Source organism: Parasporobacterium paucivorans DSM 15970, from assembly GCF_900141895.1.
In the GTDB taxonomy this organism is placed as follows: domain Bacteria; phylum Bacillota; class Clostridia; order Lachnospirales; family Lachnospiraceae; genus Parasporobacterium; species Parasporobacterium paucivorans.
This window is the reverse complement of sequence record NZ_FQYT01000003.1, coordinates 1-55472: the sequence shown is the minus strand read 5'-3', so window position 1 is coordinate 55472 and position 55472 is coordinate 1. Positions and strand designations below refer to the sequence as shown.

The window sequence follows — 55472 nt, the reverse complement described above, 5'->3', positions numbered from 1 at the left end:
GGGGGTGTAATTTAGTCAAAGTTTAGTCAAAGTTTAGTCAAAAAATTAAGCCCTTACCATTACGGTAGGGGCCTTTTTATTTGTAAATTATAATGCAATCTTTTTGTCGAACATCGTGTTTATTTTTTCTTCCGTCTTTTCCTTCTGCTCGTCCAGGTGGGCATATATCCTCATTATCATCTGTATATCTTTGTGACCCATCAGCTCTGCAGCCTTCTTTGTCGAGATCCCGGAATAGTATAGCAATGTGCAATAATTATGACGGAATGTGTAGGCGGTCAAGTCCGTGGCTTTTATCTTCTCATTGCCTCCCATCTTTGCGTTTATCTTGTTCCGTATCGCATCAAATAGGAGCCTGAAAGCAACTTTACTTATTAATCCTCCGTCACTCTTAGTAAACAGATAAAGTCCGTCTATGGTCGATATATAGCTTTGTATCTCGGAGAGGAATGCATCTGGAATGACAAGCTCTCTTTTCCCGGCCTGGGACTTCGTATCCTTTACCACAGCCTTATTCACATCAAATACAATGGCCCGGCTGATTGTGAGAGTCTTTTTTTCAAAGTCGAAATCATTCCGCATCAGGGCAATCACTTCTTCCCGGCGCAGTCCAAAATAATATAGTAAGCCGACAAAAGCAGATTCCTTTTCGGTAAAGTCGCATTTCTTCATGGCCTCCACTTCCTTATCGGTCAGGGCACGTTTCTCTGATTTTGTCTTTGCTGGAAGCTCAATATCTTCGCATGGACTCTTTTTGATGATATCATCCCGGATGGCTGCCTTTATGATTTGCCGGAGTGTCAGCATGATCTGTTCGCAGGTCCTCCTTTTGCTTCCCATATCGTTAATAATCCATTGTATATCGGAGTGGGTTACATCCACAAGCCGTTTTGTGCCTATTTTAGGGATTATATGCCCTTTAACAATCCAGGCGTACATTTGCTTAGTATTGGTGGACTTATTGCTCTTATAGGTCTTGAGCCACTTCTCGGCATATGATTCCACGGTAACTTCATCTGGCTTTTTATAGGTTCCGTTTTTTAAGTCCACTTTCGTATCAATGATTAGTTTTTCCAACTTTGCGCTGCTGGCAGCATACAGCGGAATAGATATTGCCCTTCCGTTATCATCATGCTCCCCGGTGCGTATCCGGGTGTGGTATCTTCCGTCAGATCGCGGTGTGTATTTTTGTTCTTTTGCTTTAGCCATAAAATCACCTCCCGGCTATGGCGTTATGCGTCCCAGGTATTTCCACAGCCCTGGCAGACACATTTTGTTATATGCGTTGTGGTAGTTTTATACCGTTTCGGCCTGAATAATTTAACGATAATTGCCGGGATAGTGAAAATTAACCACTTTATAGGAAGCCACCACCAGGCAATAAACAGCCAATAGATAATTCCCCGGTGCTTTGTTTTGAGCGTCATCTCCGACACTACCTGCGTATTTACATTTTCTGAATTACATTTTGGACAAGTCATATTGTCTCCCCTTCTCCATCCACAATATAGGACGGCATAAAATAAAATAAGTGATATAATAATCAGCATGGACATAAAAATTATATATCATATTGCACAAATTAGATACAATAAGGGATTGACCCTTGCCGAACTCGAAAAGATATCAGGTGTTAGTGACAGTCAGATATCCGAAATCGAGAACGGGAACAGGAATCCATCTATATTAACGCTTGCGCGGATTGCAATCGCTCTTAATGTGGATATTGGCGAATTGTTTACGATTTATCCGATATAGTGGATAGGTTATCCAAAAAATATAAAAACACATCTATCTGCGCCCCAATATCGAGCGCATCACTCACAATCATCTCGCCTCCCTTCATAATCCCCATAATATCATCTGGCAACCCTTCTCCTACTATCCTCATAGCTCGTTCCTCTTTCCCTTGTTTTATTTCTTAGCAAGCAACTTGACGATTTCCAACGCCTTTTCTTTGTCTGCTGGACTAAGCTCTTTTGTCGCATCGATTAATGCCATTGTTTCCGGATCAAGCTGCACTTCTTTGATAGGTGTCGGCGTGCGTCCGCCATTGCCCTGTAAATCTTTTAATAGTTGATAGTAGTCCATTCCAAGAATATCGCATAGGTCTTTCAGTGTGCCCAGAGTTACTTTTCTATCTCCGTCCTCATATCTGCGTATTGTCTTGGCGGTTACGTTTAGTTTGCGCGCCACATACTCAAGTGTGAAGCCGTTTTCAAGTCTAGCTGCGTTTAATCTTCTGCCTATCTCAATATATAGTGTACCTTCCATATTGCCGCCTGCCTCCTATTTTTCAATCTCACTTCATGTATAAGTGTAATCCCATTATAAGACACTATTGGACGGAATACAAGAAATATTTTTTAAAAAACGTCCAAATTGGGGTTGACACCTACACACATAAGTGCTATTCTTAAAACGTCCAATACGGACGGCTTACAAAATAATGCCAGGAGGTGATTACATGTTAGACCAGATTACTATTACAGGGGTTGTAACCCTTAAAGAATTACGGATGTTGTTCGGGATGAATCAAGAGGAATTTGCCGAATTAGTGGGCATTCCATACCGCTCTTACAGAAGATACGAACAAAATATGAGGAGTATGAGTGTCAGCAACCTTTTCCAGATTAGCGAAAAGACGGGCGTAGCTCTTGTAAATTTCAAACGTCCGTAATTTTTTTTGCTTTTCAAGCGTCCAAATTGGACGGAATCACGAAGGGAGGGAGCGCAATGAACTATCCCAAGCCGCTCATGTCTATATCAGAATTGACCGAACTGGGATTCAGCCGGGACTACCTAAAAAGGATCGTCCATCATAAACAGGCCGTCAAGTTTGCGAACAGGACCAGCCGGGGCGGTAAGTTTATAATTGATACAGAAGAATTTGAGAAGTTGAGAAAACGAGGGATTTTAATCTAAGGAGGCGATACGTATCAACCTAAAACAAGACATTTTATATCCAGCGTTAACCGGAATCGGATTGACCGCCATGATCTGCGGAATGTGGCTGTACAATGACAAGCCAGTCGAAGCGGAGCCGGTAAAAGCAATGACGGAAATTCAGACCGAAGCAGTGACAATCGAGATCCCGACAGAAGCACCAACAGAAACATCTGTATCATCAAGCATTATCTCTCCAATCGGAGAAGAATTTGACCAATGGTTATATCAATATTGTTCCGATAAAGAAATCAGCCCTTATTTAGTTTTGGCGATTATCGAGTATGAGAGCGATTATGATGCATTGGTAATCGGCGACCAGGGCAAGAGTTACGGCCTCATGCAGATTCAAATCAGATTCCACGCAGACCGGATGGCAAAGTACGGATATACCGCCTCCGATATGCTTCAGCCGATTCCAAACGTGATTGTAGGGGTGGATTATCTATTAGAGTTAATAAGTAAGGGTAATGGGATTGAATGGGCTTTATCGGCTTTTAATGGCGGGGAGCGGTACGCCTGGAACAATGCAGACAGTCCGACACGGTACGCAACGGAAATTATAGCAAGGGCGCAGGAGTTAGCATTTTACGATTAAGGAGGAAGAAATGCTGACATATAAGCCGGACGAACAGATAAATATTATGGATCTGATTCAAGAAGCGGAATAGGAGGGCCCCGCATGACCGAACCACTGAAAACCGCCTACCGCCTCATAACCACAGAAATCAACGGCATCCTGGAATGTTATGACGGAAAGCCCAGCAAGCACTCCCAGACGTATATTTATGCATTGGAGAAGGCGCAGCAGATTATTAAAGAGGTAGCCGAGCAAGAAAAAAGCCCATCAGCGGCAACCGAGGGGCAGGAACAAAAAGTCAATTAAATTATAGCACATAAAGGAGAAAAGTAAAATGAGTAAATGGATTAGCGTAAAAGAAAGATTGCCGGAGGACGAACAAAGCATATTAACCTGCTACTACGATGAATGCCTGGAGGATTTCCAAGTCGGACTGCTTGCATACTACAAGGCCGGAACAGTAATAGATAATAGGGTGGATAGACATCCAGGACACTCAAAAAGTGAAAGGGTATTTAATACACTCTTTAACAAAGAATACGAAATCATAGCGCCGGAGGATGGATTTTATATTGGAGAATGGGATATAGACGGAGATTCGGTTTATAGAAAACACAAGGATTGCATAACTCACTGGATGCCATTGCCGGAAGGACCAAGTAAAGAATTATAGCACGAAATAGGAGGAAATCAATGAAAGTTGGAGATATGGTATTTGAATTTACACTGGGCCGGAGGAATAGTGGCGAGATTATCAAGGAAGTCCAGCAGTACAACGTGATCGGGGCGAATGAGGAAAGATTTGTGATAGATAATTCATGGTTTACATCGTTTGGGGAAAATTCTCTCACAATGGGTAAGCCAGAGGTTTTCGATTGGCGCAGGGAGAACCACCTGGGGATTATCAAGGCGCATCTGTACACAGCTAACCCAAATATACAGGATGGCTTTAAGCAGTGTCAGGATGCCATAAGGGAATACTTTTTTGAATCATTAGAGATAACCGAGGCCATCAACGAGGTAACGCCATGAGGAAAGTATGGATTGAAGTCAAGATAAGGCACGCGAATATGGATATTGACATTCCGGACATGTGCGATGTGAATGATTTTGTGATTGATACAGTCAACGACTGCATGGTGGAATGCGAATGGGATTATAAGGATGAAGTGGAAGTGGGGGAAATGGAATAATGAACAATTTAGAGGTAGTAATTCAGCAGAACTTAGGTGTAATCAATTTTAACTTTGAGGAAATGAAAGCCGGAATCAACGGTATTGTATCAGCATACGAAGGTGCGGTGGTTATGGAAGAATCCATCCCGGCCGCCAAGAAAGAAATTGCTTCCCTTCGTAAAATGCAGAAAGCACTCAGCGATCGCCGTATCGAGGTTAAAAAGGCATTCATGCAGCCATATGATGATTTTGATTCAAGGGTAAAAGAACTGACCGCTTTAATTGATAAGCCAGTCAATTTGATAGACGGCCAGATTAAGGATTTTGAAGAACAGCAGAAGGCTGAGAAGAAAAAGAAGATTGAATATTTATACACAAGTTTGGTTGGCGATCTGCAAGAGTTTCTTCCCCTGGATAAAATCTACAATCCAAAATGGGAAAACAAGACCGTAAGCCTGAAGGATGCAGAGGAAGAGATGTGTACCGTCATGAGTAGTACCAAGTCAGCCATTGAAGCTATCCAGGCCATGAACTCCGAATGCACACAGGCAGCTCTTGAAATCTACAAGACGGACTTGAGCCTGAATAACGCCATCGTTTACATAACTAAGTACGAGACACAGAAGGCTGAAATCGTGGCAAGAGAGGCAGAGAAAAGAAAAGCCGAAGAAGAATCCAAGCGAGAAGCGGAAGTGGCTAGAATCCGCAGGGAAGAGCGTGACAGGGTAGCGGAGGAACAAAGAATCAGGGACGAGGAACGCAAGAAAGCCATTGATGAAATGTTGAGTGTCAAAGCCGTAGTTGAACCGGGTCCTATTCCGACATTTACGGATGAAGAAGATTTGGAAGCGCCGTTTGATGCCGAACCGCTTGAATGGATCACTCCAACAATATATGAGATAGCCGGAACGGATGACGAACTCCGCCAGGTTGAAATGTATATGAATTCCATAGGTGTTGAGTGGAGGCTGAAATAATGGCCAAGTCGCGCGCCTCAAAGCAGAACGGCTATTCCGCATTAATCGGACGGAAGAAACCGCAGAAGGTATCGGCAATGAAAGTTAATAAAGGGAAATCAAAATAGGAGGATACATGGAAAACGGAAAGATATATCAGGCCATCAGCTCCGTAATGAGCGAGATCGGGGCAATCGAAAAGAATAAGAAGAATCAGCAGCAAGGATTTTTTTACCGGGGCGTGGATGACGTAATGAACGCGCTGCAGCCGGCAATGGTTAAGCACAAGGTTTTTATTGTCCCGGAAGTGCTGGATGAAACAAGGGAAGAAAGGCAGACCAAGAGCGGCGGAACAATGTTTTATTCCAGATTAAAAATGGCTTACAAGTTTTTCACGGATGACGGCTCAAATCTTAGCGCCACAGTAATTGGGGAAGCAATGGATTCCGGGGACAAGGTTACGAATAAAGCAATGTCCATAGCGTTTAAATACGTCTGTTTTCAAGTGTTTTGTATACCGACTGAGGAAATGTTGGACCCGGATGCGGAAGCGCACGCAGTAGCGCCAAAACAAGCGCAGAAGCCACAGGCAAAGCAGAAGCCGGAACAGAAGCCGGTACAGAAACCGGAAGTGGAAAGGGAAGCGCTTGAAATCGCCATGCAGCCGATTGACTCCAATAAAATCAAAGTTATCGAATCGGAACTGACACGCATCGGCATAGCGCCGGAAGCAATTTGTAATCGTTACAAGGTGGATAGCATTGCAGAAATCACAGAGGGAATGTTCTCGACCGTGATGAAAGCATTAAATAATTCTAAAACTAAAGGAGAATAATACTATGAATCGTGTAATTTTATCAGGAAGATTAACTAAGGACCCGGAGGTCAGATATACGGATGCCGGAATGTCTATTGCATCATTTTCATTAGCTGCAGACCGCAAATTTAAGACTAACGACGGAGTGACCGCTGACTTTATCAACTGCAAGGCATTCAAACAGACCGCAGAATTTATTGAAAAATATTTTCACAGGGGCGACGGAATCGAGCTGGAAGGCAGAATTCAGACCGGAAGTTATACCAATAAAGACGGAGTAAAAGTATACACGACCGACGTAATGGTTGACAATGTGGAATTTCCAAAAGGTAAGGCCGCCGGAGAACAGGCACAGACAAACCGACCGGATCCCGGCAAGGCGAAGAACAATGAATTTATGAACATACCTGATGGCGTAGAGGACGAGGGAATGCCGTTTAACTAGGAGGAACATCATGCTGACGATACAAATTGATTCTCGCGAGAAAGCGAGAGCTATTAAGAAGATCGTGGCAGAGTTCGACCGCCAACGAGTGAAGCACTATATATCGAAATTATGGACCGGGGACTATATGTCCCTGGATAACCCAAGAGTGATAATCGACCGTAAGCAAAATCTATCTGAAATATGCGCGAATGTCTGTCAAGGACACGACCGCTTCCGCCGGGAGCTAGTGAGGGCTCAGGAAATGGGCATTAAATTAATAATCCTAATCGAACACGGTCCGGATATAAAATCCATTGACGATGTGGCGAGCTGGCAGAACCCAAGGGGCAAGATACGCATTCCGGATAAAATCGAAACGGATCCAGCCGGCAACGAATACTGGATAGCCGGAGGATGGCGAGAAACGAATGCAATGACCGGGGAAACGCTGGCAAAAGTGATGCAGACGCAGGAACGGAAATACGGGTGCGAGTTCGAGTTTTGTGAGAAAACTCAAACCGGGAAACGAATCATTGAACTGCTGGGAGGCGACACATGACCAAAGACGAAATAAAAGCAATCGTGTCTGTCCCGGAAGTGCTGGAACGGTACGGGGTAAAAGTCAAGCATGGCCGATGTAATGGAATCTGTCATGGCGGTACGGATCTAAATGCCAAAGTAAGCCGGGATTTTTATTACTGCTACGTCTGCGGAAAAGGCATGGATATATTCGACCTGACAATGCACTTTGCTCAATGCGACTTCCGGACGGCGTTTGAGTTGCTAGGCGGAACGGATAAGCCATCATTCAAGGCCAAAACACTGGCAGAACAGGCACAAAGGCGAGCCAGACAGAGGATTGAAACCGAACGAATAGAAAAGGCTGAATTAAGGCGAATATGCGACTACATCACGGTCTATCAGAATTTGATAGCAGAATCCGAGCCATTATCGGACGAGTGGTGCTGGTATCAGAATAAATTGCCATATGAATATCACAAATTGGAGTGCCACATGGAGAGGAAGTGATAAGAATTGCAAGAATTAAACAGTCTGGATGCCGACAGTATCCTATCGGACGACATTTTGTGCGAGGTATTCAGCGAAGAGGATGAAATATACAAGGCAAGGATGCTCTTATCCCTTACCGACCGGGCCGATGTACTGGGCGTAAAGACTAAATTTACTAAGCTGGTGACCGCCTATAAGAAAGCCAAGGCAAAGTACGATAAAGAAAACGCTCCGGCGGTTATCCATGATTCGATGGAGCGCATGACCGACTTCGGCCACACCAAGATAAACGAGATGCAATGCGGAAGCTGGATAGCCAACGGAAACGGCGTGAAGACATTTTCCCCATTCAGCGGCGAGATCATAGCCTGCTACCATCCGATTTTCCCGACGCAGCGCCTGATTAATGTCGAAACCGGCAAGGAGAAAATCAAGCTGGATTACAAAAAGGGGAACCGCTGGAACAACATCATTGTTGACAAAGGCGTTATTGCTTCGGCAAACAAGATTGTAAGCCTTGCGGATTACGGCGTGTCAGTCACATCCGAAACGGCCAGGAATTTGGTTAGGTACTTATCGGACATTGAAAACTACAACATCGACACGATTCCGGTCCAGGTGTCCACCTCAAAGCTGGGCTGGGTAAATGGAGAGTATATGCCATACGGTTGCAGTACGATATTTGATTCGGAAACAAAATATAAATCCACATACGAGGCAATCCATGAAGAAGGAAGCGAAGAAACATGGCTATCCCTTATCGGAGAAGTGCGCAAGACCGGAAGAATTGAGCCAGCGTTTTACATGGCCGGGAGTTTCGCATCTGCCCTGGTCGAGCCATTAAACGCATTGCCATTCATCGTCAATCTGTGGGGTGATACCGGAAAAGGAAAGACGGTCGCTATCATGCTGGCCGCTTCGGTATGGGCGAAACCGGATGCCGATTATATCACGGATCCCAAATCGACCGTAACGGCATTAGAACTCCGGCTGGACTTTCTCAATAACTTTCCATTCCTGGTGGACGATATGGCGCAGCTTAAAAACAAATATGGCGGAGATTTTTCCGAATTAGTCTATATGCTCTGCTCCGGACACGGTAAAGACCGGGCTAATGCGAGCCTGGGACTGAATAAGCCCACATCGTGGAAAAACGTAATCCTGACCAATGGAGAACACTCACTTGTGACGGAAACCATGCAGGGCGGCGCAATCAACCGAATTATTGATATTGAAATGGGGGACGGTTATATCTTCCCGAATGGTAACGAGGTGGTGGAATCGCTCAAACAACATTATGGCCACGCCGGGCGGAGATTTATTGATGCGATTAACCAGATGGGATTTGATACGGTCCGGGAGATTCAGCAGGACTTCCTGCGACAGATTAACGAGCTGGCCAAAGAGCAGGGAGTGGAGAAGGAAGAAAAACAGACTTTACCGATGTCTATTCTGATGGCTGCCGACATGATCGCAACAGACCACATCTTCCGGGATGGAATCTATTTAGACCTGAAGACCTGTGTTGACATCTTGAAGAATAAAGGCGAGGTGTCGGAGAATGAGCGGGCGTATGAGTTTATCCTATCGGCCGTATCAGTCAATACAAATAAATTCTTTAAAGAGCGACACGATGTTGTCGGCGAGGTGTGGGGAGTTATCGAGGACGAGTATGTAATGATTATATCCAACATATTCAATGATATGTGCAAGGATGGCAACTTCTCCAGTAAGTCATTCCTGTCCTGGGCGAAGAAGAACGGCCTGATCCAATGTGATAGCGAGGGGAGAACCGCCAAACTGAAAAAGATTAACGGAAGCAAGACCGGGAGTCGATGCGTATTCCTTAAACTTCCGTCAGAGGGCCAAGAGTTTATGACCGTATCGGACGGTGAAGAAGATACCTTGCCATTCAATAAAAAATAAGCTGGTAACCGAGTAACCGGGTAACCGAAAAAAACAACCACCCTGTACTAGAAATTAAAAAATTGAAAAATTTTAAAAAAAACATCTTGCGCGTATAGGGGCTAAAAAAACCGGTTACCCGGTTACCAAACTCTGAAAGCTATATATAATAAGGCTTAAAGTGGTAACCAAGAGTTTAAAAAAGTCGGTTACCGTACGGTTACCAAGTCGAAAAATGTGTTACCGGAAAGGAGTATTTATATTTATGTCTGAAAAAGAATCTATATATAAGACTGTTAAAGCAATATATTCCGAATCGTATCTGTTGTTTGAACGCATGATGACGATGGATAGGACGGATGCGAACTCGGAAGCTGCATATGAGGACGGCTTGAAACTGTTAGAAAAGTACAAGGAGCATAATAATACTGTATCGGAAATGATGGCTTTCATCACGCAGCAATCCGACAAGGCGAATCGGGGAGGAATAATCAAATGAAACTATATAACGTATACGAATCCGGGGTACTCATCCCCGAGCTGACCAAATGCAGACGCGGCGCAATAACCAAATACTTCGGCTACACGATAAAGACAGAGGATTTTGTCGGAAAAGACATATTGATGAAAGGCATATATAAATTTGAGGATGCCGGGGAAGTCGAAGCTAAAACGCCGTTTGTGTGCAAGGTAAAGCGGGATGATCCATTTTGGGTGAATTGGGACAAAGCCCGGAAACGGCTGAATCCGAATGCGGAGGGATTAAAATGACCAACGCCGAATTAACTGACCTGAAATACGAACACGAGAAGTTTGAGCGTGACCAGGAGCGCAGGGGAGAATGGATGGATAGGCATCAGGACGATGCGGAGGGGGAAGCATGAGGCTACCGGGGTTTTATAACGAGGATTGCATGGTTGGGATGGCGGAATTTCCAGATAAATATTTTGATTTGGCCATAGTGGACCCGCCTTACGGAATAAACATAAATATGAACATGGGGCTCAAAAAGGGGATGACGAAAAAGCGAAAGCAAAAAAAATGGGATAACGCAATTCCGTCAGCTGAATACTTCAATGAGTTATTCAGGATAAGCAAGAACCAAGTTATATGGGGGGGGAACTATTTTCCACTTCCTACAACAAGGTGCTTTATTGTGTGGGATAAAGGAGAGTCAATGTATGGACGGAGTTTTACCGAGTGCGAGATGGCATGGACATCATTTGATGAAAGCGCAAGAATTTACAAGCTCAACCCGATGGACATAAATCGCTTCCATCCCACACAGAAGCCAATAAAGCTATATGAGTGGACATTGAATAAGTATGCGAAACTTGGCGACAAAATACTTGATACACACGTCGGAAGCGCATCAAGCCTGATAGCTTGTCACAATCTAGGATTTGAATTTACCGGATTTGAATTAGACGGGGAGTATTATTACAGTGCAAAAAACAGGTTAGATATGGCGATGGCGCAACAGGATATATTTAATTATATTGATAGACCAACAATTGAGGAGAAGTTGGCTTATTCCGAATAGAAGGGAGAAAGCATGACTAAGAAAAAAGAATGTGATTGGTGCAACAAGGGTTATAGATTTGAATTTAATTGGATAGACGATGAGGGAAACGCAGTTGTAACAGAAGACAATATGGTTATTGGTGGTATTGCGTATTTTTGTCCCGTATGTGGTAGAAAGTTAAATGCGAATAAGGAGGAATAACATGAACGAAGATAGAGGATGTGAGTTTTGCAAGTTTGAGGGCGTGGATAGCGGATTGTGGCCGTGTAAGGAATGCAGATACAATGCGCCGGACAATTTCCAGCCGAAGCCGAAAAAGACTAATTTCGAATCACTCACGGAAAGCCCGGAGAAGCTGGGGAATTTTATTAATCGAATAACATATAAGTGTATAGCAGGAAAGTGCATGGAGTGCGAAATATACGACGTGTGCAACCATGAGGGATGCGACGAACGCACGACAGAGGAATGGCTAAATCAACCAGCAGAAAGCGAGGGGGAAAGCAAATGATGATGATTGATTGCAAGGAATGTGCGTATTTCAATGATAAAACAAAACGTGGACTTTGCTTGACCTGCATCGGCGGGAGCAACTTCATGCCAATCAAAACCACTCCGGCACCTGACAACATAAACCCATCCCATTACCGTCAGGGTAAAGTAGAGTGCATCGATGCGCTAGAATCCGCCACAGTCGGAAAGGTAGGCATCCGGGCGGTATGTGTCGCAAACGTCATAAAATATCTTTGGAGATACGAGGACAAGAACGGTCTCGAGGACATCAAGAAAGCCAAATGGTATCTGGACAAGCTGATTGAAACGGAGGAAACCAACAATGCAGAGTGACATCAAATTTATAGCCGACCACTACGGCCTGGACACGCAGCTAGACAAGGCGATTGAAGAAAACGCAGAACTGATTGTGGCGATTCAGAAACTTAAACAGGCAAGAAAAAGCGGAACGCTGGCTGAAATCCGAAAAGCAGAAGAAGCCGTAGTTTCGGAGCTGGCAGACGTCTACATAACATCAACGGAACTAAAATACCTGATGGAAATTAATCACGCGGTCAACACGGAAATAGAACGCAAGATTGAGCGACAGTTGGCACGGATTGAGGAGGGGGAATGAGTATGAATAAGCTGAAATTAATACAAGGGCTTCTGGAATTGGTGGAAGAAGAGCGTATACACAAAGAATGGATTGATGCGGAAATAAAGAAACGGCGCGCAAGAAAGCTTGAGGGCGTAAATGATATTCCCTGGTGGGAAGAAGAAAAGTTTAGAAACGCAAGGATGCCCAACAAAGCACTGACGGCGGATGCATTGCGGATTATCGCAAGACTTAGCTTCCATATGGCTAATGGAAAGACGGAGGATAATAATGAGTAGACAGATAAAGTTTCGGGCATGGGAAAAGAATCTTAAGGAGATAATTCCGGTTTACAATATTAATTTTGAAACAAAAATGATGAATTGTAATGGGTATCCGTGGAGATGCCTTGACGAAATTGAACTAATGCAATACACCGGCCTGCACGATACGAACGGAAAAGAGATTTATGAGGGGGACATTGTAAGCATTAGATTCTTCGATGAACAACTTGAGACAATGACCGTAGTCTGGTCGGAAGAGGCATATGGATTTAGATTCCGGTGTGAGCATAACGGATTGTATCATGTGTCAAACACAAGGATGCACGTAATCGGCAACATCTACGAAAACCCAGAACTAATCCAGGAGGACAAACAATGAACGGAGGAAGAATGAACGGAGCAACATTAAGGTTTTTATTAGACCTTGTGAAAACGATGGAAGAATTAAAGGATGACCCGAATAGAGATAAGTTTTGTGTGAACTTTGACGAAGAGTACGCAAAGCTAAAGAAAAAGTTAATGGAGGAAAGCTAATATGAAAAAATGTTGCGGAACGTGTATATATAGCCTGAAAGACAGACAAGGAGATTTCATCTGCGGAAACGAGGAGTGCGAGAACTACGGAGTGCATGACGGTGGGCACGACGAAGGGTGCGAAGATTGGGAGGCGAGGGAATGAGTGATTTAATCAGCAGAAAAGTATTATTAAAGGAATTAGAAAACGAAGACAGCCCATATTAAACAAGTGTAGACATTGAAGATGAAGATGCCACAAAGGATATAATCGAAAAGACACTTAAAGCATATGGGACAATATTGAGAGAAATGATTAATAACCAACCTACCGTCTATGATGTGGATAAAGTGGTTGAAAATCTAGAAGCGATTACGAGTAACATAATAAATCATGAGCATGAAGAATTTACCGAACAAGAAGTGTACGGAATGTTAGTTTATTTTATAGAAACTGTAAAAGGTGGTGGAATAGATGGATAGACCTGAAAAACTAGACGCATGGTTTCGCATGGCGATGAAGGAAATGAGAAGAAATAGTTATAAGGACTTGATTGAAAGTTGGAATATCTTAGAGGAAGAATGTAATGATGTTGAAAACTATATTAAAGAAAAACTTGGTGTTAGTTTGTAGGAAAGGAGTTGTCAAGGATGAACAAACAAGAAATTATTGAAATGATACAAAAAACTGAATCTGCTACATTTAGAATTGACGGACTAGGTGAAACTACTATAGCTACCAAGGAATTAAAATTTTTGATTGAGGCTAGGGAAAAGCAGATACCAAAGTCTGTCATCTGGACACCTTCACATCAATCCTACTTTTCAGCAGGTGACGAAGCTGAACCCTTATGTCCATCGTGTGGAGACGTACTAGAAGATGACCAAAGGATATGTCTTGAATGTTATCAGATTTTAAAGTGGGAGGGAAAGGAATGAGCGAATATAAAGGATGTGAGTTTTGCAAGTACCAAGACAAGGACGATGATGAAATGCCATGCGTGGAATGTTCTCATGCGTATTCGAGTGAATTCGAGCCGATTCCACCCAAAACCAACGGCGAGGCTATCCGGGAGAGTAACGAGAGTTTGGCGGAGTTTATTGATAAAGCCACGAACGAAAGCAGAGATGATTGGTATCCGGTTGGATGTAGAAGTTGCATATACTACAAAACACACCATACAGATAAAACAAGTAAATTTTATGAATGTGGAGATTGTTGTTGGAAAGATGGTATCTTAGCGTATTTTAATCAACCAGCAGAAGAAAAGGAGAATGAAGAATGAAAACATTATCAGAATTTTTAGAGGTGCCCGAGGGTGTGATATTTTACTTCAACGTGAGTGATTCAAAATATAAAATACTTGATAATAAATTATTAGTTAATAGTGTGAGAAATCCGAATTGGTCTGAAACCTCAGTATTTCTTGATAAATTATTGGAGCGTGAAATCATGATACCAAAACAATTTACGGAGGATGAAAAGGTAATTGCAAGAAATCTTCCAGAAGAATATGAGTGGATTGTAAGAAATAAGAATGGAGATTTAAACTTATTCACTACTAAGCCAATAAAACACGAGGATAGATGGGATTTGAGTGCGTATGGAGGATGTGTATGGTTTTGTCTTTCTGGGCTATTCCAATCCATCCAATGGACTGACACCGAGCCGACACTGATCGCAGATATCTATAAATAGAAAAGGAGAGCAAATCATGAAAAAAGGAAGAACGGTAACTCAGGAACAGATTGACGATTTAATTAATACGGCGATGGTCGTAGCGGATGTAGCGTTTGATAAGTGCCTAATAGTAACAGTACAACTTGAAAATGGATTTATATTGACCGAATCAAGCGCCTGCGTAAGCCCGGAGAATTTTAGCGCAACAATAGGATATGGAATATGCATGGATAGAATCAAAAACAAACTGTGGGAGCTAGAGGGATATAAGCTGCAATGTGAATTATCGGAGGAATAGCATGACCAATATAATAATAGGCTTACTAATCGGCTTAGCAGTCGGGGCATCGGCCGGGATAATCATTACGTCGCTGATAACGCTGGATAACGATACGGACTATTGGGATGATTGAGTGTGTGGTTATATAGTCCGGAGATAGCGAATCTGATTGATTGCGATAGGCAAATCGGGATTGTGTAGGGTTAGTCGGTACAATGTAAGGGTAAATAATCAAATGGCTTAAATGGGCAAATTATGAGCATAAGGGGGTTTATATTGACAAGGGAAGAACTCAAACAGATATATTACATCAACGATGAAATCAAAATGTGGCAACGGGAATTAGAACGGATGCAATGCCAATCCCTCGTTAAGGGGCAAGTGCTGACCGGGATGCCGTTTAATACCGGGATATCGGATTCGACCGGGAATACTGCCATCGAGATGGAAACAGTCCGGGAGATAATCAAAGGCAAGTTAGCAGAGATACAGTTGCAACGCGGGAAGATAATGCATTATATCAACAGTGTGCCGGATAGCCAAATGAGGCAGATAATGTACTTCCGCAACGTATCATGTATGAGCTGGAATCAAATTGCAATGGAACTAGGTGGATATAATACGGCGGATTGCATACGGAAAACGTATGATAGATACTTCAAAAAGGACATGGTTAAAACATAAGTTGTCCGTTCTGTCCGTTCTATATCGAGTATAATGTTAATATAAAGAGATTATCACAAGGGCGCTCATTCGTGGGTGCTCTTTTTGTTGCATTCATAATCGGAGTGCACTTGAAACCCAGAGTGTGCTCCACCTCCTTAATCGAAAGGGAATCAAACCATATGAAACGCAAAACATGTGTAAGATGCCCGCATCTGGCATCAAAGCAATGCGGGAAAGTAATTAAGCAGAGGATGAGTAACGGGGCGATTCGGTATATGAGCGTGCCGGACGAGCGATGTGTTGAGAATAAGCTGAAATAAAATTATGGTGAGATAGCTTTATGCTATCGGGTTGGGTATCCCAACAATGCACTAGAGGCGGGACTGTGCGGGATACATGTTGTGACCCGAGAAGGGATAATACATGGATATTAAATTAGATATCATTAAACAACACAACAATTACATGGTAGTACGGATTGGTGGAGCCTATCATCAGCACGCGCATCTCAGCACCTACAAAGGCTGCCAGACATTACTCCGATGCATCAGGGATAACAAGATGCCGTATAGCAGCTACCTGATGGGATCGTGTCGCAGACTGTTGAGTGATACGGAGTATGGACAGTTAAGGGAACGAAAGCAGATGTATTATAACAGTCAAAAAGGTATTAGAAGATAAATATACAAAGTGAAGGAAGGTGAGGTGATGGCGAATCCGGAGAACTTAAAAGGAAAAGGGTTTGATTCTCGACCAACGAGCGAGCTACGAGAGATACAGCGCAAGGGATGCGAACAATCCGCCAAGGTCAGGCGAGAAAAAGCAGACTTCCGAAAGGTCTTAAACGCCTTATTAACCGCCAAAATAGACAGTCCCGATATAACCCCAATGCTTGAAGCTATGGGCGTTAAAAGCACAGTGGAAAGCGCCGTGAACGCGGCCATAATAAAAAAGGCAATGGAAGGCGATGTAAAAGCATATACGGCTATTCGCGACACAATCGGGCAGACGGTCAAATCAGAGATGGAACTGGAAGAACTGCGCATCCGTAATGAGCGCGAGAAATATACAAACGATGTAATGATGGGCAAAACGGATAACTCGGAAGGAATCAAGAGCTTCCTGAATGCAATTAAGCCATCGCAGGACGATTTGAGCAGCCTGTTTGACGATGACACGGAGGTAAGCGATGAGGAAACCGCGCAAGCCGACGACGTTTAATTTCAAGCCATTCAGTAAGCAACAGTTAAGGCTCATGAACTGGTGGAGGCCGGGGATAAAGTCTGCAGAGAATGATTTTGTTATTGCTGATGGATCTATCCGGTCCGGTAAGACAATCGCCTGTATTTGCGGATTCCTTCAATGGTCACAAGAGTTATACTCCGGGGAATCATTTATCCTGGCCGGCAAGAGCATGGGTGCACTCAAAAAGAACGTGGTCAAGCCAATGCTGCAGATTCTTGAAGCATGGAACTGGCCGTATATATATATCCGTTCCGGTAGTGATGCCCATATCGAAGTAGGTACCAATACTTATTATTTATACGGAGCCAACACCGAAGCATCGCAGGATGCCTTGCAAGGTTTAACGGCTGCCGGAGCTTATGCGGATGAGGCCGCTTTATTTCCACAGTCATTTATAGATCAGATGATAGCCAGGTGTTCCGTGGATGGCGCGAAAATATGGTTGAACTGTAACCCGGAAGGGCCGTATCACTACATCAATGCGGAATTCATATTAAAGGCTAAACAAAAGGGCGTGTATCATCTGCATTTCACAATGGATGATAACTTGACATTAAGCCCGGTCAAGAAAGCGTTTTTCCACAATGCATTTACGGGCGTGTTCTTCAAGCGCTTTATTTTAGGTTTATGGGTAGCCTCCGAAGGATTGATCTATCAGACATTTGCCGACAATGTGGATAACTATATAGTCGATGATGATTGGCTGGCCGCTAACCCGATTCAGTACGGAATAATCGGAGTGGATTTCGGCGGAACGAAGTCGGCCCATTCATTCACGTTTACCGGATTCACTTATGGATACAAGGAAGTCGTAACCATAAAGGAGTATTACCGGAAGGAACGCATTAATCCAGCCCAATTAGAAGCGGACTTCTGCGACTTTGTACGCCAGGTACAGATGAAATATAAGTGTTATGAGGCATATTGTGATAGCGCGGAGCAGACATTGATATCTGGACTGGAAGCGGCGGTAATGAAAAACAGAATCAATATTGACATAAAGAACGCGATCAAGGGTTCAATCAATAACCGGATCGCTTTTTATAACTCCATGATGGCGCAGATGCGATACAAGATACATAAGTCCTGCACACATACACGGGAAGCCTTAGAAGGTGCCGTATATGATGATAAGCAGGCAAACAAAGACATAAGGCTGGACGATGGCAAGATGAACATTGATAGTCTGGACAGTATGGAATATACGACGGAGAGCGTGCAGGACGAAATATTATATTTATAGTGAGGTGGTAAGCAATGAACATACGAGAATATTTAGGCAACAACGGATATAACACGATATCGGACGAAACGGAATCATATATCTTGGAATGGCAGGACTGGTATCAGGGATATGTCAAAGGCTTCCACCAGTATACTGTATTTAACGGCCTCGAAACAATATCGTTTGACCGCTATTCCCTTGCAATGGCGAAGCGTGTCTGTGAGGACTGGGCGAATCTTCTCATGAACGAAAAGACAGCCGTTACGACAAGTAAAGAGGCACTGAATAAGCAGCTAGAAGCAATCTTCGAGCATAACAACTTTGACATTCGGGCCAATCAACTTATCGAATTGATATTCGCGTTCGGCACAGGCGCTTTTGTGGAATACATGGACAACGGCCAAATCATTATTGATTACGTGCGGGCCGATATGATTCATCCGTTAGCATGGGACAATGGAGATATCACAGAATGCGCTTTTGCTAGCTCCCGGCAGGTAGGCGGTTTAGAAGTCACATATCTGCAGATACACCGGAAGAATGCGCGTGGATTATATGAGATTGAAAACCACTATATCAACGCAGACACCGGCAAGGATATGGAATTACCAGAGGGCCTGCTGCCTATTGTGGAAACGGGCATATCCATTCCGTTATTCCAGATCATGACGCCGAATATCGTGAATAACATCGATTTAGACAGCCCAATGGGGATATCGGTATTTGCTAACGCCATCGACCAGCTAGAGGGTGTGGATTTAGCTTACGATTCCTATTGCAATGAGTTTGAGCTGGGAAAGACAAAGATAATTGTTCCGTTATCCATGGCAACGATTCAGCTAACCGCCGACGGGGTTAAAAAGCCGGTATTCAACAAAAACGATACGCGATTTTATGCGATACCGGGCGGAAGGGAATCAGATAATAAGATAACGCATATCAGCGTGCCAATCCGGGCAGATGAGCATAACGCAGGCATCCAGAAGATGCTTGATTTATTGTCGTTTAAGTGTGGATTAGGCAACAGTCGATTCCAGTTTGATGGCGCGGGGGTAAAAACGGCAACAGAGATTATTTCCGAACAGTCTGAGCTATTCCAAAACTTAAAGAAGCATAAAATCATCCTGGAATATGCATTGCGGGGCCTCGTAAAGGGAATATCTGCTTTATTGGGCAACCAAAGTGATATCGAGGTAACAGTCAGCTTTGATGATTCCATAATTGAGGATAAAGCAACGGAGCGCACGCAGGACAGACAGGATGTAGCCATGGGCGTTATGTCGTTATGGGAGTACCGGGCGAAGTGGTATGCAGAGGATGAAGAAACCGCTAAGCGAATGATACCGGAACAGGCCGACATATTACCGGATAACCTGCAGATGTGAGGTGATTAAGTGCTACATTCCGACGAATTAGAGGGTATCCCGATTAAACTAAGCGCTGCGGTATCATCCACGGAAGATAGAATCATGGCTGATTTAGTGGAGCGCATCCGGGCAAGCATGGAAATATCAGCGACAGCCGATTGGCAGTTAAACAGATTGCGCATGCTGGGGGAATCAGATGAATATATCCGTGAAACGCTACAAGACCTATTGGGCTTCTCCGATAAAGAAATGGCCCGATTGTATTCCGATACACTTGGACAGGCTTATATCCGCGATAAGGCGCTATATGATGCTTCCGGGGTTAAGCTGATACCGTTCAAAGAAAACAAGGAACTGCAGACCATTATCGGCGCGGTAAAGAAGCAGACTTCCGGGACGTTCCGCAACATAACCAACACAATGGGCTTTGCTAAACGTGTGAATGGAAAGATTGTATTTACGGAGCTATCAAAGTATTACCAGGAGGCTCTGGATGGTGCCATGATGGACCTGACAACCGGCACTTATGATTACAACAGTATCTTAAAGCGTATAGTTGGGGAAATGACATCCTCCGGCCTGCGTACCGTGGATTATGCAAGCGGTCGCTCCTTCCGGGTGGAATCAGCTATGAGAATGGCTTTAATGACCGGGTTTAATCAGACAGTCGCTAAAATTAACGATGATGTGGCTGAACAGTTAGATACGGACTATTTCGAGGTTGATTGGCACGGCGGGGCGCGTCCATCTCACCAGAAGTGGCAAGGCAAAGTATATAGCAAAAAGCAATTAACGACCATCTGTGGATTAGGAAGTGCGGGTGGCCTACTTGGAATCAACTGCTATCATTCCTATAATCCGTTTGTACCGGGTGCCAGCGTGCGAAACTACACGGATAAGCAGCTTAAACAGATGAACGCAGACGAGAATACACCTACTCCATATAAAGGGCAGGAATACACCACGTATGAGGCCACGCAACGACAACGGCAACTTGAAGCACTCATGCGTAAGCAACGGCAAGAGATTAAGCTACTGGAAAAAGGAGGAGCCGATAAGGATGAAATGTCAATATATCGCGCGTCCTATCGTGGAACAAGTGCACAATACAATGAATTCAGCGAGGCGATGGGGATTCCACAACAGCGCAAACGTGTAACAGTAGACGGATTAAGCAAGGTTTAGGAGGTGATCCTATTATCTGCATCAAGGACGTGTAAAAGCGTCCTCTTTTTGTGTCCATAAACGTGCTTGGCGACATTAAACTGCACGGAAATCGGCGACGGCCTTACGGGAGGAATCACATGAAAGAAATGAATCAGTTAATGAAGTATAAGTTACAGTTTTTTGCAGAAGACACGGACAACAAAGACGGCGAGGGCGCCGGGGGTACTGATGACGGCGATCAGGAAGATGAACAGTCGGAAAAGAAGTTTACACAGGCAGATATCGATAAGGCCGTAAGGGACAGGCTGGCACGCGAGAAGAAAAAGGCAGAGAAGAAACCGGAATCCGATAAGCCAGAGGACAAACCTGCAGACAAAGGCACCGAAGAAAACAAGAAGCTGACCGCACTCGAAGAAAAGGTATTGTGCTATGACCACGATATCGCCAAAGAGTACACCAAAGAAGCCATTGCCCTGGCGAAAGCCTATGTTGATGAGGATACGGACATGGATGAAGCTATCGAAAAGGTAGTCAAGAAGTTTCCAGTATTCCAAAAAGGTTATAAGGCAGACAGTGACGATGAAGAATCGGAAGGCAGTAAAGGTTCTTGGGGTGAGCGTCAAAAAGGCAAATCAAACAAAGTTGACCCAGTCGAGGAAGCGTTTTTAAAGCGTAATCCCGGCATAAAATTATAAGAATAGAGAGAGGTAATAAAAATGGCACATACAGCACAGGAAAGATATTCCAAAATGGTAAAGGCAAAAGTAAGAAAAGAACTCGTATTGAAAGATGGAGTTGTATTCAACAATGATTATGAGGGTAGCCCTGCTGCCGGTTCCGTAAAAATCCCGGTAAGAGATACCGAAGTTGCTGTATCGGATTATGATAAAGCAGCCGGAATCACGGGCGCTGCCGGTTCTACGTCTTACGAAACACTCGTTATCAACAAAGACAAAGCAGTTAATGAGATTATCGACGGATACGATGCAGCAAGCGTACCTGATAATTTAGTTGCAGATCGTCTTGATTCCGCTGGTTATTCCCTTGCCGCTCAGATTGATACAGACGGAGCAACCACTCTTGTGGCAGGCGCAACCGTAGTGAATGAATCTGCACTCGACAACACCAATATTTACGGAAAAATCGTGGATATCCGCACAGCCATGAGCAAGGCAAACATCCCTAATGATGGCAAGAGATATCTGCTTGTAACTCCTGATTCCATGGCGCTTGTCCTGAAAAGCCCTGAGTTCATTTCTGCATCTTCTCTTGGCGATGAAGTAAAAGAATCCGGTGTAGTTGGCAAGATCGCTAACTTCAATGTAATCGAATGGAACGATACAACCGCAAACCTTTCCATGATCGCTGGCCATCCTCGTTTTGCTACCAGAGCAGAGGAATTTGCCGTACCAGTACACATCCAGGACCTTTCCGGTTCCGGTACATTTATCGGCGCATCCGCAGTACAGGGCCGTGATGTTTATGGACACAAGGTATTGAGAAGCGCAGCTATCCGTGCGGTATACAGCCCCGGCTCCATTGCTATTACTGTAGCAATCGGTACAGTGGCAGTAGGCGATACAAAACTGACAGTAACCGCAGAAGGTTCCAACACTCTGGCATACAAAAAGAATCCAGCTACCAGAGTAACTTACGGACTGGCTACAGCAACTTATGCCGGCACAGCAATGACCTCCGGTGCAGCTAAAACAATCGGAACTTGCGCAGTAGGCGACATCATCGAAGTTGTTGAGTTTGATGCAAGCACCGGTCTGGCCGTAAAAGTTGGTTATGTAACCCTTGCAACTGCTGATATCAAATTATCTTAATTAAGGGGGTAGTAGGGAATGGCATTTATTGATTATGAGTATTATTTTACGACATACGGCGGCTCCATTCCCGAAGCCGTCTTTTCAAAGTGGGCACGCAAGGCTGAAAATCGGCTGAATATGCGGACACTGGGCAACATTATCATAACTGCCAGCTATGCGGAAAGCGTGAAGCTATGCGCCTGCGAAATAGCAGATATCCTTTATCAGTATGAATCGCTAAAAGGTGCAAGTGGCATGATTTTGAAGTCGTACAGTAATGATGGGGAAAGCGGAACATTCAACGATGCAGAAATGACTGAAGATGCCGTGAATTCCCGGATTGAAGCCGTAATGATAGAATATCTTTACGACACGAATCTGCTCTATAGGGGGTTTTAATATGCCTAATCCTAGTTATATCGATACGGTAACGATTTACAACCGCTATAAGGCTTTAAACAGCACGGAAACGTGGTTTAGAACGGTGCTCCATAATGTATTTTATAAATCTTCCATAGTCCAAACGGTAACAGGCTCCAACATTTTAACCATGGCAAGCAGCTACATCCTGCGGATCCCGGAAAGTGGTAATTATGCCAACCGGGAATCGTGGGAAGCTATGGACGACAAGGCGGGGCATTTTACTCTTGGGGTGGATGACATTATAGTTCTCGGGGAGGTATCGGACACCGTGACCGCCACCAGCCCAAACACGGCAACCAACTTATTGACTAAATATAAACCGGATGCCTTCCGTATCAAATCATTTAGCGACAACTCACGGATGGTGGGCGGGCATTACCGGGTTAATGGTGTGTAGTATGGGGATAAAAACATCATTTTCGTGGAATAAACCGATAAGCACTATTTCCAATTTTACAACCGGAGGCGACAAAACGCAGTTATTTATGGCAAGTGAGGCAAAAAAACTCATGGAGCCATATACTCCTGCGGATTCTCTGGTTATGTCCAGGGGAGCAAAGGCTTATGTTGATGGTGGCAAGGGGATTATTGAATATCCGGGGCCATATGCCCGATTCCAGTATTATGGCAAAGTCATGGTTGGCGTAACAAGCGGAAGTGCCTGGGCCAACAAGAACGAATCAAAGATTGTGACCGGTAAGAATCTCCAATACAGTAAATTTCGCCATCCATTAGCGACATCTCACTGGGATAAAGCCATGAAGTCAGCGCGCGGTAAGGATTTAGAAACGGCTATACAGAACTACATCAAGAAGAAGGTGTGATATGAGTAAGCATGAAGCCATGCAGACGTATCTGCAGGACCACGTTACCACTATTGCCGGGCGGGTCCTTGATTTCAATGTCGGGCGTCCAGAGGTGGAGAGTATTTCATTTCTTACGCAATACGCCAATAAGGATATCAAAAGATATTTGAGCGGCGCGATCCGGGAATACGGTTTCGCCATATTAATCCAGAAGCCATATTCGGTAGATAACGACGATGTCAATATGCTGGCTATGGAAATGGCGCAAGGCTTCCAGGACTGGATTGACGAACAGAACAAAGCAAAGAACTACCCGGACTTCGGCACGTCCTGCAATGTGACAAGAATTGAATCCATGCAGAATATGCCTAATTTATCCGGGATAGATGAATCAGGCACCGTAGCACAGTATATGCTGCAGTGTAAAGTAACATATTACGAAGCAAAATAGAAAGAGGGGTATTGACACATGGTATTAAGCACACTAATGACAGGCATTACACCTGACGCCGCGTTTGAGGGCTGGGTGACTAATGATGATTATGTATTTGCGATTGATTTAGCGCCGGACGCCGTCACACCTACTGCCGTTACGGCTTATGGAGTGGTACAGATGGGTGTTGAGGGATTAGATGCACAAATGAATCCAGTTACCGTAGAAAAACAGTTTATTCGTGACGGAAAGAGCACATTAAAGACTGGATCGCAGAGAAGTTTCAAGTTGACAGGGGATAGGTATATCGGAGACGACGCACAGGACTTCCTTATCGGAACAGTTGGCGCAACCGGACAGGCCGCCATTACCAATTATGTTTATTTTAACATCCTGACCGGAAAAGGCGAAAAAGGACAGATTACCATTATTGTCAATTCGGATAGTGCTGGAAAGTCCGGAGAAAGCTCATCCATCGACATTGAACTGAAAAAAGTAGGTGCAGAACCAGTAGCTTACACATATGCTGCAGCTTAACAACAATTAAGGAGAAATAATATATGAACATCAATGGCATAGAGTTTGAATTTGATTCGACAGATTATCTGCACATGGAGAAGTTTGAGCAGGCAATTGATAAGATGGGAGAAACCGAGAAGGGGCTGTCTGAACTGAAAGGTTCGGCCTTTATCAAGGGTTCCGTCAAAATGCTTGCGGATTTCTTTGAAGATGCGACTGGGGTTAAGGTGTTGGATGGAGTAACGAGCTACACAAAGGCGCAGGACTGTTATTATCAGCTACTCGACGAAGTAAAGCGCCAAAAAGACACGATTTCCGCCAAATATAACCCTAAACGGTTAAGGTAATGAATATCTTAATTGATGCCTTGCCGGAGAGTGTCATGGTTAAGGATGCGGGGTATCCGGTTGAATATGGATTTAGGGCATTTATATTGATTGAAATGTGTATCTTTGACCGGAAACTTACGGAACAGGAGAAGACGGCCAATGCCTTGAATATCTTTTTTAAGGGCGATATTCCGCACGATATCCCGGAGGCGATAGAAACCCTGTTATGGTTTTACAGATGCGGAAATGAGGCGGAAAACAGCGCAGACAAGCCCACGAAGAAGACGGTGCGGCGGTGTTATGACTTTGAGCAGGACGCCGCTTTTTTTTATGCCGCCTTCCTAACCCAGTACGGCATTGATTTAAACCAGATACCGGGCAATGACCTACACTGGTGGAAGTTTAAAGCCATGTTTGATGGATTATCCGAAGAACATAAACTTTGTAAAATCATGGGGTATCGCTCTATCGACACGGCCGGCATGAGCAAAGCACAAAAGAAATTCTATTCCGATATGAAAAAACAATATGCCATTGATAGTGAAATAAAAGTGGACAGCAAGCTGGCACTGGCGAAACGTGACCGGATGATGCTTGATTATGTCCAGAAAAGATTCAAGGGGGTGTCTGCTTAATTGCGGGCATCCCTTATTCCATATATAAGGCAGGTGATGAAACAAAATGGCCAGTGATGGAACAATAAAGATTGGTACCGAACTGGATGATTCCGGCTTAAAGAAGGGGTTGAACGATACCGGAGGAAAGGCCGCAGGGCTAGCTTCTGCCGGATTGACAGCCGCCGCCGCCGCAGTAGCCGCAGTAGCCGCCGCAATGGGTGCCGGTGCGGTTATAGGTGTTAAATATAACAGTCAAATTGAAACGTATGAAACATCCTTTGCCGTAATGACTGGAAGCGCTGAAAAGGCCACGGAAGTTATTGACAAATTGAAGGAATTAGGGGCATCTACTCCGTTTGAATTAACGGATTTAGCAGACACCACACAATTATTAATGAATTACGGCTTCACGGCTGATGGTGCTATCGAACAGATGATGATGTTGGGCGATATTAGCCAGGGCAGCTCCGAGAAGATGACGCGGATCGCGACGGCTTACGGTCAGATGTCCAGTGCGGGCAAGGTATCATTAGAAGATATCAAGCAAATGATTGAATCCGGATATAATCCACTTATGGAAATATCGCAATCAACCGGCGAGAGTATGGCCAGTCTGTATGACCGGATTAGCGAGGGAACGATATCGGTTGATGAAATAACGGCATCCATGGAGAGAAGCACGGCTGCAGGTGGTAAATACTTTGGGTCCATGGCGGCACAGTCCGAAACATTCGCGGGTAAGCTATCCACATTGAAAGATAATGCACTCCAATTAGTCGGGTCTCTGACTGAGGGAATTCAGGCGGGACTTACGGGCAGTATTTTACCTGCTGCAATTGATGCAGTGGCGAAATTAACAGAAGCATTTAAAACGGGCGGCGCGGAGGGATTAATTGAAGCTGGCAGTACTATGCTGACCGATGTCCTGACGGGTATTACGGAAAATATCCCCATGGTCATCGATATGGCGATGCTGGTTATTAATACGATACTGCAGGGATTGACAGAAAACATCCCTCAACTAATAACGGCCGGATTCGGAATGCTGCGCGCTCTTGTTACCGGAATTGCGCAGATGGCACCACAATTATTTGCCATGGCGCTTTCATTAATATTGGAATTTTGCAATCAATTATCATCAAATATCCCCTGGATGATACAGACCGGAATGGGCGTATTGATGGGGCTGGCGAACGGAATAATGAATGCCTTGCCGCAGTTAGTAGAGCAAATTCCAACTATTATAATTAGTATTGTCAATGCAATAGTGGACAACCTGCCGCTAATCATAGGAATGGGTATAGATATTATCGTCATGCTGATTCAGGGCCTTTCAGAGGCCATTCCGCAACTTATAGCGGCCATCCCGGATATAGTTATTGCAATCGTGGATGCTCTTGCGCAGACAGACTGGGCAAAAATCGGCGGAGATATCTTGACCGGAATCAAGGATGGGTTTGTTGCGGCCGCAAAAGGACTGGGCAAGTCATTTACGGAAGCCCTGGGCGGTGCGGTAGACATTGTAAAAGATTTCCTCGGCATCCATTCCCCTTCTACACTCATGCGTGACTTGATAGGTAAAAACTTAATGTTGGGTATCGGCGTAGGTGTAGAAGATAACGCGCCTGATCTCGGCGGTAAAATACGCGGAAGCATGGGTAAACTGGTAAACGGAATCCAGTCTGATGTCGGAAGTGTGGGCGCAGTGTACGGAATTGGAACGACAATGGCGGCAACGTCAAGCAGTAGTAACTCGATGGACTATAACAAATTAGGCACAGTAATGGCGAATGCAATCAGCGGGATGGGAATCAAAGTTGATGGCCGGGAATTTGGCCGCGTTATTGCCGATGTAGCTAGGGGGTGATTACCATTCAGGACATTTATTACATCAATCATTTAAACCAAAGAATCGACCTTATGGAATCGCCCTATTATCTGCAGACGGGTGATTTTTTTGAGTATGAATGGGAATATGACAGTATAGACCTCGGAATGGGTGGCAGGATAACGAAATTCAAGCGAGGGATGAAGAAAAAGGACTTGACCCTCAGTGTATTGGCTATATCAAAAGAAGCCTTTTATGAGGCTTTAAACAACTTTCATGCATATACGGAAGTGGATGTATTAAACCTGCTGCCGGGCAAGTTATATATCGGCGATCAGTATATGACCTGCTATCTTATCCAGTCCAGCAAAAAAGACTGGGAGAAGGATGAGGCGTTTCTTGATTGTACGGTAAGCATGATTTCCGAATATCCATTCTGGAAAACAGAGAATAGTAATAATTTACCCATCCAGAGCGTCATATCTTCCGATAATAAACGGTACGCGGGCAAGTACGCACAAAGGTATGCGAATGGGCTGACACTTAAAACCCTAACCAATGGACACTTTGCCGCTTCGGATGCGCGGATTGTCATGTATGGCCCGATTACAAATCCCAGTGTGATTATTGGAAACAATACTTATTCCGTGAATACCGTATTAAATGCCGGCGAATACCTGACTATTGACACGGCAGCGCGGACGATTATTAAAACGCAGGGCACCGGCGGACAAGTCAATCTATTTAATTATCGGAATAAATCTTATGACAACTTTGCAAGGGTGCTTCCGGGCGTTAATTCTGTGTCATGGGCCGGGGATTTCGCGATTGACATAACGATATACGAGGAAAGGAGTGAGCCGAAATGGATTTTATAATCGCGACAGATAAAAAGGTGGAGCTTGGTTATCTCAATATGTCAAAGACGTTGGATATCGACCTGGGGAACACAAATGATTTTGAGCTCACACTCGACCTGGATGACTGGGGCTTGAATTCGTATACATATGGCTATCTGCTATACGCAAATGGCACGGAATACGGCGGAATCATTGAAGATATCAAGGTTAATACGCAGGACAACACAATCAAATTAAAAGGCTACACATGGCGCGGGTTATTGGTCCAGAAAATCATTGAACCGCCAGCCGGTATTGCTTATAAAACAGTATCAGGGGATGCGAACACGGTTATGGCTTCGCTGATCGGGTCCGTATTTGATGGATTAATCATTGCCGATACGGAATTAAGTGGCTTTACCGTAAATTATCAGTTTGACCGATACACAACCATGCTGGCTGGGCTGGAAAAGATGCTTGCATCCGTGGGGGCCCGGCTGAATATCTACTTTGATGTAACGGATATGCTGGTCCATCTCGGGGCCGTGGCCATCATGGACTATTCTGACACATTGGAATATAGTCAGGACCATCAGATTGACTTCTTGACGCGGGATTATCGATGCGGAATCAATCATCTAATCTGCCTAGGCTCCGGAGAGCTGACAGCCCGGGAAGTTGTCCATTTATATCTACAAGCAGACGGAACAATTGGCTCCCTAAAATATTATTCCGGACTAGCTGAGAGAGTGGCGGTATTTGATTATCCCAATGCGGAAGATATGGCCTCCCTAACAGAAGCTGGTCTAGATCGCTTTGCAGAATTGCTTAATTACCAGTCGCTTCAAATGACAATCGGAGAAATCAGCGCAAATATCGGGGATTTAGTCGGAGGCCGGGAACGAATAACCGGGCTTTCCATGGTTAAGCCAATAAAACAGAAGATACTGAAAATCAGTGGGAACACTGAAAAAATTGAATTCAAGGTGGGTGATTAAATGGGGTTTAAAGCGATAACGATAAATACGGCTGCAGAAGATGCAGCACATATCTTGGCAGAGGACGATGCCGGGCTATACAGTGGATTGCTTGGAGGCGATTGCGTGCTAAATATCGGAAGCAAATTGGCAGCTACAATCGTCAGCAATAACTTAGTACGGCTTTCCGATGGCCTGCTGGTGAATGGCGGTCACTTCGGTCGTATTCCATACGGAGAATACGAGGATGTTGCCGTTGAGAATGGAACGACCGGATACAACCGAAACGATTTGATTGTGGCGAGGCTCTCCACTTCAGGCGGGATTGATACTTTTGAAATAGATATTGTCAAAGGTACAGCCACGAGCGGAACTGCTGCGGATCCAGCGCTGACAACCGGCAACTTATGGCAAGAAGCCGCGCTCAGAGAGATGGCTTTATTCCGTGTCAAGATTGCCGGCCTATCCATTACGGCGGTTGAGCAGATGTTTAGTTTGGAGCCGAGCATTAATGATATGGTAAACGCCTCCACCACAGAGCACATTGTTGGCAAATGGATTAACGGAAAGCCCCTGTATGAAAAAACCATATCATGTGGTGTTATGCCAAATGCTACGACTAAGAATGTTGCGCATGGGATCGCAAACATGGGAATCTGCATGATCGCGGCAGAAAACTCATACATGACAGACGGAACAACATATCTTCCATTGCCATCAGTCACAGTGAACACGACCTTCGTGACGGAAGTTGCCGTGAATGCGACAAACATAACGATTATGACAGCGCAGAACCGAAGCTCATACAGTGGTTATGTAACCCTACGTTACACCAAGACCACGGACTAAGGGGGCGACTATGGATAAAATAACGACAGTCAAACCGGAAATATTAGCCCTTATCGGCGTGATCGGCAGCATTGCAGCAAACTTACTTGGAGGATGGGACATGGCGCTACAAACTTTAATATTATTTATGGCGGCAGACTATATTACCGGGTTAGTTGTGGCGGGGGTGTTTAAGAAGTCCAACAAAACTAAAAATGGCGGGCTGGAATCCAAAGCCGGTGCAAAGGGGTTGTGTCGTAAAGGCATGGCCCTTGTCATTGTTCTGGTTGGAGCCCAGATGGACAGATTAACCGGAACGGATTTTATAAGGAACGCCGTCATTATCGGCTACATAGCAAACGAGGGTATTTCCATAATAGAAAACGCTGGGCTGATGGGATTGAAAGTACCGGCTCCGTTACGAAATGCAATCGATATATTGATAAAGAAATCGGAGGAATAAATATGCAGAACAGATGGAAGTCAAAAGTATTATGGGTAGCAATCATAGCACAGGTAGTGTCGATTTTAGTATTAGTCGGTGTAATTGATATCGGAGTGGGCGACCAGATTCAACAAGTCGGGGCGTTATTGCTTCAGATACTGACAATTCTCGGAGTGGTTAATAATCCGACCGATGCAGAGCAGTTATAGGGGGAAATAATATGAGCAAAATAATTTGTTTAGATGCGGGCCACGGTTTAAAGACCGCCGGCAAGATAACTTTATCCGGCATCCACGAATGGGAACTCAATAATAAGGTATGCAATTACATTACGGAAATCCTGACCGCCTGCGGTGTAACGGTTGTCCGGGTGGATGATATTACCGGGAATACAGACGTTCCCCTGGCTACCAGGATGGCAAAGATTAAAGCACTCAATCCGATTGCTTCCGTGTCAATACATCATAACGCCGGTGGAGGATTAGGCATTGAGTCATGGGTTAGAAACGGAGCCAGAGCGGACTCCATCGCCATTGCTAAATTAATGACGGAAAAGGTGTCTGCAAGTACCGGCCTCCGTAATCGTGGCGTTAAATATGGATTGCTTTACATGACAACAATCTGCAATTTCCCAACAATCTTATTTGAGGGTGGCTTCATGGATTCAGCCGACATGGATTATATCGTCACGGAAGCAGGGCAAAGAGCATACGCAAAAGGTGTGGCTGATACTCTGATAGCCTATTTCGGATTAGTGGCTGAAACAGTCAATAATGAGCCGGTAGTTGCTACTCCGGTAGTTGCGCCAGCACCTACTCCGGCAGTTGTCAAGCCGGGTATCGATGTTACCTATCAGGTGGGCAATTCAAGGGGCGCATGGCTTCCGAATGTTGTAAACGATTCAGATTATGCCGGAATAGAAAACAGAGCGATTCAAGGCATCATGGCATCGTTATCGAAAGGCTCTATCCGGTATCGTGTCCATACAATAGGCGGCGGCTGGCTTCCATTTGTAAATGACCGGACAGACTTTGCCGGAGTATGGGGCAGAAATATTGACGGTGTACAGATGGCATTGAATAACTTGCCGGGATATAGCGTACAGTACCGGGTGTCGCTGATAGGCTCAACCGACTATCTTCCGTGGGTGGCTGATTTATCGGATTATGCCGGGATCTTCGGCAGACAGATTGACAAATTACAGATACGGATAGCATAGGAGGGCACACATGATAACATTAGATATGAGCAAAAAACTCATTACTGTACCGATTACCGACCAGGCATTTGATACGACTTCGGGCATCGTGACACTTTCCGTATTAATCACCACAGACGGCACGGCCCCATACGACCTGACCGGAAAGACCGTGACCGCCCGGTTTAATCCGGCAGAAGTGGAATCGGCTGTCCTGAGTGTAGTGGACGGAAAGGTGCAGCTTCCGGTTTATTCCAATTACTTGAAACCGGCGATAAACTATATCCAGCTGATTGTCCGCGAGGGTGATACAGTAGACCCGGCGCCGATGCTTAAATGGGCAGTCGGCACAGGGCTTAAAGGCACTACTCCGGCTACCGGCGCACCGGACATCGTTACGGCGCTGATCGCGGAAGTTACGGCTGCAGTCGATAGCCTCGCCACAGTCCAATCCGCTTGCGAAACCGCCCAGACGGGTGCGGAGTTGGCTGAGAGTAATGCGGAAACGAGCGCAACGAATGCATCCACAAGTGCCGCCAATGCCTTGTTATCGGAACAGAATGCTTTGACTTCGGAACAACACGCAAAGACTTCTGAGGATAATGCTCTCGGAGTATATAACGATATTGTGGACGGAGAGGCTGGGAGAAATGCGAATGAATCAGTCCGAATTTCAAACGAAAACGCCCGAAACGTATTTGAAACCTATTCCGCAGTAAAAGCCTATGTAGTCAATAATAAAGTGGCTTACAACGGCTCGTCCTACGTCTGTATTTTGGCAAGCACAGGTAATCTTCCTACTAATGCGACTTATTGGCTACCTATTGCGTTAAAGGGTGATTATAGTGGAGATATTATCCCATTCACCGACACAAACTCATTTTATCCTACTGATGAGGTGGGGGATGCGTTGGTTTATGCTGGTACAAAGTTAAATTTCCCAGCTACTAATTTAGTTACGAATGGGGATTTTAGTAATGGGACTACGGGATGGACTCCATATTTGGGTGCATCATTATCTGCAAGCAATAATACTATGTCAATTAAAGGCACAGGCGCAGATTATTATGTTCGTGCATTTAATAACACAAGCATTGACTGTGTTACGGGCAAAAAAGTTTACACTAAAATAATGGCACGAGTAACAAATGAATCCTGTCTATTACTTTATCCTCGATTAGTTGGTTCAACTGGTGGCACGGCAATTATTAACGGACAGAGTTCTCCCGTTGCCAATCAATGGTATACTTTTAATTCGGTAAGTGTTATTACAAACCAAGCTGGGGTATTTCAAGTTGGAATTGGTCACCAATATGCAGAGTTAGCAATTGCACTAGATAAAGTCGCTGAGGTTAAATATGTATTAGCCATTGACCTAACAGCCACATTCGGTGCTGGAAACGAACCATCCCTGGCTGAAATGGATGCAATCATGGCAAACTATCCGAACAGTTGGTTTGACGGTACAGTGAATCCATTGTTGACAAGCAGGCAGATGTATAACGATAAGGCGAGTAAGGTACAAGAAGCATGGATTACTCCGACATTGTTGAATGGGTGGGTTGACGTTGGCAGTGCAGATGGAACATTTGGTTATCGCAAGAACTCATTTGGCGAATTAGAATTTAAGGGTGGTATAACTGGTGGAGCAGAAAATACAATTGCATTTAATTTGCAAGCTAATTATGTGCCATCTAAAAATAAATATTCATTAGTTGTGAGCACTCTTAGTTTTGGAGTCATATATGTTAATTCCGACAGCTCAGTGTTGGTGCGAATAAAGGGAGCTGGAACTACAAGGGTTAGTTTTGACAATGTAACAATTAGATTATCATGATGAGAGGAGAATTAAATGACACGCGTAATAGACAAACAAACAAACTTATTCATCCGTGATGATTTCACGTTTGACGAATTAACAGAAATTGGATTAGATGTAGAACCGGCACAAGGTTTCTACCATCCGAAATGGGATTTTATAACAGAAACATGGGCGGAGGGATTAACAGTTGAGGAAATAGAAGCAATCAAGTCAAGTGTAACCACAATACCATCCGATATGGAACGGTTGCAAGCAGTAGAATCAGCACTCTTGGAAATGATGGGGGTAGTATTATGATAGACTTTCTAGTAATGCAGATTCAGATGGGGCACATTACAATTGAGCAAGTGCCAGAGAAGTATAGAGAGTTAGTACGGATAGCTTTGGAACAGTAGGAAACGCCCCTCTTCGGAGGGGTTATTTTTGATTGGAATCGACCACACTTTCACACGTTAATACAAGTATGTTTAGTCAAAGTTTAGTCAAAAAATCCTACAAGCTATATTCTATCGGTATCGTAGAGGTTGAAGCACCTGACTCTTAATCAGGGTGTGCAGGGTTCGATCCCCTGGAGGCGCATTGTAAGTACCAGCTTTGGGGACGGAAGAGCCTTGGGGTAGGTGCTTATTTTTTTGTCTAAAAATGAAAAGTTACTGGATTTAAGTGGAATCAACGAGACGTTAGTGGACGTCATATGGTCGCCCGGGTGAGCGCCATGAAATAATATAAAGCATTTTTGAGAAGATGAAGTATACGAATTTATATAGAGATCAGAAGCTGCTATTTTTTGAAGGATGACGACAGCTTCATTTTATTCGAGAGACTTCCTGAGGCAGTATCAAAGCATACTGAAGAGAGGAGGCTAGATAAGAGAGGTTCTATAATCAGCGAAATACCGGATATTTTCCCTAATTAATAGTACAAAAATTGGAAGATGGTTTGTTGAGAGAAATGACAATTATATGCTTGAAGAAACCCCTGCCGACAGGATAAATGCCCGAATAGTATTTGTATTAAAACAGACCCATTACAGTGACAATTGTATGAATTTGCAAACTTTATGTTGTTAATATGAATAAATTGGAATATAATTAATACAAATTTTGAGTTGATGTCTCAAGGTTGGGCTGCAGTGGAAGTTCAAAGCAACCGAGATAAGTGAGAGGATTAAGATTGAGAGTAACTTCTGACATAAACGAGAATAATATTTCAAAGTATTATCACAGAAGGAGGCAAGAATAATGGAAACTGAACTTGAAGTGAAATTGGATTCTAATGATGAAGTGAAAAGTGATGACCTACCTGGTTATTATGATTTCATAATGGTTAAGTCTGCATTTTTTGCTTGGCTGTCCAGCAGAAAAATTAAGCAGGGCGACCTTGACAACATAATTCGTTCTTTGGACAATGCTTCCGAGCAATTGCTCCGTAGGAAAATTTCCTACGCCCCTTTATGGGAAATAACAAAGCACTCTGCTTTTGAAGATATTTATAAAAAAGCAATGGATAACAAGTTTTTCAGGATTCTGGATAGGAAAACTTGCTCCGCGTTTTTTCGAGATGGTCAGTTATACCTAAAGTTCTTGAAATCAAAACCCGTCTTTCATCGAAAGATAAGTGGGGTTATCTCAGCAAATGATGAGAACCTAACTGCGCGAATGACCATAAAAGATGCTATAATAAAGGTGTTGGAAGCTGAAGAACGCGCAATGACAGTTGAAGAAATTTACAGCAGCATAATTAAGCAAAACCTACATACTTTCGGAGCACAGAATCCCGTTAAAGTTGTTCGTACAACTATTGAATATGCTTGTGAAAATTCCGGATACTCAAACAAAGACCCTATTCCATGTTTTTGCATTGAGCGAAATGACGACGATAAAAGAATTTATAGCTTGGTGGAACTGGAACCATACCAGGACACTTCAGAGCACAATTATCATTTTGTTGAGACCTCTTCTGAAAGTGATTTCCTTAAAATGGGCATTGTTAACATTTGGAATGAAAGCGTGGAAAAAAGATTTCAAGAATGGCTGGAGTATGAGAATTATGCAAAAAAAACTGCTCAAAACTACCGTAGAGCCGTGAAGCAGATATTCCGAAACTATTCGGAGTTAGCTCAAAAATCGGCCAATGATTCTCACGGCACATTAGAAGTGATTAGAAAGTATATTGTATTACTTAACAATGACAGTAGCTTTCGTGGTGCAAATAGTTCACGACATAATCAGTTCACGGCTTCATTATCTGCGTTTGAACGGTTTTATGCCTCTGAATTTCAGAAGGTTGAAAGTAAAGCTTGTGAGTATATACATGAACAACCTGATGCTAAGAGTATTTCTCCTTCCCCACTTGATTGTATCATTGATTTGGATGAGGGTAAATCAGGCATTCAACAAATTCTTGAGGCCCACTTTCAAACACTTTACGGGTACAGCAACATCGGTATTCTTTGGAACGCAGCTCAAGATGCACTTTCGATGTTCTTAAATGATAATGCCATTAATGACGCCGATGACCTTTGGAGATTTATGCGACAGGCCTTTTCGGACGAGTATGTGCTAAACAACCCACATATCTGGAAAACTGTGCCGAACTATCCACAAAGTTATGTCGGGGTTATTATAAACCTCACACGTCATTACGGAGGAACAATTACCCGGGAACAAATCGACGATTATTTTGCCCAAATCAAGCAAGGTTCACCTATTAACGCAACAATTATCCGCCAAGGATTGCTTTTGTTTTACGCAAGTAGAACATTTATCCTTACGGAAACCATTGATTTGACAAGCGAACGGTGTGTTGCGGTAACAAAGGCTTTAGATCGACTCTTTGCTGGAGAAAAGGTTCCATACATTATTTTACGCGATATTACTGAAGAATGGTTTTCGTCCTTGCCAACAATTAAGGGTGATATTCCTTGGACGGCAATACTCTTGCAAGAAATGTTACGTTTGCATAGGAATATTGGTTATCGAATAATCTTCTCGGGCCTTGACGGGCAAGCACTTGACACGTTAGGTGCAGCAATTGTGAATGCAAAATCAGAAATAACATCGTTTGCGGATGTAATTCATCGTTATTGTTTTGAGAAAGATTTGCTATCCAAGAGGATGCTAACTGAAGACCTTCGGATTATATTGCGTAATGCAGGTATGCTAGAGGGCAATGAACTGATTTATAATTTGCATAAAGCATTAAAAGACTACCGCTTTGCTTTCACAGATGAAAACAGAACGGTTAAGATATTGGAGCGATAGAAATATGTACGGTTATAAGTGGACTAAAAAGAATGGAATATACCTCCTCGTTCCGGATGCTAAGGTAATTAAAGAAATCCGTCCTGTATTTAAGGAGGAGCTTGACAACTTTGGGCTCGATGCTCATTGGGAATATCCAAAGACTGACGCCCCTCTACTGTGGGCAGAAGGTATCAGGCGATATATATTAAACGGAGAAGTTGTCGCCGAAGCTATAGGTGGCAGCTTCTATTCTAAGCCAACTATAAATGTTAAGAAAGATGGGTTAAAGTTAAAAGCAATTAACATAGCCTCCCTCTGGAAAACAAATGAGAGCCTGATGAGAGGTCTTGAAGAAACCGCAGTTGGGTTCATTCGTCGCGTTTATGATGAGTATGCCGCGTTGGGATTGAAGTTCGTTGTCGCCTTTTCAGGAGGTAAAGACAGCCTCGTTCTTCTTGACCTTGTGGCGAAAGCGCTACGTCCTGACGAGTTTGTTGTTATCTTCAGCAATACGGGCATGGAATTAAATGCAACCCTTGAGTCTGTTAAGCGTTCGATGAAACATTGGGGCAAACTACGTTTTTATGAAGCAGCAAGTCATATGTCACCAGATGAAAGTTGGGATGCATTCGGTCCTCCTGGGCGTAGGTTGCGCTGGTGCTGTTCGGTACATAAGTCAGTACCTACAATAATCAAGCTTAGAGAGATAACTGGAGATCATGATGCAAGGGCTGTGGTTTTTGACGGTGTTCGGAAGGAAGAAAGTGCTGCTCGATCGATGTATGAAGCAATCGGCGAAGGAGTAAAAAATATAAGTCAGGTTAACTGCAGTCCCATCTTGGAATGGGGTACAGCCGAAATTTATCTGTATTTATTAAAAAACAAGATTCTTTTTAATGATGCTTATAGAATTGGTTTATTCCGTGTGGGCTGCAAAATATGTCCTATGTCTTCAGCTTGGTGGGATGGAATCGCCAATGATGCCTATCCAGATGAACTTGCCACTTTGTTAAACAAGGTAGAGGATTATGCTAATAACACAAAGACAGCAAAAGAACAAAGAAAATACATAGAAGAAGGTGGATGGAAAGGACGCATGGGTGGCCGTGGGTTAAAAGATGGAGGGAATCGCGTCACTGAAGTAATAGATGGAGATAAAATTATTTTCCGATTTTCTCGCCAGATGAGCAAATGGTTGGAAGTTAGCAAACTACTTGGTGAAATTGTCGAAAAAAAAGGGAATACGTACACTCAGTTGATGGACCATCAAAGCTACAAATTTTCTATTGACGACGATACAATAACCTATTCCCCTTACTCTTCAATGAATAGGTTTATTATTAGCCATTTACGAGGGGTTGCAAATAAAGTTGCTTATTGTGTTGGTTGTAAAGCATGTGTTGTGCAGTGTCCGACAGGAGCATTTGAGATAAGCGAAGATAACACAATCCTCATTCGTGAGGAGCTATGCATACATTGTGCGAATTGCATCGAATTTACGGGAACAAAAGGCTGCTTGGCGGCAAAATCTCTACACACAACAGGAGGGTTCGGCATGAATCTTAAAGGTATGAATCGCTATCAACATTTTGGATTTCGACGTCCGTGGCTAGAGCATTTCTTTGAGTACGGCACGGATTGCTTTTCAATGAAACATCTTGGCAACCGCCAGTACGATGCACTCCGTGTCTGGGTAAGGGAAGCCGGGCTACTTTCACCGTCAAGCAAGGGTGACAAATCGGGGATTCTTACCCCTCTATGTGAACGATTACTTCCTCTTGGATCAGGTAATCCACTTGTATGGTCGATAATTTGGACAAATCTTGCGTATAGCTCAGTAATTGCAAAGTGGTATATGCTATACGCGCAACCAGGAGAAACATACGACAAGGCAGAATTGGTGTTCATGCTTGGTGACGACTATTCACCGTCAACACGCGACAATGCAGTGACTGCTCTGCTCGAAACATTTCGACATTCACCAATTGGCACTGCGCTCAAACAAGGCATCCCGATTCCAGACGGCACGAGCTTCAAGTTTATTAAGCAAGGTTGGGATACGCCAGAAGCGATTTCTGTCCTCTACGCGCTATATAAGTTTGCCGAAGAAACTGGGAGGTACACATTCACGCTGACGCAACTTGACAATGCTCGCGGTAATGCCGAAGCAAAAGGTGTTGACCCAGTATCAATCTTTGGATTGAACCCAAACAACTTCAAGGCAATTGTGCAAGACATCGCACTGCATTATTCGGAATTTATCCGCGTAGCATTTGTTCAAGATCTTGACAATATAATGCTTGTACCAGAAAAAAAAGCAATCGACGTACTCGATTTAATCGTAGGGTAAAGGAGATAATATTAATGAAATACAGCAATTATATTGAACTATCTGCCAACTATGAATCAGTCGTAGACTTGGATGCAGAAGAACGAAACCCTAATCTATGGCAAGAGTACATCGTCCATGGAGATATGCAACGAGCCATGGAAGCAGTTTGTCAAACCATTCTTTGGGAAGACAACGACAAACGTCGATCGTTTTGGATTCATGGTGCATATGGCACGGGCAAAAGCTATGCAGCTATTGTTTTAAAGCATCTATTTGAGGATAGCATTGCCAACATCGATTCATTCCTCAACAAGCCGTCACTCGCGGAGTACAGGAAACGCTTTATAAAAATTCGCGAGAAAGGCGATTTTTTAGTGGTTTGGACAAGCGGAGCAACTGACATCAAAAGCGGGACACATCTCATGATGGAGATGGAAGTTAAAATTAAAGAAAAATTGGCTGAAAAGTTTGGCGGTAAAGCATACTATGGGACAAGCTCTCTCATTAACGCGGCCAAAGATGCAATAAACGACAAGAGCATAAACTGGGAGTATCTTTTCACAGACCTGCTTTATGGTCTTTCTGACCAGTATTCTGATATTGAAGAATTCCAACAAGCTGTATTGGATGGAGACTCGGATGCTATCCACTTGGTTAAGCGTATATGTGATGATAATCATCGTAATATGTTCACAGGTGTTGTGGATAGATTTGAGGAGTGGATAAAAGATATCATTGCAGGAAATGGGCTGCAGGAAACTGGCATAGTTTTCATTTGGGACGAATTCACCGGGTTTTTGCGCGACTGTGGAGATGACAATGTACTTCAACGCCTCTCAGAATTTTGCAAGTCTGTCGATAAAGACGGCAAGACAAAACAGAATGCCCCATTCTTTATGTGCCTTATCGTTCACCACGACCCAACGTGGGTATCGGAACTCGGTGAGGAAACATATGAGCGAATTCTCCACCGTTATCATAAATTAGAATTCCATATCACTGAGAGTGCGGCCTATGACTTAATTGGTGATTCGATTATACCTCGCCCAGGGATGGCGCATCAATGGGAAGATATTAAAAAGGATTTACTCAAATCCATCCAAAAGTATAATGCAGAATTCGATAACCTTGATCAAAGCATAAATATCAACGAACGCATGTCGAAGCTGTGTCCGATTCACCCAATGACTTTGTCTATGCTTGCTACGGTGGCACAAAACTTTGGCGCATCGCAGAGGACCTTATTCCGTTTCATGAAAGATCGAAATGAATCCTCAGAGGGTGTCGGGTTTATCCACTATATTGAGAATAATGAGCCCGACAAATGGCAGTGGCTAACTGCTGATTATTTATGGGATTACTTTTTCACTCGCGGCAGCGATGTACGAGACTTTAGTGCGGAGACCCGCAAAGTTATTCAGCATTTCCAAAACAAATCAGATTCCATCTCTGATGAGTATGCTATTCACGTCTTTAAGGCGGCATTGCTCCTCATAGCTGTAATGAGCGGGAGCAACATTAGCAATCTATATAGCAAACAGAGCCACACGTTTGGGCGAAGTGGAGCTACCAGAAATACGCTCTACAAGTGTTTTCGCGGACAGTTAGAGCAGGCAACGATTGACGAGTATCTCACATCGTTTAAGGAAATTGGTCTTCTCAGCCTAGGTGAACAATCTAATGGTGACGTAAGATTAGAGTTGCCATACACAGGAAACACCGACACCTTCGATGTTCGCCTTGAGATGACCCAAAAGAAATATACCCGATATGCACTTTTTTCTGACAAGGGCGTATTCTCAAAGGCACTCGAGAGTGCTATGTGGGATAATACAAGGGCAACATTTGGTCGAGTTTATATAGCAGCCTGTTCCTCTGAGACAACATCTCTTTCGGCTCGACTAGGCGAAATCAAAAAAGAATTACAGAAGTTTCCGTATAAAATAGGAATTCTCGTGGTAGTTGTTTCTGAAGCGAGTGAATACACGAGGTTTCAGACAAAAATTAAACAGATTGCCGCTGAAGACGATAGCAATCGGCTCGTCGTTACTTTGCTTCGTGAACCATGTACGGCAGAGATAATTGACCGTTGGCATAAAGCTATTACTCATAAAGAATTATGCGCTGATGACGGAAAAACTGGTGATGCTGGGAAGTACGATATAGAATCGAGCATGATTGTTGCGACTTGGGCGGGACCATCGGCAGATTCTCAGATTTCTGCGTATTATGGCGAAATCCAGTACACAGGTATATATGGGAAAAGCGATCTTATGAAGCGCATTGAAAAGGATGTGCTATTTGATGTATTCCCTGCTGCGCCCGAACGCCTTGTGACCGTAAATACGGCTTATAAAAAATGTAACAGCAATGTTGTTTTAACTGGCATCACCAAAGCAGGCAGCAATAATCAAGTTAACAATATTGTAAATGCACTAAAGACTGTTGAGGCGTGGGATGTTAATGATTTAGATACCCTAAAGAACCTAAGCGGAAGTAGTGTAGAGCCAATATCTAGTCTAGCAACGTTTTTCCAACAAGAATTAGCGCAAGGTGCAAAGATTCCGATTGATGTACTTTGGGCTAAATTGCAGCAACCTCCATTTGGATACTACAATTCAATGGCTGTTGGGTGCTTTATTGGGCTTGCGATTCGTTCGCTTGTCAATGGCACTTTTAACTGGTTTGACGGTGTCAATACGCTGCCACCAACAGCTGGGAATTTAGCGAGTATGGTTAATAAGATGTTAGACGGAAAAACAATCAATCATAATCTTTCGTCAGGTTCTGCTATCTGGCAAAAGTTTAAGCAATACATTCAGAAGATCTTTATGTTATCCCCTCAGGAATCGGTGAGTGAAGCTGAGGCAAGAAAATTTATCAGACAAAAAACAATTGTGATTGGTGTTCCTGTTTGGGCGCTAAAGTATATGGGTAGTGACAAATTTGGTGGCGACGAGTCCAAGGCTGTAGTTATCAAGCTTACAGACCTATTATGTGATTTTATTTATGAAACCACAGAAGATCAAGAGAGTGTCATGGCAGAAGTTCTGACACAATTCAACGGACGTGGTCAGTTACGCCAAGTGATAACAAATGCGTTGTGGGACAAATCAGCCATGCTATCGGCCTTCAGAAGGTTTATGTTTTCTAATATTGGAGAGCTTGAAACGCTGAGTGAACGGCTTAACCTAAATGATAAGGATATCTTTGATGCACTTCGCATATATTTACAGGATTCTATTTCGGCCTGGCGTGAAACGCAAGTGATTGAAAAGCTTGGAGAACTTGCACAAGAGTTTGGTGTTATTGCCACGGTGAATTCTGAAATTGGCGTGGGTGTAAAAACATACCGTTCGGTTCAAAACACTTTAAATAATGTTTTCGAGAATATGAAAGTTCCGGGGACGGTAATCGAAACCCTACCCGTAAGCTGGATTCCTGCACTTAAACAATTACGTGAAATATCCAAATCGTCATGGGCCGAACTTACGAATAAGGAGAGTGTTGTTTCGACATTGGAAGGCCGTGCTAAAACAGCATGGGAACATTTATCGAAGCCCAAATTATTGTTAGAAGCCATTTTTAATGCTCGACAAATCACGTATACTGACGATGAATTAGAAGAAATCTACACCGCTCTAAAACAACAATCCTATGAAACCCCAGTTTCTATCTTCGATGTTAAATTAAATGGGCTACTTGAAAACATAAAGCATAATCGGGATTCGGCGGCAGCGAAAAAGCAATGGCAAGATATCAGCGGAACAGCCTCTATACAGGAATGGTGTAATAACAATAATGTACCAATAATATGGTTGTTTGATGAAACACATAGTGCATCTGTGCGAACCATTAGGGCTCTTCAGGACGGCAGAGCTGTAGATAAAGATGCCCTCACCAAGGCTTTATCCTTCCTTAAAGGAAACAACCTTGCTGTTTTGCAAGATACAACTTATATATCGGATAGGTTTTTTGCTTATATTGGTGAAAATTACCGTGCTGCGTTTATATCAGATAGAAAAGTCCTTATAGATAGGCTAAAGACGAATGCAAAGCTTTCATCGGATGTCTATTCTTGGGAAACGAAAATTCCTGAAATTCGTGCTACACTTGATACATACTTGCAAAAGACGTACCAAGAACAGGCGAAAACGCGCGTCAAGACTATGTCAGATGAAGAGCTACGAAATGCTGTTTTGAAACTTCTTGATATGAATCCGGAGTTATACAACAATTTCTTAAATTAGGAGGGCGTTACGATGAATATTAACGAAATCATCTCAAAAGTTTCTAATGAAAGACTAACGCCCGGAAGATTTCCGGCACGGCTTATATTCGTTCGCAACTTTGATGATTATCTTGCTCTCGTCATCGAATTAAAAACTGTATGTGATGTCGAAATTGACCTTGCTCAGTTTACCACGGGGGATGTCCTGCCACGCTTTAAGGATTTAAAAAACGAATTAGCTATACATCCGGGAAAGCAACTTCTAATAATCTCTTTGGGAGAGTATTTGCGTATATGCACAAAGCGTGAGACTGACAAAGCAACCGCATCATTTCCAGGAATTTGGGAACAGCAACAAGCCGAGAACTCAACGACTAAATACATCATTCCCATTTTTGGTGGACGTGAGATTTTTGACCAAATCATCCCAATTCAAGATGAACGGCAACAGAGATTTATTTGGGAAGTAACTGAAGGTAACGTAGAATCTGAGTATGTCCTTACCATATACTCGCCGGATTTTGCAGATGCAGTAACAACAGATGCTATTAACCTGCAAGGGTGGCTTGAAAAATGGGTGGCTTTCTACGCAGATAAAAGTCGGAGCGCATTTTCTGCCAGAACAAAGCTGTTTCGTTACGCAGAGAAGACCTACGGTGGAGTCCAGATTAAGATTGTTGACGAGCCATTTACATATATTACATCGCTTGTTTCCGATGGTGAAAAACTGAAAAAAGCTTATGGAGATGGTGAATTCTGGAGAAATCTTGTCAAGAATATTAAGAAAGATGAACCTTTTGCAGCAACAATAAGGTATCTTCTTAATATCGGTCATGGTTTTGACCCGATGGGGGTGTTTGCGAGATTCACTGAATTGACCGACTTGGAACAAAATCTGCTTTGGTTATGGTATAAATTATACCCGACAGACGATTACTTTACATATGCGGTTGGGAAAACAAAAACTGCGTCAGAGATTCCATATGCCCTACGAGATTCAATTTTTGAATTGCCAAAAATTCCCGATGAATTTATTAGGCAACGCAAATCCGCTCTTAGAGTGCTGGATGTTACATATAGTGACGATTATTTTGCTAAACTTGACAAAATTGTCTCCCCAGAAACAAGACTGATGTTAATAACATATAAAACACTTGCTGAGCGTTCTTACGCCATAAAAACAGTAAGTGGTTTGCTGCGTTCTGGAGCCGATGTCGCGGTAGTATCAGAATTGATCAAAGACGATTATCAAGACTTATCCGAGTATTTAAGCCCTGCTACGATTTCCCCAGATGAAGTATCAAAGTACTTCACCTGGTATCGTCGTAACAAAATACTAAATCGCCCTAGCACGGATGTTCCATATAAAATTGATTTCGACATCATTGATGGCCGGAATAAAATTATGCAGCAGAGCGGTGCAAATGACAGTATGATCTTTTGGATTGATGGCTTAGGCGCTGAGTGGCTTCACTTGATAATTTACAAATTAAAGAAATTAGTAGTTGAAGTAGATATAAAGTCGGAAGTTGCGAGATCATTACTTCCGAGTGAAACGGAATATAACCACAAATGGGGGCAAGATGATAAAAAATGGGATAGATTAGATAAGCTTTCCCATAATGGAATGCCTGATGACAAGGATTATTTTTTGTGTGTTGCTCGCCAGATAGAAATAATTAATGAGATTGTTGAGTATATTGCAGAACTGTTATCAAAGGTCAATAGAGTTATCGTTACCGGCGACCACGGCAGCAGTAGACTTGCCGCACTACTTTTCCACGATTCAGAGAACTTTGCGGTTGACCCTCCCAAGAATTCTATTGTACGTTCATACGGGAGGTTTGTTGAACTTAGAGACGCTGCATATGTTTCAATAACTCCGTCCATGAAGCGTATAGATTTGGATGGAAAATCATTTATCGTAATGAAAACATATGAACATTTCAAGCAGTCGGGTAATGCAGCAGGCGGAAACACTGATGAAAACGCTGTAGCAGGTGAGGTTCACGGTGGCATGACCCCTGAAGAGTACCTTGTACCAGTGATAGTTATTTCCCGTAAAGTTGCACTACCTACAAAAACTGTTGCTAGCAAACCAAAGGGCATTAGCAATAATGAAATGAGATTACCATAATGAAGACAAAAAAGCTGTGCATTGATTGTAATGGGCAATTGAGCAAAGACGAAGTAGCTTTGTCAAAAAAAATGCTCGGCAGAGATATTGCTGAGTTCTACTGCATAGTCTGTCTTGCTGAGTTTATTGTTTGCGATCAAGAAGACCTAGTCATTAAGATACAAGAATTCAAAGAACAAGGCTGCACGTTGTTCTTATAGGAGGTTAATGGATGAATAAAATTAAAGAGGTCTTCGCTGAAATGGTTGTCCTGAAAAATCCAGAACGGACAAAATTTTTTGCAGACCTTAGTTTACCATCATATATGCGCGATTGGCTCGTGATGAAGTTTTCTGACGAGAGTGGAAATATTGACTATGATGGCGTAACCCGGTACATCAAGAAATACATTCCAAGCCGTGAGGATTATGAGCAATTCAAATTTCAAATGGTTAATGGCGATAGCGTTCGTTTTCTTGCCCGAGTTCGTGTTGCTGTCGACGTTAAAACAGGCAAGACGCTTTTTGAACTCCCTGACTTCGGAGGGGTGAAAACAGGTGCTGGCGGCGAAGTCGCCAATGACATTGTAAGTCGATGGCAAGATACCCTGCTTCGTGAAAGCGAAAACTGGGGAATAATCGACCTCGTCTGGGAACAAGATTTTTCGAAAAGACCTCCGCGTGGATTCATTAAGCTAATCGGATATCAACCGTTTTGCCCTTATAGTATAGACTTGGATTATTACCGTGATGCACGTCAGAAATTTACAACGGCAGAGTGGCTTGATGTTCTAATAGCTGCCGTTGATTATAATCCAGAAGGTTACGACACTGAAGAACAAAAAATGTATTTTCTCCAAAGACTATTACCATTTGTGGAAAGACGCGTTAATCTAATTGAACTTGCCCCCATGGGAACGGGAAAGAGTTATGTATATGAAAAAATAAGTAAGAGGGGATGGCTTGTTTCAAGCGGTACAATTTCACGCGCCTCTCTTTTGTATGACAACAATAAAAGAACTGGCGGATTGATTACGAGGTTTGACTACGTTGCTTTTGACGAAATCCAATCTCTACGATTTGAGCAACCAGATCAAATACAGGCGGCTCTGAAAAGTTATATGGAGTTTGGTGAGGTAAAAGGATTTGACACACAGATAATTGCGGATGCAGGCATTATTGTTCTAGGTAATATTGATGCAAGTAAGTTCAATGCAGATATCAATATGGTTAATGAGATAAATCCAATTTTCCGTGAAGCGGCAATACTCGACCGATTTCACGGTTTTATTCCTGGTTGGAAGATTCCTCGTTTTCATACAGGGATAATAGCTGACGGATGGGCTCTGAATACGGAATATTTTGCCGAAGTTCTTCATGTATTACGCGATGACATGAGGTATACAGCATTGGTAGACTCCTGCCTTGCTGTACCACCCAAATCTGATAAACGTGACCTAACAGCAATTACTCGTCTGTGCACCGGTTTCGTAAAACTACTTTTTCCACAGGCCGAGACAAAATCTGATATTGACCCGGATGAATTTATTAAGTATTGTCTTGAACCTGCCAAGGCTATGCGGACGATTATTAAAAAGCAACTCTGCGTGCTTGCTCCAAAGGAATTCGATATCCCTGGCAAACGCGATGTGCCTGATATTCAATATAAAAATTAAAACGAAGGGATGATATCGTGATTTACGCTGATAATGCTGCTACAACAAAAATATCCGAAATAGCTTTTGAAAAAATGCTTCCGTTTATGCGGGAGCAATATGGCAATGCATCCAGTCAATATTCGTTTGGAGTAAAAGCAAAGCATGCTATTGAACATGCACGTAAACAAGTAGCTGAGGCTATCGGAGCAAAACCGACCGAAATCATATTCACTTCCGGTGGTTCTGAAGCTAACAGTTGGGCATTACATGGTATTGCGGAAATGTTTAGCGGTGAGGTTATCCATATCATAACTTCATCAATTGAGCACCACTCTATTTTGAATGCTTGTCATGCTCTTGAAGGTAAGAATATTGAGGTCACATATTTGCCAGTTGATAGCAATGGATTTATTTCACTTAGTGATGTGATGGCCAAGATTACACAAAATACTAAACTAATTTCAATAATGCTCGCCAACAACGAAATCGGAACAGTTCAGCCAGTAGCGAAAATCGGGCAGTACCTTCACGATAAAGGCATTCTGTTTCACACGGACGCTGTCCAAGCTGTTGGCCATATTCCGGTTGATGTAAATGAACTCCACGTTGATTTTCTGTCGGCTTCTGCCCATAAGTTCAATGGAGCAAAGGGAGCCGGCATTTTCTATAAACGTTCAGGCATTACCCTGCCCAACCTGGTGTTCGGCGGTGGGCAGGAACATGGCCACCGTGCAGGAACCGAAAATGTGGCAGGTATCGTTGCAGCGGGTTATGCAATTGAGGAAAGCGTAAAGGATATGTTGGTAACCGCAGAACGACTTCGGGCAATGGTTAAAACTACAGTTGCAAGAATAAGAGAAAAAATCCCTGACGTTTGGATAAATGGAAATGTGGATCCGCACTTGCCCGGAACTGTGAACCTTGGATTTAATGGAGTTTCTGGAGAATCGTTGATGAACATTCTTGACCTGAAGGGCATTTGCATTTCAACTAGTTCTGCCTGCAACTCAGGAAAAGACGAGCCTTCACATGTTTTGCTTGCTTTGGGACTATCAGAGGAACGAGTGAAATCAACAATTCGTATCTCTTACGGCAAGTATAATACTTTTGAAGAGGTGGAATACATAGCTTTAGCAATATGCGACGCATACGGTAAAATTAAATCCGCTATTTAAACCTGATATTTGTAAATTCAAAAATAGTAGATTTAAGCTTGTATTAAAATAAAAAATTAAATATATATTATATAAATAATAATGGACTAATACTTGAGATAACCAGGTATTAGTCCATTTTTTGTGTCAAACCAAAACTAGTAAAGAAAAGGAGAGTGACAAATGGAATATCGGGAATTTTTACAAGCAGTCAAAGAGGAAGTGGAAAAGCAGGTACCAGGCAACTGCAGTGTGAGGCTGGACAAGGTATTGAAAAATAATGGGAAGATGTTGGATGCAATCACAGTGATGGAAGCAGACAGACAAATGGCACCTACGATTTACCTGAATGATTATTTTAAAGAAGTAGTATCTGGGAGGAGCGTCAAAGCTATAGCGGAGGAAATCATCGATATCTATAATGACAATAAGGAGAGGGGAGACGACTTGAATGCCGGCTGCCTGGATTTTGTCTCGGCAGAATTTCAGATCGTTTACCGACTGATCAACAATGAGATGAACCGCGAAAGATTGAAGGATCTGCCTCACAAGATAATCGAAGATATGGCAAAAGTATACTATGTCGTAGTGAAGTCGGATGAAGAAGGAACCGCGTACTATGCCGTTACTCAGGCATTATTGGAGAATTGGAAAGTTGGTATCGACCGGATAGATGAACTGGCAAATAAAAACACGCCAAACCTATTCCCGGAAAAGCTGAGGAGCATGAATGAAATCATGAAAGAGCTCATTAGAGAGCAGTTTGCCAGCTCATTTGATGAGGACGACAATACGTATGCGGATATTTTGTCCCAGTTAATCGAGGGAGAAAAAGAGGATAGGGCGGAGATGTATGTGCTAAGCAATGCAATCAACATGAATGGTGCAAGTGTGCTGCTATATCCAGGGGTTCTTCATAACTTTGCAGTAGAACAGAAGTCTGATATTTATATTCTTCCAAGTTCTATTCATGAGGCAATCTTATTGCCGGCGAGTGGAAATCTTTCAAAAGAATCATTACGTCAAATGGTCAGAGAGGTAAACGGCACTCAGGTACCAGTGGAAGAGATCCTTTCTAATGAAGTATATTATTACGACCTGGCATTAGATGAATTTCATATTGCAGAGGACTGATGGATCAAGGAGGGAAGCATGGAAGAAGAGATCTATCAAAGTGGTTCATTCATGTCATTAAGAAGATTTTCGGACATACAACTGTCTGTGCAGTCAGAGATCCCTAGAAAACGGGTACAGATAGTGGAGACGAGACTTGTCCGCAAAACATCGACTCTGTACGAAAGAAGAAACATCGATACCCCGGGTGCAGCTGCAGAACTGGGAAGGAAAATCTTTGAGGATTATGACAAAGAATATTTCTATGCGGTATATCTGACTGCAAGGTGTGAACCCATAGCAATTGAGTTAGTGAGCATTGGAACACTTGATGGAGCTTTAGTGTCACCAAGGGATCTTATGAAAACAGCGATGCTGTGCAGTGCCTATGGATTCATCGCATACCATAATCATCCATCAGGTGGCGATATCACACCTAGCAAAGAGGACATATGCATAACGGAGAGGATCAGGGATGCAGGAAAGCTGATGGGAATACGGTTTCTGGATCATCTGATACTATCAGATATGGGATATGTTTCCCTGAAAGAACGCGGAATATTGTAGCGGGATCATTATATGAGGATGCTTTATGGATTGAAAGAGGGGCTTTATATCATTTGGATATAAGGCTTATTTTATTATCTAGAAAATGATTGTTTTAAGGATATTAGCCTGTTAAGAGCTGCAAAAAACAAGGGATGCATTCAACCGGATCCGTATATAGAAGGTTTTGTATGCTCCAGGACAACAAAGAAGGAGTGGAAGAGGTGGAAGGAACAATCACAGAATCAGTGATATTAGAAACAACGGCGGTATTTTCAGAGGACCAGAAAAAGAGGTATGAACTAACGAAAGAATTCAAGCCATCAAAAGATGGAAAGTCCATAGTGGTCATTATGCTGAATGCAGCCTCAAAGAACATACAGGAAACGGATACTACCGTCAACAGCCTGGTCAACCGGTTAAGCTGTCCAGAGCTTGGGTACTCGAAGATCACCATACTGAATCTGGTGCCGGATATAATGAGTAAATTAAGAACTTCAAATATAGACAGCCTGGATGACAATTTTGAATATATCGAAGAGGTATTAAAAAGAGGGTATGACAATATACTGATCGGCTATGGAAACAGTTTCATAGGAAACGAGGTAGTCGAGATGGCAAAATACCGCCTGAATCTGCTTTTGGAGGGGTACGAGGATATCCTTGTGGAGATAGGGGATGATTTTAATTTGTTTGACTGTTCCCCCATGCACCCCCTTTTTGCCTCCATTCGAATTGGGGATTGGAAACTAAAACCCTACGTAAGGCCAATACAAAAACTAGAGCCAGTTCCTAGGAGTGTGAAAGGTAAAGGAACGTTGTCAAAAATCGGGCTCAAGAAAGAAATACAAGACAACACGGATACAAAAATGGAAAGTATTTGAGATAACCGTAAGGAAACGATGTATTAGGAGGGATGAGAATGATAAAACTTTGGAATGGCAGCCAGGTGGATTTGCTTGAACAGGTAAACCCTCTGTTCGGTGGCAGAATAATCCCCAGGGAAGTTATTGCAGCAGCAAAAGAAACGATCGGAATACTGGACGAGTATTATGGGAGTGACCGGGACCCGGAAGAAGACCTAGGGGGGTATGTCTGTATCTGTGAGCAGGGAATCATAAGTGAGTCAGAAGAATACAAGAGCCTATTGGCAAAGTATGGGACTTCTGTAGAGATGGCAGAGTTTACAGAACCAATCCTGGTACCAAAGAATAAAGCAGAGCAATCAGGGAGAGAATGTCAGTGGTACAGGCAGTTGTTCATTTTGTCGAGTGATTTTGCGGTTACCATGATATATAAGGATGTGGTCTCTTAGTCAGAGGGACACTTGTTATCAGAAAGGTGAGGGAGTGATTAATATGTGGCGAAAGATAAGAATGTGTCGGGATAGGAAGCTACTGAATCGGATAAGAGGGAAACAGCAACGTGCTATGCTTACATTAATGGAAGCCATAGAGGAATGATTCAAAAGATGTGTGGAGAATACAGGCGGAATGTGCACAAGAGCAGAATAGGAAATATAAGCTGTGGATTCCGGTAACAATGGACTAGGATACGGAGGTATCTGATTTAAAATGATAAGAAATCAGAGGCCTCTCATTGTTTTGAAAAAAACTGAAAGGTAACGGAGCTGAAAAAGATGTTTGGTAATGCAAGATATATGACGAGGGGAGTACAATGCGAAATACCTGTAGACCTGCAGATTTTTCTGTGGAACTGCATTGAATCATTGCAGGGAGAGAAGGAACTGGATTATTTACAGGTATTTGCACTGAAGAAAGAAAAAGTTGACGGAGTATTTCTTCAGAAGATAGTACATGAACAAGAGGTACCAGAGTACAGCAAGACACACTGGATAGACGCAGTAAAGATTGTTGAATCGAAGATATTTGTCATTGATGACGGAGATCATTCGACAATGTTACTGGCGGGAGAATATTGATGGAGAAGAAATATTAATGAAAAGAATATTGGGTATTATAGCTGTAGGCATTCAATTGGTGTCTGCAACACAAAAGGCGGCAAAGGAATCAGGAATCGATTTCCACAGACTATGGGCGTTTGTGAATAAAAGAAAGTAAAAATGGAATAGCAGTCAGGAAAGAGGCTGCTGTTTTTTTTGATTTCAACCGGGAAGACAGGATGACCTGTACACAAAACGGTAAGTGGTGAATTGCACACAAGGACAATAAGGAATAAATTGTGAAAGAAAGTTCCGTTTTAGAGGAATTAGTCTCAAAGAAATGAAAAACATTAACCTGATAGGTCATATTGCTTCGATTTGAGAAAAAATGAAAAAGTGAGGATTCGCGAGAAAACGAGAGCTTCGAATTTTGCAAAAAGGTCAATTACAGACTTTGCCCACTGAGGAGCAGTGGGATAACTTCGAAAACCTCTGCCTTTTTTGGTTTACATAAATAGTTTTTGACGAAATACGACGTTTGCTTTAAAATGAATTGGAAGATACAATAAAAAAGCAAATAAAAGAAGGGTTTTTTGCCCTGGAACATCTAAAAGAACCGGCACTTGCGGCACTGAAAACAAAAAGGTGCCAATAATGTCGATGGTGTCGGTATTCGAGGCTGAAAAAGAAGAGAAGAAGATGTTTTTTAACAGAGGGGGTTTATTGTGACTAGATCAGATATTTTCAATGTGTCAGAACAGTTAAATGGATACGAAGGTGTTAGGGCTCAATATAAAGTACAAAACGAAAATTTAAAGAGGATATGTGAAATTTTTACAGAAGAAGATTTCATAAATAGTCTTTCTATTGAAGAAAAAAGCGCATATAAAAGATATATAACGCCTGTAATTCGATGTTTTAAGGATATTTCAATATCTGAAAATGTAAGGATGGAAAAATCAAAGAGTGAATTGGAAAAGAAAGCGGGTAAAAATTTTGAAGAATTGTCGGTGGCTTTTTTCGCCGCATTACAAAAAAACTATGGACAAGACAATTATCAGACAAAAATCTTGAACAGAGAATTCAGAAACACGATTGAGTCTGATGACTGGATAACTGATACTAGAAAGAATATGGAAAATGCCTTGGAAATACTTAAAGAAATTCAGTATAAGAAATATTTGGCCGAAAAAGAGAAAAAATACAATAATGCATATAAGCTAAAAGATTCAGGTAAGAGGGTAAAGAATATTTTAACACAATATCTCCCGAGACCAGAGTGGGAAAAAAAATGGAGCGAAGAAAAAGAGGAGTTGATCGGGGATATGATGATTATAAGTTCCATTTGTTATCGAATGGAACTTACGTATTATCAGGTACAAGAGCAGATGGGAAAAGAATATGCGGACAGGATGAAAGAAATTCTCAGAGAATTCGAATGCTTACCAGTACATGTAAAGATTTCGATTGGCTATAATAATATGAAACACATTGATGCTTTAAAAGAGGCTGTAAATGCATCAGTAAAAGGACTTTATGATGACGTAAAAAATGCAAAGGATAAAATTAAGAAAAAGGGAAGAAAGTGTAATGATAAGAACAAAGAGGATGATAACTGCCTTGTAAGAGACAGGTATGAGCTGGAGAATGCGGAATTGGTATTGCGTGAATACCTGATGGATAAAAATGACAAAGAGGGGTTACCTGATAATTTGCCCATAAATGGAATAATAAGAATTAATAAAAAATAGAAAAAATAAGGCTGTTGCATAATTACAGCCTTATTTTTTTTACCTTTTAAAAATAAAAATTAATCTAAAAGGTAATAATTTTGATGCTCTTGTCGTTATAAGATATGAGCAACAAAAGAACTTTTGTTAAAATAAACAGCGATGATTACTTAGGTATCATCAGAAAGGCAAAAATATTATGAGGACTTACTATGATGAAACAAAAAAGGTTTTAAAAAAAATTAAAATGCTGAAAGGCAAAGAGAGTGTGACTGAAATCAGAATATTAAAAACTCCAAAAGGTACTTTGAGTGGGTTTTTCAATGATGATGAAATCCTTGCCAAATGCATTGACACCTATATCGGAAAATATAATATATATTTCACAATAAACCCGGTAAAAACGGTGCTTCTTTCACATTCTGAAAATCAATTGACTGAATACGCAAGGAGCACAACGTCAGATGCAGACATTGAAAAACTGAATGTACTTATGATTGATTTGGATCCTAAGCGGCCTTCAAATATTTCCGCAACTGAAGCGGAACATAACAAGGCAATCAAGAAAACGCAGGAGATAAAAGATTTTTTGATATCACAAGGTTGGCCAACACCAATCGTTGCAGATAGTGGGAATGGAGGTCATCTTTTGTTCAAGATTGATCTTCTGAACAATCAAGAAGGTACCAATCTCTTGAAGAATGTCTTAAAAGCATTAGATTCTTTATTTAGTGATTCAGAGGTAGAGGTTGACAAGACAACATATAATGCTTCGAGAATATGCAAACTATATGGAACCATTGCATGTAAAGGAAAGGATACGGAGGAAAGACCGCATAGAATGGCAAGGATACTGGACTGTCCCGAAGCAATAGAAACAATCATGAAGGATCAGTTACAAGCCATTGCATCTCTTTATCCAGTCGAGGAGAAAAGCGTAGGTACATGTGCGCCGACTAAGATCGACATTGAAAGATGGCTGACAGATAAAAATCTTAAGGTAACTAAAGTAAAGTCTGTGGGTAATGGGACCATATATGTACTTGAAAATTGTCCATGGAGACCGGAGCATACAGATGGCAGCGCCTTCATTATACAGTTTGACAATGGAGCAGTCGCTGCTGGATGCCATCATAATAGCTGCAGCCAGGAGAACTGGCAGAGTCTTCGTGATAGGTTGGAGCCAGAGTGGAGAAAAGCCAGGCTATCATCAAAGAAAGACGATGGAGAAAGCAAAGAATCCCAATCGGACATCCTGATCGAGTCAGGCAGTAAGGCACAGTTTTTTCAGGATAACATGGAAGAGAATTATGCTGCGGTAGAAATGGACGGCCATAAAGAAGTCTATAAAATAAACAGCAAAAAACTCCGTCTTTGGCTGACAAAAGCCTTCTATAGCAAAACATGGGTATTCCGATTGAATAGTGCACGCTTTTCGCTTTTTCGGTGCACCTGTTTCCGGTAAATCAGTGCAGGTGATTCCGATTGCCAGTGCATTCCTCTATAATAAGTTCATACACATGTAAATGTGTAAATACTATTATGGAGGTCGATAATCATGGTGAATTATCGAGATATTATCAGGCTCAAGAGCCTGGACTACAGCAACGTAAGCGTTGCGAGCAGTAGCGGCAGTTCCAGAAATACCGTTGCCGAGGTATGGAAACTGGCACAGGATATAAATCTGGGCTGGCCGATACCGGATACCCT

Annotated in this window: 74 protein-coding genes; 70 read left to right on the top strand and 4 right to left on the bottom strand. The window is 42.8% G+C overall.

The window, feature by feature from the left end; all coding sequences use genetic code 11:
- Positions 1–87: 87 nt before the first annotated feature.
- On the bottom strand, positions 88–1209 hold the full coding sequence (locus BUA79_RS01400; RefSeq protein ID WP_073992578.1) for a tyrosine-type recombinase/integrase: 1122 nt from the start codon (positions 1207–1209) through the stop codon (positions 88–90).
- A 23-nt stretch (positions 1210–1232) separates the two neighbouring features.
- Positions 1233–1481 (bottom strand): hypothetical protein, encoded by a 249-nt coding sequence (locus BUA79_RS01395; protein ID WP_073992577.1) that lies wholly within the window; start codon positions 1479–1481, stop codon positions 1233–1235.
- A gap of 67 nt (positions 1482–1548) precedes the next feature.
- Here BUA79_RS01395 and BUA79_RS12950 point away from each other — a divergent pair, with 67 nt between their 5' ends.
- Complete coding sequence (locus BUA79_RS12950) at positions 1549–1758, top strand: helix-turn-helix domain-containing protein (protein ID WP_073992576.1); 210 nt, start codon at positions 1549–1551, stop codon at positions 1756–1758.
- On the opposite strand, the gene BUA79_RS12435 is transcribed toward BUA79_RS12950, so the two are convergent.
- Positions 1739–1891 (bottom strand): hypothetical protein, encoded by a 153-nt coding sequence (locus tag BUA79_RS12435; protein WP_178138513.1) that lies wholly within the window; start codon positions 1889–1891, stop codon positions 1739–1741. The two genes, BUA79_RS12950 and BUA79_RS12435, sit on opposite strands and share 20 nt — an antisense overlap.
- Before the next feature lie 23 nt (positions 1892–1914).
- Positions 1915–2274 carry a helix-turn-helix domain-containing protein gene (locus BUA79_RS01385; RefSeq protein ID WP_073992575.1) on the bottom strand — a complete coding sequence of 120 codons (360 nt, stop codon included), beginning with the start codon at positions 2272–2274 and terminating at the stop codon, positions 1915–1917.
- 193 nt (positions 2275–2467) lie between these two features.
- On the opposite strand from BUA79_RS01385, the gene BUA79_RS01380 reads away from it, so the two are divergent.
- From BUA79_RS01380 to BUA79_RS01075, 69 genes are all read left to right on the top strand, one after another.
- Positions 2468–2680 carry a helix-turn-helix domain-containing protein gene (locus BUA79_RS01380; RefSeq protein WP_073992574.1) on the top strand — a complete coding sequence of 71 codons (213 nt, stop codon included), beginning with the start codon at positions 2468–2470 and terminating at the stop codon, positions 2678–2680.
- Between the two features lie 56 nt (positions 2681–2736).
- Entirely contained in the window at positions 2737–2925 is a 189-nt protein-coding gene (locus tag BUA79_RS01375; protein WP_073992573.1) for a hypothetical protein, read from the top strand.
- Positions 2926–2995: 70 nt separating this feature from the next.
- The gene (locus BUA79_RS01370) at positions 2996–3544 is read left to right on the top strand and encodes a transglycosylase SLT domain-containing protein (protein WP_073992572.1); all 549 of its coding nucleotides are present in this window, start codon (positions 2996–2998) and stop codon (positions 3542–3544) included.
- A gap of 84 nt (positions 3545–3628) precedes the next feature.
- Complete coding sequence (locus BUA79_RS01365; protein WP_073992571.1) at positions 3629–3832, top strand: hypothetical protein; 204 nt, start codon at positions 3629–3631, stop codon at positions 3830–3832.
- 28 nt (positions 3833–3860) lie between these two features.
- A complete protein-coding gene (locus BUA79_RS01360; RefSeq protein ID WP_073992570.1) occupies positions 3861–4199 on the top strand; it encodes a DUF551 domain-containing protein in 339 nt (112 codons plus the stop codon).
- A gap of 20 nt (positions 4200–4219) precedes the next feature.
- Complete coding sequence (locus BUA79_RS01355; protein WP_073992569.1) at positions 4220–4558, top strand: hypothetical protein; 339 nt, start codon at positions 4220–4222, stop codon at positions 4556–4558.
- Entirely contained in the window at positions 4555–4719 is a 165-nt protein-coding gene (locus BUA79_RS12430; RefSeq protein WP_178138512.1) for a hypothetical protein, read from the top strand. Before BUA79_RS01355 ends, BUA79_RS12430 begins: the two co-directional genes overlap by 4 nt.
- Positions 4719–5678, top strand: coding sequence for a DUF1351 domain-containing protein (locus tag BUA79_RS01350; RefSeq protein ID WP_073992568.1), 960 nt, complete (start codon positions 4719–4721; stop codon positions 5676–5678). The genes BUA79_RS12430 and BUA79_RS01350 overlap by 1 nt, the downstream gene beginning before the upstream one ends.
- A 115-nt stretch (positions 5679–5793) precedes the next feature.
- Positions 5794–6492 (top strand): ERF family protein, encoded by a 699-nt coding sequence (locus BUA79_RS01345; RefSeq protein WP_073992567.1) that lies wholly within the window; start codon positions 5794–5796, stop codon positions 6490–6492.
- 4 nt (positions 6493–6496) lie between these two features.
- Positions 6497–6919, top strand: coding sequence for a single-stranded DNA-binding protein (locus BUA79_RS01340; RefSeq protein WP_073992566.1), 423 nt, complete (start codon positions 6497–6499; stop codon positions 6917–6919).
- A 13-nt stretch (positions 6920–6932) separates the two neighbouring features.
- Complete coding sequence (locus BUA79_RS01335; RefSeq protein WP_073992696.1) at positions 6933–7460, top strand: ERCC4 domain-containing protein; 528 nt, start codon at positions 6933–6935, stop codon at positions 7458–7460.
- Positions 7457–7930 carry a CHC2 zinc finger domain-containing protein gene (locus tag BUA79_RS01330; RefSeq protein WP_073992565.1) on the top strand — a complete coding sequence of 158 codons (474 nt, stop codon included), beginning with the start codon at positions 7457–7459 and terminating at the stop codon, positions 7928–7930. The genes BUA79_RS01335 and BUA79_RS01330 overlap by 4 nt, the downstream gene beginning before the upstream one ends.
- Positions 7931–7936: 6 nt before the next feature.
- Positions 7937–9838 (top strand): DUF927 domain-containing protein, encoded by a 1902-nt coding sequence (locus BUA79_RS01325; RefSeq protein WP_073992564.1) that lies wholly within the window; start codon positions 7937–7939, stop codon positions 9836–9838.
- Positions 9839–10082: 244 nt separating this feature from the next.
- Positions 10083–10316, top strand: a complete 234-nt coding sequence (locus BUA79_RS01320; RefSeq protein WP_073992563.1) for a hypothetical protein — start codon at positions 10083–10085, stop codon at positions 10314–10316.
- Positions 10313–10588, top strand: a complete 276-nt coding sequence (locus BUA79_RS01315) for a hypothetical protein (protein WP_073992562.1) — start codon at positions 10313–10315, stop codon at positions 10586–10588. Before BUA79_RS01320 ends, BUA79_RS01315 begins: the two co-directional genes overlap by 4 nt.
- Before the next feature lie 109 nt (positions 10589–10697).
- Positions 10698–11360 carry a DNA methyltransferase gene (locus BUA79_RS01310; protein WP_073992561.1) on the top strand — a complete coding sequence of 221 codons (663 nt, stop codon included), beginning with the start codon at positions 10698–10700 and terminating at the stop codon, positions 11358–11360.
- 12 nt (positions 11361–11372) lie between these two features.
- Positions 11373–11543 carry a hypothetical protein gene (locus tag BUA79_RS12425; protein WP_178138511.1) on the top strand — a complete coding sequence of 57 codons (171 nt, stop codon included), beginning with the start codon at positions 11373–11375 and terminating at the stop codon, positions 11541–11543.
- 1 nt (position 11544) lies between these two features.
- Positions 11545–11853, top strand: a complete 309-nt coding sequence (locus BUA79_RS01305; protein WP_073992560.1) for a hypothetical protein — start codon at positions 11545–11547, stop codon at positions 11851–11853.
- Complete coding sequence (locus tag BUA79_RS01300) at positions 11850–12188, top strand: DUF3310 domain-containing protein (RefSeq protein ID WP_242941623.1); 339 nt, start codon at positions 11850–11852, stop codon at positions 12186–12188. Before BUA79_RS01305 ends, BUA79_RS01300 begins: the two co-directional genes overlap by 4 nt.
- Complete coding sequence (locus tag BUA79_RS01295; protein WP_073992559.1) at positions 12178–12471, top strand: nucleoside triphosphate pyrophosphohydrolase family protein; 294 nt, start codon at positions 12178–12180, stop codon at positions 12469–12471. The genes BUA79_RS01300 and BUA79_RS01295 overlap by 11 nt, the downstream gene beginning before the upstream one ends.
- On the top strand, positions 12468–12731 hold the full coding sequence (locus BUA79_RS01290; RefSeq protein WP_094757251.1) for a hypothetical protein: 264 nt from the start codon (positions 12468–12470) through the stop codon (positions 12729–12731). Before BUA79_RS01295 ends, BUA79_RS01290 begins: the two co-directional genes overlap by 4 nt.
- On the top strand, positions 12724–13095 hold the full coding sequence (locus BUA79_RS01285; RefSeq protein WP_073992557.1) for a YopX family protein: 372 nt from the start codon (positions 12724–12726) through the stop codon (positions 13093–13095). The genes BUA79_RS01290 and BUA79_RS01285 overlap by 8 nt, the downstream gene beginning before the upstream one ends.
- Positions 13092–13250: a hypothetical protein gene (locus BUA79_RS12420; protein WP_178138510.1), complete on the top strand. Its 159-nt coding sequence runs from the start codon at positions 13092–13094 to the stop codon at positions 13248–13250. The genes BUA79_RS01285 and BUA79_RS12420 overlap by 4 nt, the downstream gene beginning before the upstream one ends.
- A gap of 1 nt (position 13251) precedes the next feature.
- Entirely contained in the window at positions 13252–13395 is a 144-nt protein-coding gene (locus BUA79_RS12415) for a hypothetical protein (protein ID WP_178138509.1), read from the top strand.
- A gap of 146 nt (positions 13396–13541) precedes the next feature.
- A complete protein-coding gene (locus tag BUA79_RS12330) occupies positions 13542–13712 on the top strand; it encodes a hypothetical protein (protein ID WP_178138508.1) in 171 nt (56 codons plus the stop codon).
- Positions 13705–13863 (top strand): hypothetical protein, encoded by a 159-nt coding sequence (locus BUA79_RS12410; protein ID WP_178138507.1) that lies wholly within the window; start codon positions 13705–13707, stop codon positions 13861–13863. The genes BUA79_RS12330 and BUA79_RS12410 overlap by 8 nt, the downstream gene beginning before the upstream one ends.
- A gap of 17 nt (positions 13864–13880) precedes the next feature.
- The gene (locus tag BUA79_RS01280; RefSeq protein WP_073992556.1) at positions 13881–14168 is read left to right on the top strand and encodes a hypothetical protein; all 288 of its coding nucleotides are present in this window, start codon (positions 13881–13883) and stop codon (positions 14166–14168) included.
- Complete coding sequence (locus BUA79_RS01275) at positions 14165–14515, top strand: hypothetical protein (protein WP_073992555.1); 351 nt, start codon at positions 14165–14167, stop codon at positions 14513–14515. The genes BUA79_RS01280 and BUA79_RS01275 overlap by 4 nt, the downstream gene beginning before the upstream one ends.
- Positions 14512–14928, top strand: coding sequence for a hypothetical protein (locus BUA79_RS01270; RefSeq protein WP_073992554.1), 417 nt, complete (start codon positions 14512–14514; stop codon positions 14926–14928). The genes BUA79_RS01275 and BUA79_RS01270 overlap by 4 nt, the downstream gene beginning before the upstream one ends.
- A gap of 16 nt (positions 14929–14944) precedes the next feature.
- Positions 14945–15208: a Gp49 family protein gene (locus BUA79_RS01265; protein ID WP_073992553.1), complete on the top strand. Its 264-nt coding sequence runs from the start codon at positions 14945–14947 to the stop codon at positions 15206–15208.
- Positions 15209–15466: 258 nt separating this feature from the next.
- Complete coding sequence (locus BUA79_RS01260) at positions 15467–15874, top strand: hypothetical protein (protein ID WP_073992552.1); 408 nt, start codon at positions 15467–15469, stop codon at positions 15872–15874.
- Between the two features lie 161 nt (positions 15875–16035).
- A complete protein-coding gene (locus BUA79_RS12405; protein WP_178138506.1) occupies positions 16036–16176 on the top strand; it encodes a hypothetical protein in 141 nt (46 codons plus the stop codon).
- Between the two features lie 103 nt (positions 16177–16279).
- The gene (locus tag BUA79_RS01255; RefSeq protein ID WP_073992551.1) at positions 16280–16537 is read left to right on the top strand and encodes a hypothetical protein; all 258 of its coding nucleotides are present in this window, start codon (positions 16280–16282) and stop codon (positions 16535–16537) included.
- Positions 16538–16564: 27 nt separating this feature from the next.
- Positions 16565–17077 carry a hypothetical protein gene (locus BUA79_RS01250; RefSeq protein WP_073992550.1) on the top strand — a complete coding sequence of 171 codons (513 nt, stop codon included), beginning with the start codon at positions 16565–16567 and terminating at the stop codon, positions 17075–17077.
- Positions 17046–18344, top strand: a complete 1299-nt coding sequence (locus BUA79_RS01245; RefSeq protein WP_073992549.1) for a PBSX family phage terminase large subunit — start codon at positions 17046–17048, stop codon at positions 18342–18344. The genes BUA79_RS01250 and BUA79_RS01245 overlap by 32 nt, the downstream gene beginning before the upstream one ends.
- Positions 18345–18358: 14 nt before the next feature.
- A complete protein-coding gene (locus tag BUA79_RS01240) occupies positions 18359–19711 on the top strand; it encodes a phage portal protein (protein WP_073992548.1) in 1353 nt (450 codons plus the stop codon).
- Between the two features lie 9 nt (positions 19712–19720).
- Positions 19721–20878, top strand: a complete 1158-nt coding sequence (locus tag BUA79_RS01235; RefSeq protein ID WP_094757249.1) for a phage minor capsid protein — start codon at positions 19721–19723, stop codon at positions 20876–20878.
- A gap of 119 nt (positions 20879–20997) precedes the next feature.
- Entirely contained in the window at positions 20998–21555 is a 558-nt protein-coding gene (locus tag BUA79_RS01230; RefSeq protein ID WP_073992547.1) for a hypothetical protein, read from the top strand.
- Positions 21556–21576: 21 nt separating this feature from the next.
- Positions 21577–22689, top strand: coding sequence for a hypothetical protein (locus BUA79_RS01225; protein WP_073992546.1), 1113 nt, complete (start codon positions 21577–21579; stop codon positions 22687–22689).
- Between the two features lie 18 nt (positions 22690–22707).
- Entirely contained in the window at positions 22708–23070 is a 363-nt protein-coding gene (locus BUA79_RS01220; protein WP_073992545.1) for a head-tail connector protein, read from the top strand.
- A gap of 1 nt (position 23071) precedes the next feature.
- Positions 23072–23491, top strand: coding sequence for a DUF6751 family protein (locus tag BUA79_RS12325; protein WP_073992544.1), 420 nt, complete (start codon positions 23072–23074; stop codon positions 23489–23491).
- Position 23492: 1 nt separating this feature from the next.
- On the top strand, positions 23493–23918 hold the full coding sequence (locus BUA79_RS01210) for a minor capsid protein (protein ID WP_073992543.1): 426 nt from the start codon (positions 23493–23495) through the stop codon (positions 23916–23918).
- Between the two features lies 1 nt (position 23919).
- Positions 23920–24351 (top strand): hypothetical protein, encoded by a 432-nt coding sequence (locus BUA79_RS01205; RefSeq protein ID WP_073992542.1) that lies wholly within the window; start codon positions 23920–23922, stop codon positions 24349–24351.
- Positions 24352–24369: 18 nt separating this feature from the next.
- The gene (locus tag BUA79_RS01200; RefSeq protein ID WP_073992541.1) at positions 24370–24870 is read left to right on the top strand and encodes a phage tail tube protein; all 501 of its coding nucleotides are present in this window, start codon (positions 24370–24372) and stop codon (positions 24868–24870) included.
- Positions 24871–24893: 23 nt separating this feature from the next.
- Positions 24894–25199, top strand: a complete 306-nt coding sequence (locus BUA79_RS01195; protein ID WP_073992540.1) for a DUF6673 family protein — start codon at positions 24894–24896, stop codon at positions 25197–25199.
- Positions 25199–25816 carry a bacteriophage Gp15 family protein gene (locus tag BUA79_RS01190; protein WP_073992539.1) on the top strand — a complete coding sequence of 206 codons (618 nt, stop codon included), beginning with the start codon at positions 25199–25201 and terminating at the stop codon, positions 25814–25816. Before BUA79_RS01195 ends, BUA79_RS01190 begins: the two co-directional genes overlap by 1 nt.
- 46 nt (positions 25817–25862) lie before the next feature.
- Positions 25863–27665 carry a tape measure protein gene (locus BUA79_RS01185; RefSeq protein WP_073992538.1) on the top strand — a complete coding sequence of 601 codons (1803 nt, stop codon included), beginning with the start codon at positions 25863–25865 and terminating at the stop codon, positions 27663–27665.
- On the top strand, positions 27662–28504 hold the full coding sequence (locus BUA79_RS01180; RefSeq protein ID WP_073992537.1) for a phage tail family protein: 843 nt from the start codon (positions 27662–27664) through the stop codon (positions 28502–28504). The genes BUA79_RS01185 and BUA79_RS01180 overlap by 4 nt, the downstream gene beginning before the upstream one ends.
- On the top strand, positions 28492–29463 hold the full coding sequence (locus tag BUA79_RS01175; protein WP_073992536.1) for a Gp37-like protein: 972 nt from the start codon (positions 28492–28494) through the stop codon (positions 29461–29463). The genes BUA79_RS01180 and BUA79_RS01175 overlap by 13 nt, the downstream gene beginning before the upstream one ends.
- Positions 29464–30291: a hypothetical protein gene (locus BUA79_RS01170; RefSeq protein WP_073992535.1), complete on the top strand. Its 828-nt coding sequence runs from the start codon at positions 29464–29466 to the stop codon at positions 30289–30291.
- A 10-nt stretch (positions 30292–30301) separates the two neighbouring features.
- Positions 30302–30733, top strand: coding sequence for a phage holin family protein (locus BUA79_RS01165; protein ID WP_073992534.1), 432 nt, complete (start codon positions 30302–30304; stop codon positions 30731–30733).
- Positions 30734–30735: 2 nt separating this feature from the next.
- Complete coding sequence (locus tag BUA79_RS01160) at positions 30736–30924, top strand: phage holin family protein (RefSeq protein ID WP_073992533.1); 189 nt, start codon at positions 30736–30738, stop codon at positions 30922–30924.
- 11 nt (positions 30925–30935) lie between these two features.
- A complete protein-coding gene (locus tag BUA79_RS01155) occupies positions 30936–31934 on the top strand; it encodes an N-acetylmuramoyl-L-alanine amidase (protein ID WP_073992532.1) in 999 nt (332 codons plus the stop codon).
- A 10-nt stretch (positions 31935–31944) separates the two neighbouring features.
- The gene (locus BUA79_RS01150) at positions 31945–33750 is read left to right on the top strand and encodes a hypothetical protein (RefSeq protein ID WP_073992531.1); all 1806 of its coding nucleotides are present in this window, start codon (positions 31945–31947) and stop codon (positions 33748–33750) included.
- Positions 33751–33765: 15 nt separating this feature from the next.
- Positions 33766–34032: a hypothetical protein gene (locus BUA79_RS01145; protein ID WP_073992530.1), complete on the top strand. Its 267-nt coding sequence runs from the start codon at positions 33766–33768 to the stop codon at positions 34030–34032.
- 944 nt (positions 34033–34976) lie between these two features.
- Entirely contained in the window at positions 34977–36998 is a 2022-nt protein-coding gene (locus BUA79_RS01140) for a hypothetical protein (protein ID WP_073992529.1), read from the top strand.
- The gene (locus BUA79_RS01135; protein WP_207647304.1) at positions 36964–39330 is read left to right on the top strand and encodes a phosphoadenosine phosphosulfate reductase domain-containing protein; all 2367 of its coding nucleotides are present in this window, start codon (positions 36964–36966) and stop codon (positions 39328–39330) included. The genes BUA79_RS01140 and BUA79_RS01135 overlap by 35 nt, the downstream gene beginning before the upstream one ends.
- Before the next feature lie 14 nt (positions 39331–39344).
- On the top strand, positions 39345–43562 hold the full coding sequence (locus BUA79_RS01130; protein ID WP_073992527.1) for a hypothetical protein: 4218 nt from the start codon (positions 39345–39347) through the stop codon (positions 43560–43562).
- Between the two features lie 12 nt (positions 43563–43574).
- A complete protein-coding gene (pglZ, locus tag BUA79_RS01125; protein ID WP_073992526.1) occupies positions 43575–45680 on the top strand; it encodes a BREX-4 system phosphatase PglZ in 2106 nt (701 codons plus the stop codon).
- A gap of 211 nt (positions 45681–45891) precedes the next feature.
- Positions 45892–47334: a BREX system Lon protease-like protein BrxL gene (gene brxL, locus BUA79_RS01115; protein ID WP_073992524.1), complete on the top strand. Its 1443-nt coding sequence runs from the start codon at positions 45892–45894 to the stop codon at positions 47332–47334.
- A gap of 17 nt (positions 47335–47351) precedes the next feature.
- The gene (locus BUA79_RS01110) at positions 47352–48491 is read left to right on the top strand and encodes a cysteine desulfurase family protein (protein WP_178138505.1); all 1140 of its coding nucleotides are present in this window, start codon (positions 47352–47354) and stop codon (positions 48489–48491) included.
- Positions 48492–48653: 162 nt separating this feature from the next.
- Positions 48654–49604, top strand: coding sequence for a DUF5688 family protein (locus BUA79_RS01105; protein WP_073992522.1), 951 nt, complete (start codon positions 48654–48656; stop codon positions 49602–49604).
- An 18-nt stretch (positions 49605–49622) separates the two neighbouring features.
- Positions 49623–50150, top strand: a complete 528-nt coding sequence (locus BUA79_RS01100; protein ID WP_207647303.1) for a JAB domain-containing protein — start codon at positions 49623–49625, stop codon at positions 50148–50150.
- Between the two features lie 170 nt (positions 50151–50320).
- Entirely contained in the window at positions 50321–51013 is a 693-nt protein-coding gene (locus BUA79_RS01095; protein ID WP_073992521.1) for a DUF1643 domain-containing protein, read from the top strand.
- Positions 51014–51051: 38 nt separating this feature from the next.
- A complete protein-coding gene (locus BUA79_RS01090; protein ID WP_073992520.1) occupies positions 51052–51444 on the top strand; it encodes a death domain-containing protein in 393 nt (130 codons plus the stop codon).
- A 324-nt stretch (positions 51445–51768) separates the two neighbouring features.
- Positions 51769–52071, top strand: coding sequence for a DUF960 domain-containing protein (locus tag BUA79_RS01085; RefSeq protein ID WP_073992519.1), 303 nt, complete (start codon positions 51769–51771; stop codon positions 52069–52071).
- Between the two features lie 16 nt (positions 52072–52087).
- A complete protein-coding gene (locus tag BUA79_RS12775) occupies positions 52088–52210 on the top strand; it encodes a hypothetical protein (RefSeq protein WP_278308896.1) in 123 nt (40 codons plus the stop codon).
- 547 nt (positions 52211–52757) lie between these two features.
- On the top strand, positions 52758–53783 hold the full coding sequence (locus BUA79_RS01080) for a hypothetical protein (protein ID WP_073992518.1): 1026 nt from the start codon (positions 52758–52760) through the stop codon (positions 53781–53783).
- A 178-nt stretch (positions 53784–53961) separates the two neighbouring features.
- Entirely contained in the window at positions 53962–55227 is a 1266-nt protein-coding gene (locus tag BUA79_RS01075) for a bifunctional DNA primase/polymerase (RefSeq protein WP_073992517.1), read from the top strand.
- Positions 55228–55472: the final 245 nt, after the last annotated feature.

What these genes read in the sequence shown, in the direction of transcription:
- BUA79_RS01400 (WP_073992578.1), bottom strand. Translation starts at nt 1,209, where the DNA reads ATGGCTAAAGCAAAAGAACAAAAATACACACCGCGATCTGACGGAAGA.
- BUA79_RS01395 (WP_073992577.1), bottom strand. Translation starts at nt 1,481, where the DNA reads ATGACTTGTCCAAAATGTAATTCAGAAAATGTAAATACGCAGGTAGTG.
- BUA79_RS12950 (WP_073992576.1), top strand. Translation starts at nt 1,549, where the DNA reads ATGGACATAAAAATTATATATCATATTGCACAAATTAGATACAATAAG.
- BUA79_RS12435 (WP_178138513.1), bottom strand. Translation starts at nt 1,891, where the DNA reads ATGAGGATAGTAGGAGAAGGGTTGCCAGATGATATTATGGGGATTATG.
- BUA79_RS01385 (WP_073992575.1), bottom strand. Translation starts at nt 2,274, where the DNA reads ATGGAAGGTACACTATATATTGAGATAGGCAGAAGATTAAACGCAGCT.
- BUA79_RS01380 (WP_073992574.1), top strand. Translation starts at nt 2,468, where the DNA reads ATGTTAGACCAGATTACTATTACAGGGGTTGTAACCCTTAAAGAATTA.
- BUA79_RS01375 (WP_073992573.1), top strand. Translation starts at nt 2,737, where the DNA reads ATGAACTATCCCAAGCCGCTCATGTCTATATCAGAATTGACCGAACTG.
- BUA79_RS01370 (WP_073992572.1), top strand. Translation starts at nt 2,996, where the DNA reads ATGATCTGCGGAATGTGGCTGTACAATGACAAGCCAGTCGAAGCGGAG.
- BUA79_RS01365 (WP_073992571.1), top strand. Translation starts at nt 3,629, where the DNA reads ATGACCGAACCACTGAAAACCGCCTACCGCCTCATAACCACAGAAATC.
- BUA79_RS01360 (WP_073992570.1), top strand. Translation starts at nt 3,861, where the DNA reads ATGAGTAAATGGATTAGCGTAAAAGAAAGATTGCCGGAGGACGAACAA.
- BUA79_RS01355 (WP_073992569.1), top strand. Translation starts at nt 4,220, where the DNA reads ATGAAAGTTGGAGATATGGTATTTGAATTTACACTGGGCCGGAGGAAT.
- BUA79_RS12430 (WP_178138512.1), top strand. Translation starts at nt 4,555, where the DNA reads ATGAGGAAAGTATGGATTGAAGTCAAGATAAGGCACGCGAATATGGAT.
- BUA79_RS01350 (WP_073992568.1), top strand. Translation starts at nt 4,719, where the DNA reads ATGAACAATTTAGAGGTAGTAATTCAGCAGAACTTAGGTGTAATCAAT.
- BUA79_RS01345 (WP_073992567.1), top strand. Translation starts at nt 5,794, where the DNA reads ATGGAAAACGGAAAGATATATCAGGCCATCAGCTCCGTAATGAGCGAG.
- BUA79_RS01340 (WP_073992566.1), top strand. Translation starts at nt 6,497, where the DNA reads ATGAATCGTGTAATTTTATCAGGAAGATTAACTAAGGACCCGGAGGTC.
- BUA79_RS01330 (WP_073992565.1), top strand. Translation starts at nt 7,457, where the DNA reads ATGACCAAAGACGAAATAAAAGCAATCGTGTCTGTCCCGGAAGTGCTG.
- BUA79_RS01320 (WP_073992563.1), top strand. Translation starts at nt 10,083, where the DNA reads ATGTCTGAAAAAGAATCTATATATAAGACTGTTAAAGCAATATATTCC.
- BUA79_RS01315 (WP_073992562.1), top strand. Translation starts at nt 10,313, where the DNA reads ATGAAACTATATAACGTATACGAATCCGGGGTACTCATCCCCGAGCTG.
- BUA79_RS01310 (WP_073992561.1), top strand. Translation starts at nt 10,698, where the DNA reads ATGAGGCTACCGGGGTTTTATAACGAGGATTGCATGGTTGGGATGGCG.
- BUA79_RS12425 (WP_178138511.1), top strand. Translation starts at nt 11,373, where the DNA reads ATGACTAAGAAAAAAGAATGTGATTGGTGCAACAAGGGTTATAGATTT.
- BUA79_RS01305 (WP_073992560.1), top strand. Translation starts at nt 11,545, where the DNA reads ATGAACGAAGATAGAGGATGTGAGTTTTGCAAGTTTGAGGGCGTGGAT.
- BUA79_RS01300 (WP_242941623.1), top strand. Translation starts at nt 11,850, where the DNA reads ATGATGATGATTGATTGCAAGGAATGTGCGTATTTCAATGATAAAACA.
- BUA79_RS01295 (WP_073992559.1), top strand. Translation starts at nt 12,178, where the DNA reads ATGCAGAGTGACATCAAATTTATAGCCGACCACTACGGCCTGGACACG.
- BUA79_RS01290 (WP_094757251.1), top strand. Translation starts at nt 12,468, where the DNA reads ATGAGTATGAATAAGCTGAAATTAATACAAGGGCTTCTGGAATTGGTG.
- BUA79_RS01285 (WP_073992557.1), top strand. Translation starts at nt 12,724, where the DNA reads ATGAGTAGACAGATAAAGTTTCGGGCATGGGAAAAGAATCTTAAGGAG.
- BUA79_RS12420 (WP_178138510.1), top strand. Translation starts at nt 13,092, where the DNA reads ATGAACGGAGGAAGAATGAACGGAGCAACATTAAGGTTTTTATTAGAC.
- BUA79_RS12415 (WP_178138509.1), top strand. Translation starts at nt 13,252, where the DNA reads ATGAAAAAATGTTGCGGAACGTGTATATATAGCCTGAAAGACAGACAA.
- BUA79_RS12330 (WP_178138508.1), top strand. Translation starts at nt 13,542, where the DNA reads ATGATTAATAACCAACCTACCGTCTATGATGTGGATAAAGTGGTTGAA.
- BUA79_RS12410 (WP_178138507.1), top strand. Translation starts at nt 13,705, where the DNA reads ATGGATAGACCTGAAAAACTAGACGCATGGTTTCGCATGGCGATGAAG.
- BUA79_RS01280 (WP_073992556.1), top strand. Translation starts at nt 13,881, where the DNA reads ATGAACAAACAAGAAATTATTGAAATGATACAAAAAACTGAATCTGCT.
- BUA79_RS01275 (WP_073992555.1), top strand. Translation starts at nt 14,165, where the DNA reads ATGAGCGAATATAAAGGATGTGAGTTTTGCAAGTACCAAGACAAGGAC.
- BUA79_RS01270 (WP_073992554.1), top strand. Translation starts at nt 14,512, where the DNA reads ATGAAAACATTATCAGAATTTTTAGAGGTGCCCGAGGGTGTGATATTT.
- BUA79_RS01265 (WP_073992553.1), top strand. Translation starts at nt 14,945, where the DNA reads ATGAAAAAAGGAAGAACGGTAACTCAGGAACAGATTGACGATTTAATT.
- BUA79_RS12405 (WP_178138506.1), top strand. Translation starts at nt 16,036, where the DNA reads ATGAAACGCAAAACATGTGTAAGATGCCCGCATCTGGCATCAAAGCAA.
- BUA79_RS01255 (WP_073992551.1), top strand. Translation starts at nt 16,280, where the DNA reads ATGGATATTAAATTAGATATCATTAAACAACACAACAATTACATGGTA.
- BUA79_RS01250 (WP_073992550.1), top strand. Translation starts at nt 16,565, where the DNA reads ATGGCGAATCCGGAGAACTTAAAAGGAAAAGGGTTTGATTCTCGACCA.
- BUA79_RS01245 (WP_073992549.1), top strand. Translation starts at nt 17,046, where the DNA reads ATGAGGAAACCGCGCAAGCCGACGACGTTTAATTTCAAGCCATTCAGT.
- BUA79_RS01240 (WP_073992548.1), top strand. Translation starts at nt 18,359, where the DNA reads ATGAACATACGAGAATATTTAGGCAACAACGGATATAACACGATATCG.
- BUA79_RS01230 (WP_073992547.1), top strand. Translation starts at nt 20,998, where the DNA reads ATGAAAGAAATGAATCAGTTAATGAAGTATAAGTTACAGTTTTTTGCA.
- BUA79_RS01225 (WP_073992546.1), top strand. Translation starts at nt 21,577, where the DNA reads ATGGCACATACAGCACAGGAAAGATATTCCAAAATGGTAAAGGCAAAA.
- BUA79_RS01220 (WP_073992545.1), top strand. Translation starts at nt 22,708, where the DNA reads ATGGCATTTATTGATTATGAGTATTATTTTACGACATACGGCGGCTCC.
- BUA79_RS12325 (WP_073992544.1), top strand. Translation starts at nt 23,072, where the DNA reads ATGCCTAATCCTAGTTATATCGATACGGTAACGATTTACAACCGCTAT.
- BUA79_RS01210 (WP_073992543.1), top strand. Translation starts at nt 23,493, where the DNA reads ATGGGGATAAAAACATCATTTTCGTGGAATAAACCGATAAGCACTATT.
- BUA79_RS01205 (WP_073992542.1), top strand. Translation starts at nt 23,920, where the DNA reads ATGAGTAAGCATGAAGCCATGCAGACGTATCTGCAGGACCACGTTACC.
- BUA79_RS01200 (WP_073992541.1), top strand. Translation starts at nt 24,370, where the DNA reads ATGGTATTAAGCACACTAATGACAGGCATTACACCTGACGCCGCGTTT.
- BUA79_RS01195 (WP_073992540.1), top strand. Translation starts at nt 24,894, where the DNA reads ATGAACATCAATGGCATAGAGTTTGAATTTGATTCGACAGATTATCTG.
- BUA79_RS01190 (WP_073992539.1), top strand. Translation starts at nt 25,199, where the DNA reads ATGAATATCTTAATTGATGCCTTGCCGGAGAGTGTCATGGTTAAGGAT.
- BUA79_RS01185 (WP_073992538.1), top strand. Translation starts at nt 25,863, where the DNA reads ATGGCCAGTGATGGAACAATAAAGATTGGTACCGAACTGGATGATTCC.
- BUA79_RS01175 (WP_073992536.1), top strand. Translation starts at nt 28,492, where the DNA reads ATGGATTTTATAATCGCGACAGATAAAAAGGTGGAGCTTGGTTATCTC.
- BUA79_RS01170 (WP_073992535.1), top strand. Translation starts at nt 29,464, where the DNA reads ATGGGGTTTAAAGCGATAACGATAAATACGGCTGCAGAAGATGCAGCA.
- BUA79_RS01165 (WP_073992534.1), top strand. Translation starts at nt 30,302, where the DNA reads ATGGATAAAATAACGACAGTCAAACCGGAAATATTAGCCCTTATCGGC.
- BUA79_RS01160 (WP_073992533.1), top strand. Translation starts at nt 30,736, where the DNA reads ATGCAGAACAGATGGAAGTCAAAAGTATTATGGGTAGCAATCATAGCA.
- BUA79_RS01155 (WP_073992532.1), top strand. Translation starts at nt 30,936, where the DNA reads ATGAGCAAAATAATTTGTTTAGATGCGGGCCACGGTTTAAAGACCGCC.
- BUA79_RS01150 (WP_073992531.1), top strand. Translation starts at nt 31,945, where the DNA reads ATGATAACATTAGATATGAGCAAAAAACTCATTACTGTACCGATTACC.
- BUA79_RS01145 (WP_073992530.1), top strand. Translation starts at nt 33,766, where the DNA reads ATGACACGCGTAATAGACAAACAAACAAACTTATTCATCCGTGATGAT.
- BUA79_RS01140 (WP_073992529.1), top strand. Translation starts at nt 34,977, where the DNA reads ATGGAAACTGAACTTGAAGTGAAATTGGATTCTAATGATGAAGTGAAA.
- BUA79_RS01135 (WP_207647304.1), top strand. Translation starts at nt 36,964, where the DNA reads ATGAAAACAGAACGGTTAAGATATTGGAGCGATAGAAATATGTACGGT.
- BUA79_RS01130 (WP_073992527.1), top strand. Translation starts at nt 39,345, where the DNA reads ATGAAATACAGCAATTATATTGAACTATCTGCCAACTATGAATCAGTC.
- pglZ (WP_073992526.1), top strand. Translation starts at nt 43,575, where the DNA reads ATGAATATTAACGAAATCATCTCAAAAGTTTCTAATGAAAGACTAACG.
- brxL (WP_073992524.1), top strand. Translation starts at nt 45,892, where the DNA reads ATGAATAAAATTAAAGAGGTCTTCGCTGAAATGGTTGTCCTGAAAAAT.
- BUA79_RS01105 (WP_073992522.1), top strand. Translation starts at nt 48,654, where the DNA reads ATGGAATATCGGGAATTTTTACAAGCAGTCAAAGAGGAAGTGGAAAAG.
- BUA79_RS01100 (WP_207647303.1), top strand. Translation starts at nt 49,623, where the DNA reads ATGGAAGAAGAGATCTATCAAAGTGGTTCATTCATGTCATTAAGAAGA.
- BUA79_RS01095 (WP_073992521.1), top strand. Translation starts at nt 50,321, where the DNA reads ATGCTCCAGGACAACAAAGAAGGAGTGGAAGAGGTGGAAGGAACAATC.
- BUA79_RS01090 (WP_073992520.1), top strand. Translation starts at nt 51,052, where the DNA reads ATGATAAAACTTTGGAATGGCAGCCAGGTGGATTTGCTTGAACAGGTA.
- BUA79_RS01085 (WP_073992519.1), top strand. Translation starts at nt 51,769, where the DNA reads ATGTTTGGTAATGCAAGATATATGACGAGGGGAGTACAATGCGAAATA.
- BUA79_RS12775 (WP_278308896.1), top strand. Translation starts at nt 52,088, where the DNA reads ATGAAAAGAATATTGGGTATTATAGCTGTAGGCATTCAATTGGTGTCT.
- BUA79_RS01075 (WP_073992517.1), top strand. Translation starts at nt 53,962, where the DNA reads ATGAGGACTTACTATGATGAAACAAAAAAGGTTTTAAAAAAAATTAAA.